Below are 57,671 nucleotides of genomic sequence, written 5' to 3'. Positions count from 1 at the left end.
GGGATGTTGAAGAGGTTATTGACCATGTTGGTGGTACTCCTGTAATTATTAAACTTTTAGAGGGCACGCAAGGTTTAGGAGTGGTTTTAGCCGAAACCAAAAATGCTGCAGAATCGGTTTTAGAAGCTTTTAACGGTTTGCAAGCTCGCGTTATTGTTCAAGAATTCATAAAGGAAGCTGGCGGAGCAGATTTACGTGCCTTGGTGGTTGATGGACAAGTGGTTGGTGCTATGAAACGCCAAGGTAAGGAGGGCGAATTTAGGTCTAACTTACATCGTGGTGGTAGTGCTAATATTATAAAATTGAATCATGATGAATTGAAATTGGCCATGAATGCATCGCGTGCATTAAAATTGCCTGTTTGTGGGGTGGATATGTTGCAATCTTCTCGCGGACCTTTACTTTTGGAAGTAAACTCTACTCCTGGTTTGGAAGGCATTGAAACCGCTACTGGACGCAATATCGCAAAAGCTATTATTTCTTTTATTGAAAAAAACAAACGATAAATGACGCAAGTAAATGACGATGGTTTAACCATTCTAGGTGAAAACATAAAACCTGGAGAAAGTAAAGAGGTTAATTTTGATGTGGCTAATTTGCATACGGCATCGCCTGTAAATATTCCAGTAATTATTGAACGTTCAAAAAAACCTGGACCTACTGTTTTTTTACTGCCGGAATTCATGGCGATGAGGTTAATGGTGTTGAAATTGTAAGACAACTGATTGCAAAAGGTATTAACAAGCCCAAATGCGGTACTGTTATTTGCATGCCTGTTATTAATATTTTCGGGTTTATTAATTTAAAACGCGAGTTTCCTGATGGGCGGGATTTAAATCGTGTGTTTCCTGGGAGTCCTTCGGGGTCTTTGGCAGGACGTGTAGCTTATAAATTAATACATGATATTATTCCGCATGTGGATTTGATTATTGATTTTCATACAGGGGGTTCGGGTAGGTTTAATGCACCCCAGTTACGTTACTCTAAAGAAAATAAAGAGCTAAATGACTTAGCTAAAGTATTTGGGGCTCCTTTTGTGTTATACTCTAAAAATTTATCAAAATCATTTAGAACTACTTGTTATAAACTTGGAAAACCACTTTTGCTTTTTGAAGGCGGAAAATCGTTTCATATTGATGATATTGTTACCAATTCTGGTGTTAATGGCTCTAAACGTGTATTGAAACATTTAGGGATGTTACGGTCAAATTATAAATCGTCGAAACCTAAAAAAGAATGCGTGTTCATTAATGATAGTCGATGGTTGCGCGCTACACATTCTGGAATGTTCAAAGCCTCCATTAGTATTGGCTCACAAGTTAAAAAAGGCGATGTTTTAGGCAATATTACTGACCCCTATGGCAAATTCAACTACGCTGTTAAAACTTCGAATGCGGGATATATTATTAACGTGAATCAATCGCCTATTGTTTATCAAGGGGATGCATTGTTTCATATTTCTACGAAACTCAAACGGTAGTATGTCACGAGACCTATCAAGTTTCCAAAACCTGACAGGTCTAAAAAACAAAGCACCAAATGACAAAAGCTGAATTACGAAAAACATACAAAGCACTTCGGAAAAACTTATCTGAAACTCAGATTGACGATTTGAGTTTAGCTATTTCAAATCAGCTTTTAAAATTGCCTATTTGGGAATATTCGTTTTACCATATTTTTTAGCTATTGAAGCGCAAAAGGAAGTGAATACTGATTATATTTTGAATATTTTATCGGGAAAAGACAAAAATATCTTGATTTCTAAAAGTGATTTTAAAACGGGAGAGATGACGCATTTTCTATTGACTGATAATATAGTTATTAAAAAAAATAGTTATAATATCCCTGAACCTGTTAATGGTATAGAAATTACTAATGACAAAATTGAAGTGGTTTTCATTCCATTGTTAGCTTATGATACAAAAGGAAATCGTGTGGGTTATGGTAAAGGGTTTTATGATCGGTTTTTAGCCAATTGTAAACCTGAAACCGTAAAAATTGGGTTGTCTTTTTTGAAGCTGAAAATGATATTAGTGATGTTTTTGATGGGGATATTGGGTTGGATTATTGTGTGACAGCTGAAACGGTTTACAACTTTAAAAACTAAAAAAGCATCAGAAAAATTAATTTTCTGATGCTCTAAATAAGTTTTAAATATGGATTTGCAACTTACATTTTTATTAATTTTTTTGATCCTATAACACCTTTCCCATCTTTAAATCTTACAAAATAAACACCTTTACTTAATGTATTAAGATTATCGATAGTTATATTGGAATTATTTACTCTTTTTCGTCTTATAATGCGCCCTTGAATATCGTGTAATTCAACACCAAGATTAATCAAAGTATATTCTTGAGGTAATTTTATATTTAATCTATCCTCAATTGGATTTGGGTATACCACAAAACTTGAAATTACATCAGCGGCATTTGATAATGTGTTATTTACAATATTTACAGTATAATCTTCAACCTCTGCATCATTATCGTTATTCACAACTAATCCACATGGCCCTGAAGGTGTCCAATATCGTCTTGATGCGATACGCATTCTTGTATTTCCACTAAGCGCAGAAAGAGGAATTGTAAATGAATTGCTTCTTGGGAATTAGCAGTAGTTCCCGAAGCATCATTCCAAACCTTCTCACCAGAGTCATCAAAATCACCATCTTGATTTAAATCTATCCAAACAGCAACTCCAGATTGATTATAACTAGTACTTACATTTAATGTATAGCTTGTTGAACCATCAGCATTTAAATCTACAGGAGTAACACCTGTAAAATCTGTATAATCTGTATTTACTGATGACCCGTTTACAATTGATGTTCCGCTTTCTCCAAATATTGCAACATTACTAATGTGCCCTCTAGTCAAACCAAATGCATTACAATATGACAAAGCATTTGTTGTAAAAGTATCCAGCGTAGTGTAACCTGATTGAGAAGCCCCACAATCACTTCTTACTTGATATTCATAAGTAGTAGAAAGTTCTAAACCTGTTAAAGTTATACTACTATTTGAAGTTGTTTCAGCTAACCAAACAGAAGCACCTTGTTCTCTATATCTCACTTCAAAAGACACATTATCTATAGCATCCCAAGATATTTCAGCAGTTGTAGTGTTAGGGTTTACCGAAAGATTTGAAGGCGTCTGTAATGCATTAACTGTTATATTTTGATTTGCAGTTACAATAGTGCCATTATCATCAAAAGACCAAGTAACTACATGAGAACCTGAACTATAAGTAATTGGGTCTGTAGTCGTACCAACAATGTCTTGACAATCACTTTCATTTGAAAGTACCGTTGGCGCAGTAAGTGTTATTGGGCAGTATGTAACAATATCATCTAGTGTAGGTGCACTAATTGGGTCTGTAACCGCAGGGCCTACATATTCTATTTTAATAATAACACCAGGGTTGGTAATACTAACACCACCCGTTGATGATGGGCCAGAAGTTCCTCCTGAATTATCAGTTACGGCATATATTGTTAAACCATCTGGCGAAATTGCAATATCTCTATAACGATCATTTGATGAATGAAATTCCTCATAAAAATCATCAACTATATCATCTCCAGCTGCGTTTAATTTCGCTCTAAAAATAGTTCCTCTTTTAGTGTTGGAATTAATAAGGATTTATCCCAACAAGGAATACTACCTGCTTCGTGAATATCAATACTCGCCGGAGCTACACCAGGCCAAGTAAAATAACTTCCAGAAGGCTCAGAAGCTACTGTACTATTGTAAGTTCCAATTGGGTTTTCAAAATTTGATGGTGCTCCAGAAGGATAAGATTCATATTCTGTTGCGTTGGTAGCGCCATCACCAGTAGGACAAGCATCATTACTGAAAGTTTGAGAGCTACAGTTTGAGGCTGAAGACCAATTACAATATTGGTATCCCATATTATCATAATACCCTGCAATTTCTGGCCATCCGTAATTTTTACCGGAAACTATTTTATTTAATTCGTCATCAGTTTTTGGTCCATGTTCAGAACTGTACAATGTACCATCTTGCGCAAATACTAATCCTTGTGGATTTCTATGCCCGTATGTATAAACATGAGTTTGTACACTATTTAATGTAGGGTTATCGGCAGGCACAGAACCATCTATTTCCATACGTAAAGTTTTTCCAGGGTAATTATCAAAATCTGTTGCAGATGTTGGTAATGTTTGAGATAAAATAGGATCACAATAATTACCAAATTGATTAGCACCCTGATCTCCAATTGAATAATACAATTTATCATCTGGACCAAATTTTAAACGTCCCGAATTATGATCATCACTTCCGGGTAACCCTTCAATTATTGAACCATTTGAGTTTAAGCTTGTATCTTCAGTAAGTAACCCTGTACCATTGTTATAAATCAATCTAACAATTCTAACTTTTAAATCTCCGCCATCATCATAACTATATGAAACAAAAACGTAGTTATTTGTTGTAGTAGTAATATCATCATATAAATCTGGATGAATTGCCATTCCCATTAAGCCCCCTTGTTTTGAAACTGTTACTTTTGAGCTTAAATCGATAAGTGTTGTAGGTGTATTAGTTGCTGTAGCAGTACTTACCTTAACTATTTTTTGTCCTCCTGATTCCCATTGTGATGAATTCCCGGTTCCAGAACGTTCTGTAATCCATAAATCACCATCAGGTCCATAGGTTACTTCCCATGGAAAATCTAAGGCGTTATCACTTGTGATTTTCGTAGTTGTCCAATTTGACCCGGCGGTTATCGCACTAGAACTAGGAGTCATTGGTGTTTGCCCAAACGTGTTAATAGTAACAGTTAAAATGGCAACTAAAAGTAGTTTTTTAATCATTTTTGGTTTGCTATTAATTATTTATAATCAGTTTTTTCGAAATTTTCATTTTTGATGCTTTAATTTTTGAAATGTAAACTCCCGATACGATATTGGCTGAAATCTCAATACGACTTTCAGAACTATCAATAGTGCTTTCAAAAATTTTCTGCCCCAATGTATTAAAAAGCTCTAGCGTATGAATTTGATAATTTGTTGGATTGAGTAAGACCAAAATTTTGTTTGAATTATCATAAAAAAGAGATGTTTGGTTATCTAATGCAATCTCTGGATTTAATACCTGACTTTGATTTGAAAAAACTATTTCAAATCTCTCATCATTTACGCCATTGAGTGCTGTACCAATAAATTTTGAATCTCTCAAATTATGATAGTTATTATTAGTTTTATCTCTTAAATAGATTTCTGTAGCATCATCTACATTTTCAAGTGCATCAAGTGTAATCTCAATAACACCTTCTTCTTTAGTTTTTATGCCTAACGGAAGTATTGTATTAACAGCATCTATTTCGTCAATACCTTGAATGATATAATTTGCATCACTTATTTTCCAATACATATCTTCTGCATTGTTTTCAATTAAAGCCCCTTCATAGCCCCAATCAAAATCTAAAGATGCATTTTCATCTACAGTTGCTAAGAGTTGTCTTTTATAACCTGTAGGAGATTTGTAACCTATTCTAAGTTTAGATCTATTATCTTCTAAATTAGATAATTGAGATTTTTTAGTTTTAGAAGTTTTGAAAAATGAAGAATTTGCGCCTTCTGTAACAAAAATTCTTTGATCGTTCTCAAACTTTGTATTTCCATTTGAACTAGCAACAACAAAAAATCCTTGACCTACTGGGATATACCTTTTGGAGTTATAGAACCTGACCCAGTTTGATCTACATCTGGATCCGGAGTTGCAGCACTACCATTTATAGGAGGTACGCCACCAGAATAATTGTATAAACCATAACCCCCTTGATATTCCCCTAAATTATGTGATCCTCCACCATAATGTTCCCAAAAATAGAGCGTCCCGTCTAAATGTGAATTATCACTTAAAAATTCTGATCCATCAATAGCTGAGGGGTAGGGATTACCTACTAAATAATCATTACCTCCCGTAGTGGGTAAATTTATCTCTCCATTGTTTGGCGTTCCTATAAATACATAATTGCCAATTGCATCAGGGCCGGGCCCAGGACCTTTCATTGTAAATCCTTCTCCAACTAATAAATTACCGCTGCTTCTTACTTGTTGCCATTCAGAATAAGTATCACTAGCTCTGTTATTAAATTTCCATATCCAATAATCTGCTATTTCAATATTTGGTGTAGCATTACCATCGCCATCATAATTATTTCCTCCTAAAAAGTTAATAGCTTGTGGATTATCAGGGTCTTTACCATCGTTTAAAACAGAGCCAACCGTATAAGTTTCATTACCATCAATATCTGAATCTGGATTATTAGAATGTACTGGAGAAGACCAATAATTATAATGAAATATATCTGTAGTTCCTTGTTGATCTCTTTCTAAAGTACCTGAACCAGTTAAAGTACTCGTTTGTGTTTGTATTAATTGAGATTGGCCTTGTAAATCTATTGTGCCATTTAAACTTAAATACCAACTATTTTGTAATTCCCCATTAATTTCTAATTCAACACCTGAATCTATAATTAATCCAGATGTCGCTTGACGACTAGCTGTAGTTATGTTGTTTTTTACATGAACAATAGACCAGTCTTTGTTACCAGCACCACTACCAATATCCCAAACATTACCATGTAACCACGTTGCATCGTTTGCCCATAGACCATCTACTGTTGTTTCATAAGGAAGTGGTGCGGTTTGGAAATAAATATCTTTAATATTATACATTTTTCCACCAGTAGTTCCATTGCCAGTAATATCATCAGTATAAGTATCCATCTTATAATATCTGGATAATGTTCCTGCTAAAGTTCCTGAAATGTCTACTGGAATTATAGCACCACGTTCGGCAGATGTTAATTCTTGATAGACCATTCTTTGTAGTTCAATTTCAGTTAAGGCTTTTGTAAAGACTCTAACTTCATCTATTTGACCTTCAAAATAATCACCATCTGTATCTGGTGTTCTTCCTAAAGTGAAACTAGAAACATCTGATGGTAAAGCACTCGCTACAGCAGTTGTTGCCTCTTGTTCTCCATTGACATATAATGTAAAAGCACCACTAGTAGTATTGTATATTGCAGCAACATGCACCCAAATACCTTCTGCTATTTCAGCGGCAGATGTTAAAGTATTTCCATCAGCTGTAGCGGCAACATGCCCAGTATTAGTTACATATAATTGAATTTCGTCTTGACCTACAATAACACGTTTGCCTGTTGAACCTGGCTCAACTTTAATCCATGACATTACAGTAACATTTGCCCATCCATCTATAACAGATGCTTCTTCAACATAATCGTTTCTTCCATCAAAAAACAATGTGTAAGAATCATCTAAATCTCTAGGAGATCCAAATAAAGTATTATCTGTATCAAAAATATCTAAAATACCATCTTTGTCGGTATCTACAGTATCATCTAAAACACCATCATTATTAGCATCTAAATGTGCATAGATTTCTGTTTTATCTATATCGCTTCCGTTAGAAAAATCATTAGGGCTATCATCACTATCAACATCTCTAAAATTTGGTATCCCATCACCGTCGTCATCTATTGGTGTTGGGTATGCATTACCTGTTCCGTGGTCTAATCCATCTGCATCATCATCATTAGCATCAGCAGGACCCAAAATACCATCACCATCAAATTCATCGTTTAAAATCGGACTTCCAGAGCCGTCTAGAATATTTCTATCTAAACCATCTCCATTACCATCTCCATTTATATCTGTATCTCCTCTGTTATCATACTCTACTGTGTCAAAAATTCCGTCATTATCAGAATCTAAATCTAAATAATCTAATACGCCATCACCATCAGTATCATATATAGGATTTGTTAAATCTATTTGAGTCCCTACTGAACCTGAAAAACCGATATCTCCAGGGTTACGCCCTGAAGCATCTTGAGGATCATATAAATCTTGTACTCCATTATTATTTATATCTACCCACATATAAGCACCAGTATCGTTATTTACGGTTCCATCCTTATCATCATCTGTGAGTTGTAGTTCAATAACGTTTGGTACACCATCATCATCATTGTCTAAATCTATGGCGTCTTCAACACCATCTCCGTCTAAATCACATAGTGTTTGTAACACAAAAATATCATCAAGAGCTAAATCATTACCTAAACCACCTGGACTTTCATTAGTTAATCGTACTTTAAATTGTGTAAAGTTAGTATTGAATGTTGCACTTACATTTACCCAATCTCCGTTAACATAATCAGCTGTAGGAGCTATTGGCCCTGAAGATGATGATGTAATAACTGTTCCTGTAGGATCTAAAATTTCGATTAAGACTGAAGGTCTTTCTCTAGTTGCTATTCCTGGCGCATCAGCTCTATCTAAATTTATAGCTGAAAACCCATAAGTAATGTCTACACCAGCACTTACACCAGTAATAGTGGTTTCGTAAAAAATACCTGGATCAAAATCAGCATTAAACATTGCCATTCTACCATTTATATCATTAGGTGTATGGTCTAGACCTGGATACCAAAATTGATCTGCCCAAGAAGCTACTTCGCCATTTGGAGTATCATTAGTGCCATCGGCATCAGCAGCTCTGTAATATACAGTATATGCTCCATCATTCAGATTTATTGATCCACCACAAGCTCCCAACCCAATCCCATCTTCAAAACAGTATGTCGCACCAATAATTGTTCCTCTTGTTGTTCCTGATTGAAAATCTTCATTTAAAAAAACTACATCAGTTGTAGTTGCAACAGGATTAGCTACACAAGAGACTTGTTCTATAACATCTAGAAGACCATCATTATCATCATCTAAATCGATATTATCTGGGACACCATCATTATCCGTATCTGGGAATGTTTGTTCTCCGAAGCCTTCTATAGCAAAAGTGTATGGGTTTTCGTCAGCATCATCGCTAGTAATCGAAACTATAGCTGTTCTTGTACCTATAATTGGTGCTGTAGGGCTAAAAGCAATAGTAAAAGTTACTGAAACTGATGAGCCAATTATATTGGTTGACGGTTGGGCTGCCACGGAAAAATCTGCACTTCCAGTAATAGTTACTGGTGCTCCAAATAAATTTAAAGTTGTACCACCATTATTGGTAATAGTAAATGTTCTTGATGAAGGTATTGTACTATATATATCGTACACTCCAAAATCTGTATTGTTGTTAGTATTTGTTGTAACATCACCATCAACTATATTATTTCCGTTTGCAGTAATATCAATTTCTGCAGGAGCTGAAGGATCTATCTGTAGATTTACTAAATAATCTTCAAATTCTTCTGGTTGCCCTCCTGAATTTCCACAAGGTTGGTTTGAGGAATAATATCTTCTAGTACCCACTCTTAACGCTGTATTTCCATTTATCGCAGAAGTTGGTATCGTAATATTTTGTACCACAAAAGGTATAGCTTCTGTACCATTTGTGCTGTAGAGCATTTCACCTACATCATTAAAATCTGCATCTCCATTTAAATCTATATAAACCGTCCAACCCATAGTTTCTCCAGTAGAATTATTTACAGAAATTGAAATTGGATATGTACCGCCTTTATAATAGGTTATTGCTGGAACGGAGCCAGTAAAGTCGTTATAACCACTATTATCTCCAGAGGTATTATTAATTGTTGTTGCAGCCTCTCCGGTAGAAGAAACATTTGTTATATAATGAGTTCCATAGGAATTGCTAGTTGGTATACATATGCCAAAATTAACAGATACATTTACGGTACCAGTTGCGCAATCATTGTTTGAATCGCAAATATTATAAGTAAAGCTATCATTTCCTATAAAGTTTGCATTTGGGATATACTCAAAAACACCATCAGTAATCTCTGAGACTGTACCATTTGCTGGTGTAGTATTTATAGCATAATCATCTCCATCACTGCCATGAGAACTACCTATATTATCATTGCTACTAACATCAACTTGGTTTGCAACTCCAGCAGTACTATTTTTTTCAACTATTAAATTATCGTTATTAGCAACTGGATCGATTGGTGCGCCAAAATCTATCGTATAATCGTGTACTTCAGCACGTTCAATGTAACTACAACCATCTGCAGGTAATGAACTACCTCCACCACAACCAGAACAATAACCCGTTGCTATTCTAAGAGTGGCTAGTCCTGATACCCCTCCTGGAATAGTTATTGAGCCAGTACTAGTCTGAGAAGCTGTACCATTATTAGAATAAGCAGGATCATCGTATACTTGTACAAATGTACCACTCCCATAATCTATCCACATTCTTACTCTTAAATTTCCCCAAGTTTCTTTAAGGTGAGTTATTGAAAAATTATATGCCCCTCCTGGAGACATTTCTACTGTTAGACCAGTATTATCGGTATACATCTCTGGGTTGGTAGTATTGTCTCCTAGGTCAGTATAGTTTATTTCTGTTGGAGAATTGTCCCCTGCGATAGTAACATTCTCCATTGCAAAAGTATTCCATGACACCATTCCAGAAGGTGCACATTGAGCTACTAGTCTGTCAGAACAGAAAAAGGCTAGCATACAAAAAGCAACTATTAAATAATAGTGACGAGAGTTAAAGTAGGTTCTTTTCATTCAACAATTTAGATTTAGAAAAACACTAAACTCTTTTGAGGGCTATGAGCTTAACATCTTGACACTTAATCGTTATTTTTGAGCAATTCATCGACAAAAATTAAAAAAATTTACACTTATAAAAGAGAAAAACAAACTTTAACATTTGTTAATAAGTTTGAGTAGTTAGTGCGTAGTAGTAAAATTTATGAAAAAATTATTTTTTTTGAGAAAACGCACGTTTATTAAACACAATAAGCATTATAAAACCTGTACTGATAGCCATATCTGCAATATTAAAAACAGGTTCAAAAAAAGTAAAGAATTTACCACCATAAAAAGGCATCCACTCAGGCAGGTATCCCTTATATAACGGGAAGTATAGCATATCTACTACCTTGCCATGAAGTAAAGTGTCATAACCTCCTTCTTCGGGTAAAAAATCGGCTATTTGCATACTACTATCATTAAAAATCACACCATAAAATACAGAATCTATGATGTTTCCTAATGCACCTGCAAAAATTAATGCAACAGCAACGATTAATATTTTAGAACTTCGCTTTTTGGTGGCACTATAAAGCCAATAACCAATTCCAAAAATTGCAATGACTCTAAATGATGTTAAAAAAGTTTTAGCTGTTCTGTCTGAAATAAACGATACAAAATCGCTAATTCTTGTTCCCCATGCCATTCCTTCATTTTCGATAAAGTATATTTTAAACCAACTAAATACTTCAACACTATCATGAAGCACAAAATGTGTTTTAACATATATCTTACTTATTTGATCTATTAGTAGGATAACAATAATTAAAAGAATGGATTTTTTTAGAGACATTTATTTGATAAACTGCAGCTTTAGCAGTAATGACAGTAGTTTTTAAAAGAGAAACGTCTCGTTTTGAAGCGAGACGTTAACTATTTATTATAAATGCAATTTATTTCTGCATATTTTTAGCTTCAATGCTTAAAGTAGCATGTGGTACTAATTCCAAACGCTTTTTATTGATAAGTTTACCAGTTACACGACAAACCCCATAGCTTTTGTTTTCAATTCTAATTAACGCATTCTTTAAATCACGAATAAATTTTTCTTGACGAATTGCTAATTGCGAATTTGACTCTTTACTCATAACAGCACTACCCTCATCAAATGCTTTGAACGTTGGTGAAGTATCATCGGTACCATTATTATGATCGTTCATATACGCACTTTTTATCAATTCTAAATCGTGTTGTGCTTTTTCGATTTTTTCTTGGATTAGTGTTTTGAATTCTGCTAAATCACTATCTGGGTATCTTACTGTATTGTTTGAAGCCATAATGTTAATGTTTTGTAATAAATAATTTGGTATTTACATCATCAAAAGCAATTTCTATACCGTTATTTATTTGGTCAATAATTTCTAATTCTTCTGTTAATGTTTCTGTTTTTATATAGTCTATATTTGAGTCTACAGCTTGCTTAATCTGTTCGTCTCTTTGCAATTTTACATCAATTCTATCGGTTACTTCGAAACCAGAATCTTTTCTTAAATTCTGAATACGATTTACCAACTCTCTTGCGATACCTTCCTGTCTTAACTCATCGGAAATGGTTACATCTAAAGCAACTGTTAAAGCACCTTCGTTAGCAACTAACCAGCCTTCAATATCCTGAGAAGTAATCTCTACATCTTCGAGTCCTAAAGTAATATTTTTTCCATTAATTACAACGTCAAAAGTACCATTTTGCTCTATTTTGTTAATATCTTCAGCTGTAAAGTTGATTACAGCACCAGCAATGGCTTTCATATCTTTACCAAAGCGAGGCCCTAATGCTTTAAAATTCGGTTTTATTTTTTTAACCAAAATATCTGAAGCATCTTCAAGAAGTTCAATTTCTTTAACATTAACTTCGTGTTTGATTAAATTTGAAACTGCTAGAATCTCCTCTTTCTGTTGCTGATTTGAAATAGGAATCATGATTTTTTGCAATGGCTGGCGTACTTTTATCTTTTCTTTAGCTCTTAACGATAATACTAAAGATGATATTGTTTGAGCAGCTTCCATTTTGCGCTCTAAACTTTTATCAACATAAGTAGCATCAAAAACTGGAAATTCTGCTAAATGCACACTTTCAAAAGCTTCTTTTTGAGTTACAGCATTTAAATCTAAATACAGTTTATCCATAAAGAATGGTGCAATTGGCGCACCTAATTTAGCAATTGTTACCATACATGTGTAAAGTGTTTGGTATGCCGAGATTTTGTCGGTTTGGTAATCACCTTTCCAAAAACGTCTTCTACTTAAACGCACAAACCAATTACTTACGTAATCTTGTGTAAAATCTGATATTGCTCTTGTTGCTTTTGTAGGTTCGTAATCTGCATAATACGCATCAACCTTTTGAATTAAAGTATGTAATTCTGATAAAATCCAACGGTCTAATTCTGGTCTATCTTTAATAGCAATATCAACTTCAGCATAACTAAATTTGTCTAAATTAGTATATAAACTAAAGAAAGAGTAAGTATTGTAAAGTGTTCCAAAAAATTTTCGTTTTACTTCTTCTATACCCTCTAAATCGAATTTTAAATTATCCCAAGGATTTGCATTAGAAATCATGTACCAACGCGTAGCATCAGCTCCATAAGTTCCTAAAGTATCAAAAGGGTCTACAGCATTTCCTAAACGTTTGGACATTTTTTGTCCGTTTTTATCTAACACCAATCCGTTAGATACTACGTTTTTATAAGCGATAGAATCGAACACCATTGTTCCAATGGCATGCAATGTATAAAACCATCCACGAGTTTGATCAACACCTTCTGCAATAAAGTTTGCCGGAAATGTTGTGCCTTTATCAATTAAATCAGAATTTTCAAATGGGTAATGCCATTGTGCATAAGGCATAGACCCTGAATCGAACCACACATCAATTAAATCACTTTCGCGGAACATTTTTTGTCCTGTTGGTGAAACTAACACAATCTCATCAACAATGTTTTTATGTAAATCTAAAGTAGCGTAGTTTTCTTCGGAATTGTTTCCTACTTCAAAATCTGCAAAAATATCTTTGGCTAAAACTCCTGCTTCAACAGCTTTTGCCATTTCAGATTTTAATTCTTCAACTGAACCGATACAGATTTCCTCTTTACCATCTTCTGTTCTCCAAATTGGTAATGGAATCCCCCAATATCTTGAACGTGATAAATTCCAGTCATTTGCATTTGCTAACCAGTTACCAAATCTGCCTTCACCTGTACTTTTAGGCTTCCAGTTTATGGTTTTGTTTAGCTCATGCATTCTCTCTTTCACATTAGTTACTTTGATGAACCAAGAATCTAATGGGTAATATAATATTGGTTTATCTGTACGCCAGCAATTTGGGTAACTGTGTTTGTATTTTTCAACCTTAAAGGCTTTATTTTCTTCTTTTAATTTGATGGCAATTTCTACATCAACAGAACGCTCTGGAGCTCTACCATCATCATAATATTCGTTCTTTACATATTTACCAGCAAACTCACTAACTTCCGGACGAAAACGACCTTGTAAATCTACAAGCGGCACTAAATTATCATTTTCATCTTTAACCAACATTGGCGGCACTTCTGGAGTTGCTTGTTTTGCAACTAAAGCATCGTCTGCTCCAAAGGTTGGTGCTGTGTGTACAATTCCTGTACCGTCTTCGGTAGTTACAAAATCTCCAGAAATCACTCTAAAAGCGTTTTCTGGATTATCGTTTGGCAAAACATATGGTAATAATTGCTCATAACTAATACCTACTAAATCTTTCCCGACGAATTCTTTAACTACATAAAACGGAATCTTTTTATCGCCAGATTTATAGCTTAACAATTCTGATTTTTCTTCAACTTGATTGAACTTTCCAGAAAACTGATAGTTGACAAGTTTCTTAGCTAAAACTACTTTTATAGGCTCAAAAGTGTATTGATTATACGTTTCAACTAAAACATACTCAATTTTAGGTCCAACAGTTAAGGCTGTATTACTAGGTAATGTCCAAGGTGTAGTTGTCCAAGCTAAAAAATGAATATTTCCTTCGTTTTGTAAAAACTCCGGAAGCGATTCTACTTTTGCTTTAAACTGAGCAACAACGGTTGTATCAGTAACATCTTGATATGTTCCTGGTTGATTCAATTCATGAGAACTTAAACCAGTTCCTGCTTTTGGTGAATAAGGTTGGATGGTATACCCTTTGTATAATAAATTTTTATTGTAAATCTGTTTTAACAACCACCAAACAGATTCCATATATTTCGGTTCATAGGTAATGTATGGATCGTCCATATCTACCCAATAGCCCATTTTTTCGGTAAGGTTATTCCACACATCTGTATAGCGCATTACAGCTTTTCTGCAGGCAGCATTATAATCTTCAACAGAAATGGTTTTACCTATGTCTTCTTTTGTAATGCCTAATTCTTTTTCAACACCTAACTCAATTGGCAAACCATGAGTATCCCAACCAGCTTTACGCTTTACCTGATACCCTTTCATGGTTTTATAACGTGGAAAAATATCCTTAATAGCACGTGCTAAAACGTGATGTACTCCTGGAAGTCCATTTGCAGATGGTGGGCCTTCGTAAAACACATAAGGTTCATTACCTTCTCTTGTGGATACACTTTTTTCAAAAATGTTGTTTTCTTGCCAATATTGTAGTATTTCATTAGCTACATTTGGTAAGTCAAGTCCTTTATATTCAGGAAATTTCGCGCTCATTTACTCTTAAATCTTATAAGTTCGCGAATTTAATGAATAATTGGTAAATCTTTAATTTTTAAAATAAAAAAAGCCAAAACAAATGTTTTGGCTTTTTCATCTTAGGTTGGTTATTTGGTTTAAATTAATTTATAATTAACTTTTTAGTAATAACTTTACTTGTGTTTGTTCTAAAACATGCTATGTAAGTACCTGTTGCTACATTTGATAGTTTTATGCCTTTATCTAAGGCTGATTTTGATACATTATTCAACTCCATTACAGACTGCCCTGTCATACTAAACAATGTGAATTTCTCAACCTCTCCTAGTAGTTTCTTAGCAAAAATCATATGGCTTCCTTTGTGATAATAGATAAAGTTTTCATCTGTTTTGATTTCTTCTGTACTTAATATACTGGCTTCTGATTGGAATACTATTTCTAATCGGTTATTGAACTTGCCTTGTTCTGATGAAAATCTGTAAGGTTGTTTATTGGTTAAATCAAAATACTCGCCTGTTAAATTATCTCGTAAATATATTTCTTGATCTTCTTCTATATCCAACAATTCTGAAATTTTAATTTCAAATGTATTATCGCCTGATGATTTAAAATTTAAGGACACTACTTTATCCTCTGAAATAGGACCGTAGGCTTGCATGTTCATGTTTTTACCTTCTAAATTCAAGTTTAAATCGTTGTTGTTTGATTCTACACACTCGGCATCATAACCATAATCAAAAGCATCTGAAGTTGCTTCACTAAACCCTAAAAGCAATTCACGTTTAACTTCTGGCCCTACAACTGTATTAAACTCTAAACGGATTTTTTGAATAGTGTTTGAAGTATTTCCTTTTGAAGCTGTTCCTTTAGATTTTTTGTTTGTACTGCCTTTAAAAAATGTTGAACCATTGTTATATGTTCCATCTGCATCTGCTTCTTTGATAAAAATCCGTTGACCGTTGTTAAACTCTACATTGCCATCAGCTATTACTTCTACTATAAAACCCTGACCTACTGGCAAGTATCTTGACGGTATTGCTGTTCCTATTTCTCCGCCTGTGGTTTCGCCTTTAAGACCTACAAACTGTCGAGCTCTTACGCCGCCCATCTTATTGACTTGAGCATAACCTCCATTGTAATCTCTTAAGTTATGCGATGCGCCACTCCATTGTTGCCAAAGTTGAAGTGTACCATCTATTATTCCTGCATTATCATCTATAAATGCATGAACATCAATAGCTGATGGATATGGGTTCCCTAATAAAAATTCCGTTTTAGATACTTCTGCTACTGATCCAGGTCCACCTTTATCTTCTACCTCTACTAGAATTGTACCGTTGTTGGGCTTGCCTTCAAAAATATATTGTTGTGATGCACTTGATACTCCTGTTCCCTTTTGAGTATAACCCATACCTGGAGGGAGATCCCATGAAGTACCTATTTGAATCCAATCCCAATAACTAAGACCATTTATATATACAAACAACCAATAACTACTTATATTTCCATTTGATGTATAATCTGATGTAAACTGACAGTTAAATCCAGATTCATCCTTAATCATATCTAAGTTAAACGTCGAATTATTAGCGTTATTTGTTGCCGCGTTATTATCCGTTAAACTTGTTGCTCCTAGAGCACCAACTGGAAACCCCCAATAGTTGTACCAATAAGAACTTGAAGCGCCTTCTTGTCTTCTTAGTATTTTTCCTGTTGATGAGGTTACCAAATCACTATATTCAGTCTGTACTAATTGTGAATCGTTCATTAAATCTAATGTGCCGTTTAATTCTAAATACCAGCTATTCTTAACCTGATTATCTCCGTTTACAGTTAGAGTACTTCCTGAATCTACTATCAATCCCTGTGTTTTTAGTGATGAATTTAAATTCATATCATGGCTTACTTGTACTATTGAGTATCCTGAATTGTTAAGTTCACTCATATTCCATGCAGCACCAGAAACCCAGTTTCCTGAACTTTCCCAACTACCTGAACTTGATGTTCTATATGGCATTGGTGCAGTTTGTCCTTGTACTGTTAATATATTATGTAATTCAGCTGTATGTCCTTTTGATGAAAAATCATCCGTAGTTGAATTTATAATATTGGTCATGGGATAATAGCCTTGCAGATTTGACCATGACACAGTAGCATTGCTTGTATCGTCTTTTACGGGTTTAGGGACAATTTTACCTGAGACAACTCCAGAATCATTAGTAATTTCTTGATACACAATTTTTTGTACTTGAGTGCTAGTTAGTGCCGTATCAAAAATACGTACTTCATCAATATCACCCTTTAAATATTCTGTATTGGATGATGCATTTTTACCAATCGTAAAAGCATTTGCTGATGCAGAAATACTAGAACTTAATGCTGCGTGGTTGGCACTAGTTCTATAATTTCCATTCATATAAATCTTTAACTTATTTGAAGGCAAAGCAGAATCGAACACAACTGTAATATGCGTCCAAACATCTTTTATAAGAGCATCCGAACTGGTAAGAGTCATTGAATATCCGTTAAGTTTTATCATGGGCTCTCGTGATGAATTTATTACAATTTGAAAATCACCTTGACTCATAATACTACCTGTACCAGAAAAAGCAGAATCTAATCTTACCCATGCCATGGATGTCATTTGAGTAAATCCACTTAAATCTAAATCACTATCTACATAATCATCTACACCATCAAAATCTATAGTTGCTGATGGTGGAGGATTAAGATTAAACACATCCCTATAATCCAAATCTCCACCTGAAATCAAATCACCATCTGTATCAGGTAATATTGATAAATCTGAAGGATTATTTATTTCATCATTAACATCATAACCATCATTGAGGTTGCCTCCTTCAAATGTATTATCCAATCCGTCGCTATCAGTATCAACATTTAAGATGGTATTTGCCATACCATTTTCTTCAATATCTGGAGTAGTGTCATTGTCACTATCTAAATCTATATAATCATATACCCCATCACCATCAGTATCAGTAAGCGCTAAACCTGTACCATAATTATTGTAGATACCTGTTGAAACATCTATTGTCAAGGATGGAGCAACATATCCTGTTGTGGTTTGAGCCTCAACATTATCTGGTATACCATCGTTGTCAGCGTCAATATCTAAAAAATCAGCATTTCCTAAACCATCTGTATTTCCAGGTGTATTGCCTGTACCTGCCGAACTTGGAATTCCGTTTGTTGTGACAGTATTTCCTATAGCTCCATCTGCAGTACTATTATTATCAATATCAGTTCCTCCAGATTCTCTAACATCAGTTATACCATCATTATCACTATCTAAATCAAAATGATTTGGAATTCCATCGGAATCAGCATCTAAATTTAAACACACACCATATGCATTTAACGTACAATAATCTGCATCTTTATAATTTTGAATACCATCCATATCTGCATCTGCAGAAGGATCAATACCTCCAGACTCATCAGTATCCTTAATACCATCATTATCATCATCTAAATCATCTACATCACTATACCCATCTTCATCAAAATCATCTAGCGTAAAAATAATTAGTTTTCCATCGGCATGATCTGAACTAGAACCTGTTAACTGAGCCTTAGTAATTAAAGAACCATTTGGAGCTATATCATCAAGATAAAATAGTGCTATACCAAGTGTTCCCTTATTCTCAACAACTCTATCGCTTAACCAATAATCTGAATTTGTATTTGGCGGATTAATAGCTCCTGGAGTTCCGATACCATTGGGACCAATTTTTCCTGTGCCACCAAATCCATATTGTGTAGAGGTTTTATTTATAAATGTTTCTCCAAGTGATTGCTCAGTACCACCACCTGCAGGAATTCCGAATAGCTCCAAATGCAAACAGTTATTTGCATTTCTTTCAGTAACAGCAATAACACCACTTGAGGTAGCTAAAATACCTGTTCCGTAAGTTAGGGTTTGCCTTTGTGCATTAGTTGTAGATTCAGTTGTATAATTATCACAGATATTAGCACCATTTGCACCAGAACCAAAATAATGATTCAAATTTAAATCTTGAAAAGCTATTAATGCTGAAGCATTCCATGTGCCACTTGCACTTGTAGTTTCTATATTAGTACCGTTATTTGATATTTTATTTTGTCCATGACCATCTGGTCCTAACTGGGTTAATTGATACCCTATTGGAAATCCGAAATTTAAATATACAATTCCATTTACTGTAACACTTTTAATTGTAGCAGATTGATTTGCTGCGGTTTGAGTATCGCTCCATTGAAATGTTACACCAGATTGAATACTTGGCGCATTAGTTTGAGCAATTGCTTTTACAAAAAAGAGATATCAAGAATACACCTAACAGTAATTTTATTCTCATAATTAATAGATTTGGGTAAATCGAATTAATTTATATAAACAAATTTTAATACTTCATTATTTATTTCATGTAATATTTTGAACATGAAAAACTTATTACAATAAAAAACATTGAAACTAAACTTGAGGGAAGAATATTTCAACTTAAATAACCATAAAATATTATGGTTCGAATTAAGTATAAACACAAAACTAGGTGAAAAATACGATAAAAACAATTAAAAACACGATGAATAGCCTTTTTTAATCGATAAAATGAATTATTCGACTCGTTTTACCTAATTCATCAGATTAAATTAATTTACAATTAACTTTTTAGTAATAACTTTACTTGTGTTTGTTCTAAAACATGCTATGTAAGTACCTGTTGCTACATTTGATAGTTTTATGCCTTTATCTAAGGCTGATTTTGATACATTATTCAACTCCATTACAGACTGCCCTGTCATACTAAACAATGTGAATTTCTCAACCTCTCCTAGTAGTTTCTTAGCAAAAATCATATGGCTTCCTTTGTGATAATAGATAAAGTTTTCATCTGTTTTGATTTCTTCTGTACTTAATATACTGGCTTCTGATTGGAATACTATTTCTAATCGGTTATTGAACTTGCCTTGTTCTGATGAAAATCTGTAAGGTTGTTTATTGGTTAAATCAAAATACTCGCCTGTTAAATTATCTCGTAAATATATTTCTTGATCTTCTTCTATATCCAACAATTCTGAAATTTTAATTTCAAATGTATTATCGCCTGATGATTTAAAATTTAAGGACACTACTTTATCCTCTGAAATAGGACCGTAGGCTTGCATGTTCATGTTTTTACCTTCTAAATTCAAGTTTAAATCGTTGTTGTTTGATTCTACACACTCGGCATCATAACCATAATCAAAAGCATCTGAAGTTGCTTCACTAAACCCTAAAAGCAATTCACGTTTAACTTCTGGCCCTACAACTGTATTAAACTCTAAACGGATTTTTTGAATAGTGTTTGAAGTATTTCCTTTTGAAGCTGTTCCTTTAGATTTTTTGTTTGTACTGCCTTTAAAAAATGTTGAACCATTGTTATATGTTCCATCTGCATCTGCTTCTTTGATAAAAATCCGTTGACCGTTGTTAAACTCTACATTGCCATCAGCTATTACTTCTACTATAAAACCCTGACCTACTGGCAAGTATCTTGACGGTATTGCTGTTCCTATTTCTCCGCCTGTGGTTTCGCCTTTAAGACCTACAAACTGTCGAGCTCTTACGCCGCCCATCTTATTGACTTGAGCATAACCTCCATTGTAATCTCTTAAGTTATGCGATGCGCCACTCCATTGTTGCCAAAGTTGAAGTGTACCATCTATTATTCCTGCATTATCATCTATAAATGCATGAACATCAATAGCTGATGGATATGGGTTCCCTAATAAAAATTCCGTTTTAGATACTTCTGCTACTGATCCAGGTCCACCTTTATCTTCTACCTCTACTAGAATTGTACCGTTGTTGGGCTTGCCTTCAAAAATATATTGTTGTGATGCACTTGATACTCCTGTTCCCTTTTGAGTATAACCCATACCTGGAGGGAGATCCCATGAAGTACCTATTTGAATCCAATCCCAATAACTAAGACCATTTATATATACAAACAACCAATAACTACTTATATTTCCATTTGATGTATAATCTGATGTAAACTGACAGTTAAATCCAGATTCATCCTTAATCATATCTAAGTTAAACGTCGAATTATTAGCGTTATTTGTTGCCGCGTTATTATCCGTTAAACTTGTTGCTCCTAGAGCACCAACTGGAAACCCCCAATAGTTGTACCAATAAGAACTTGAAGCGCCTTCTTGTCTTCTTAGTATTTTTCCTGTTGATGAGGTTACCAAATCACTATATTCAGTCTGTACTAATTGTGAATCGTTCATTAAATCTAATGTGCCGTTTAATTCTAAATACCAGCTATTCTTAACCTGATTATCTCCGTTTACAGTTAGAGTACTTCCTGAATCTACTATCAATCCAAGATTAGTAATAGAATTCTCTATGCTTATGTCATCTACTATATTCACAATACAATGGTTCTTATTTGTAGCTATGTCATGTATATCCCAAACATCTCCATGTAACCAAGTTGATTTATTAGTCCAATCACCATCATTTATCGATTGATAAGGCATTGGAGCTGTTTGATCTTGAATAGTCTTGATGTTATGAAGCTTTAAGTCATTACTGCTAGCTGAATAGTCATTTGTGAAATCATTAGCTATATCCGTCATCGGATAATAACCTTTTAAATCACTCCATGAGACTTTTGAAGAAGAATTAAAATCTTCAATATCTTTAGGTATCACTTTTCCTCTTACAAAATTTGAGTTATTCTCAATTTCTTGATATACCATTTTTTGAATTTGATCCTCTGTTAAAGCCGAATCAAAAACACGTACTTCATCAATATCACCATTAAAATGCCCAAAACCAGCAAGACTTGTATTGGTAGGATACCTCCCTATGGTAAATTCTCTTGTTGAATAAATATGTGGACTACCATCAAAATTTTTAGTTATTAATTGTGAATTTAATTTAGCATCAGTTGTAGTACCTACCAGTTCTCCATTAAGATATAATTTAATCGTTTGATCTGAAGCCTTGAACACTCCTGTAACATGATACCATAAATCATTTTGAAGGCTTATGTTCAACAAAGGGTCAGGTTGAACCTGAATATTATTTGAAGGATAATTACTTGAAGATGTAACTTGGCTTTGAGCAATTACTGCAAAAGCTGGTGTTCTTCCTGCATTTAAAAACAACCTCATACTTTCTTGACCAGCTATGCTATATATATTCGGGAGAGTTGCCCCCGTAGGGCCTTCAATTTTTATCCAACCCATAATTGTTCCCTCTGTCCAGTTGGTTATAAAAGGGGTAGTGTCCAGATAATCATCTACACCATCAAAATCTATTGTTGCTGAAATCGGTCCAGTAAGAGGAACCACATTACTAAAAGCTAACTCCCACCTATCGTTTACAGAATTTGTAGTACCTGAAGCACTCATACTTATTTCAAAAGTAACGGTATTAAAAACTCCATTAAGTCTAATACTACCTGAAGCAGTACCATCAGTTGGTGGACCACATTCTGATGGCAAACTAGAATAAGTTTGTCCAGACTGCCTTAGTACTGTAGTGCTAGTTGAAACAAAATGCACATTGTTTTCTGATAATTCTGTAAAAGTAACTCCAGGTGTTATAACTTTTATTAAAGATGATGAGGTTAAGTTATTTACAATACCACCTCCTAGTCTATCTAAATTTAATACTGGATCAATTACATATTTATCAAAGCTAAACGTAATTTGAGCAGTATTTGGAAAAGTGTGTCTTACGCTTAATGACGGATTACCTCCAATTGATGGCTCACTATAAGCACCTGCACATCCCATAGTATCATAGGTTACAAAATCATTTAAGGTATATCCTGTTCCTGAACCATAATTTGTTGCAGAAGCAACAATATTTACTGTTCCCGCAGTAGCGCTCCAAGTTGTAGAAGCACCGCTTCCTGAAGCAGTCCATACTCCAGAATTTTGTGCAATTGAAAAATTACATATTAAAAAAACAAAAAGTATATAAAAAAGTAACTTTGTTTTCATATTTAATAGATTTAGGTAAATCAAAATTATAAACAGGCTAGATACTTTTCTTGATAAAAACCAAAATCGATGAAATATAATTTCACTTTACAGTATCAAAACTGTATTGAAATGAAACTTGAGGGAAGAAAACTTCAATACTGACAACATATCTAAAATGATGCCCCATTAAATAACGAAACAAAATTAATTTAAATAATCGATAAAACCAATTAATTCATCGATAAAATACAAAACAATTAGACGAAACGTTATTTTTTGTAAGATTATAGAACTTTATTTACTTCAGAATTAAAAGAGTTAATTACCTAAGAGAACTTGTTTTTTGAAATATTATTTAGATTTTATTTCTGCACAGAAGTCATTATAATAATAAACCATTTCTGGCACGGTTTGAATGTTATATTCTTTGGAATTAATTCTATTAATAACTCCATCGCAACCTTTGAAAAATATCTTAGCTGTTTTTTTAAAATTTATAACTTTATTAAAATTTATTGCTAGTTTATCTGTTTTCTTTTTAACAAAATATGAAAACGATGTTTCCCAATATCCACCTTGTTTTGGATCAAAATCAAAACCATAAGTAACAAATCTTTTATTGACTACGACATACATATTTACTTCTCCGTTTTCAACCAACTCTAGTAGTATTGGAGCGGTTGTTTTACGCACTTTTACATATTCAAAATAAAAATTTTCGTTACCAATATGAAATGTAATTCCTTTTACCATTAAACTTGTCCATACATAAGGATCTCCACTTTCAGACGCTTTGAATTTAATCTTAAATACTTTTAAAAATTTAACAATCTTACCATAACCCTTAATAGAGGTCCCATCTAAAAAATGAATGGTTGCTTTTTCATATTTCTCAAAAACCTCCAACTGTTTTCCAGTATTTGTTGCATTAACTGAATAAAACGCAAATAGGAATAAAACCAAAATGAATACCTTCTTTTTCATTCTAAACAATTAAATCTACTAAATCTTCAATTTTAGAAATCAGCTGAATCTTGATGGTAGTATTTTTAAGTGATATTTTATTGTATTTAGACACAAAAATAGTTGAAAACCCTAATTTTTCAGCTTCTAAAATACGTTGTTCTACACGTTGAACTGGTCTTATCTCTCCAGATAATCCAACCTCAGCAGCAAAACAAAAATCGTTTTGTAAAGCTTCATCTTCATTCGATGATAAAATTGCAGCTACTACAGCTAAATCTATCGCAGGGTCATCAACAGTAATGCCTCCCGTAATATTTAAAAATACATCTTTTGCACCCAATCTAAAACCAGCTCTTTTTTCTAAAACTGCCAAAAGCATATTTAATCGTTTTGCATTAAAACCTGTAGCACTTCGTTGCGGTGTTCCATAAACTGCAGTACTTACCAATGCCTGAACCTCAATCATTAAAGGGCGCATACCTTCTAAAGTAGCAGCAATTGCATTTCCAGAAAGCTCTTCATCCTTTTTAGAAATTAAAATTTCTGAAGGGTTAGAAACTTCACGCAACCCAGAGCCTTGCATTTCGTAAATCCCTAGTTCGTGTGTAGACCCAAAACGGTTTTTATGCGCTCTTAATATTCTAAATACATGGTTCCTATCGCCTTCAAATTGAAGTACGGTATCTACCATATGCTCTAAAATCTTTGGTCCTGCAATATTTCCATCTTTGGTAATGTGCCCAATAAGAATAACTGGAGTAGCAGTTTCTTTTGCAAACTTTATCAACTCTGTAGTACACTCTTTTATTTGAGAAATACTTCCAGACGACGACTCAATATAATCACTATGCAATGTTTGAATAGAATCTACGATAACAATATCTGGTTCTAAAGCCTCTATTTGCTTAAATATATTCTGAGTTTTAGTTTCAGTAAGAATATAACAGTTGTTGTTCTCAGGGTTAATACGTTCTGCCCGCATTTTTATTTGTTTCTGGCTTTCCTCACCTGAAACATATAAGGTTTTATAGGGTAATTTTAATGAAATTTGAAGCAGTAAAGTACTCTTACCAATTCCTGGTTCTCCACCTAAAAGTGTTAAAGACCCTGGAACAATTCCTCCGCCTAAAACACGATTAAATTCTTCATCTAAACTATTAAGTCGTGCCTCTTCAGAAGTATCAATATCTTTAATTTGTAAAGGTTTTGAAACTCTTTTATTGGATTATTAGAAGGTGTTTTCCAATCACTTTTTTCAGGCTTTTGCATTACTTCTTCTGCAATGGTATTCCATTCTTTACAAGCGTTACATTGTCCTTGCCATTTCCCGTATTGGGTGCCACAATTTTGACAAAAAAATGTTGTTTTTACTTTAGCCATGAATTAATATCCAAAATCTTCTTTGATAGCATCTGCCAACTCTAAAACCATATCTTTTGTAATACCGGCAATTTCATCTAAAGTATATCCAGATTGATAAGTACGCATTGCTTTTTTAGGTTCGCCACCTTCTTCGTAAAACTTACCCAAATAATAGTTACCTAATAACGTTTTTGGATAATGCTTTCTAGCAAGTTTTCCTAATGGCTCATAATATTCAAACATTTGATTTTTTTCAATTGCTGCCGAAATAGCCTTAAAATCATTAATAAGAATCGTCTTTTCAATTCCAAATAAATCCTTTATAGCTTGATATTTTTCTTCTAGATAAACTACAGGCGAAATTTCTAGTTCTAAAATTTCTTCCTTGTATTCTTTCTTACTGATAGGCTGAAACACTTTAAACATATTTTGAAGCGCATTAGGAATGGCATGTGCAGGTCCGGAATAATGTGATGCATTATCAAAACTGTTAAAGTTATAAGATAAATTTTCGTTTTCAAGAGCAGCTATATCTGTGTTTAATGCATTTGACATTTGCTTTATAGATGAATTATCAGCAGTTGTATTTGCCAAATAATAAAACAATTTAGATTCCATCTTACCTAAACTCTCTGGAATATATTCTAACATTTGAGGTGCTAACTCTGGACTAACAACTATATAACCTTGAAATACTGGTTTTGATTTTAATAAGTAATAATTAATAAAATTAGCAGTTTCACCGTGACCTACTGCTACTCTAAAATTAGCAGTTCTATAAGTTGTATCTATGTAAGGTAAAAGTTCCATACCAATAAACTCAAAAAAACTAGCTCCTGTTTCAACTGGTAATGAATTTTGTTCGGAATACATACAATCATCATAGCGTTTATCTATTTGATTTACTCCAACTACAATAGCCTCAGGCATATCTTCCCAATAGGCATAGTAATCTACATTTCCTGCAACAGCTTCGAACAAATAATCCCCATCTAAAACGATAAATACTGGATATCTTTTTTCTTCATCTGAATTATAACCTCTTGGTAATTGAATTTTTATTTGACGTTCTTCTCCCAATTTAGAAGAATCGAAATTTTCATACTTTACTTGAGCATTTAAACATATTGAAGTTAACAGAAAAACAAATCCTGCAAATATAGTTTTCATAACAATAAAACTTTAAAATTATAATCTTGACAAGGTATAAAATAAGCTACAACAATTCAAAAAGATGAGCTTTGAAATCTATTTAGATCTTTTCTTGTTGAAAAGAGGTAGATATATAAGAGATAAGCCACCAAAAATGACAATTAGTATGGTTTGCGATGACCAAATTATCCAACCAAAAGCACGACTAGGATCTTCTGGTAAAAAAAACAAAGAGGTAAATACTAAAACAATAGCTTCAGGATAAGAACCTATACCACCATTGGTAGCTGCAATACTAAAACTTGCAGCGATAAATCCTATTAAAATAGCAGCAAAAGGTATATCATGCATTTCGTCTAATGAAAAAGATGTTACATAAAACATGAGTACATACATTCCCCAAATAAAGAGTGTATGAAATATAAAGGCCCATTTCTTTTTCATCTTGAAAATACTAAGAACACCTTCTACTAAACCATTTACAAAGTTTTTTATCTTTAAAGCAATTTTAGAATTACTTCGTTTTATGAATATAAAAAAATACGATTAAAATAATTACCCCAGCTAAAGCAAGTCCTATTTTAGTAGGATTAAATTTATCTATTAAAAAACTATAAATAAAATCGAACTGTAAAAAAAGTGTTACGGTTATAATCCCTAACATTACTATCATATCTGCAATACGTTCGGCTACTATAGTACCAAAACCTTTTTCGAAAGGCACACCTTCATAATTAGTTAAAATTGAAGCTCTAGCAACTTCTCCAGCCCTAGGAATAGTATAATTAATTAAATAAGTGGCAAAAACAGCCATAATACTGTTGCCTAATTTAATATTATAGCCCATTGGTTCTAACTGAAATTGCCAGCGATAAGCTCTTGATAAATGACTTAGTAATCCAAAAAACATACCCAAAGCAACCCAAGTGTAATCGGCTTTTTTAAAGTAAGACAATAGCTCTTCTATAGAAATTTGAGACAACGAATACCAAACCAAAAAAACTCCCAATGCTAGTGGGAGTGTAATTTTAAGTATTTTTTTATGTTGGAATTCAAACGTTTAGTTTAACAAGTTTGTGGCTTCATCTGGAAATACTAAAGAAGGTTTAAAAATTTTTGCTTCTTCAATATCCATAAATGCATAAGTGATTAAAATTAAAGTATCTCCAACCGAAACTTTTCTAGCTGCAGCACCATTTAACGTGATTTCTCCACTTTTGCGGGGTCCAGGAATGCAATAGGTCTCTAAGCGTTCTCCATTGTCGTTATTCACAATTTGAACTTTTTCCCCTTGAATAATATTAGCAGCTTCCATTAAGTCTTCATCAATAGTGATACTACCAATATAATTGAGCTCAGCGCCTGTGCACTTCACTCTATGAATTTTAGATTTTACTACTTGAATTTGCATGTGCAAAGATAATTAATTTAATGCGATATTATCAATTAGTCTTATATCGCCAGCATACACCGCTATAAAAGCTCTGTATGTTTTTTTGTTTGATTTGCGTTTTACTGGTTTTAAGGTCTCAATATCAGAAATTATGAAATATTCTAATTCTAACAAATCATGATTTTTAAACTGATTCTCAACCCATTCCGTAACTTTATTAGCACTTTTTGTGCCAAAATATGCTTTGGCAGTTTTTAATGTTTTATAGATAAAAGGTGCTGCCTGTTTGTACTCAGGTTTTAATCTGGTATTTCGAGAACTCATGGCTAAACCATTGGCCTCTCTATGTATTTTACATCCAACTACTTTTACTGGAATATGATATTTTTCAACTAATTTTTTAATGATTTGTAATTGCTGAAAATCCTTTTCGCCAAAATAAGCATTGTGAGGTTTAACAATTTCAAAAAAGCGTTTCACAATTGTGCCTACACCATCAAAATGCCCGTGTCTAAATCTGCCTTCCATTTCAAACTCTAAGCCATCAAAACTAAATGTTTCAGAAACGGTATTTCCTTCATAAATATCATCAACTGTAGGCGCATATACTATTATAGCATCCTTACTAACTGTTTTCAACAAAGCAACATCATCCTCTAAAGTTCTGGGATATTTCTTTAAATCATCTTTATTATCAAATTGGGTGGGGTTAACAAAAATACTTACCACAACCACATCGTTATCCTCAAGCGCTTTTATTACCAATTGTAAATGACCTTGGTGCAATGCTCCCATAGTTGGCACCATCCCAATAGATAAATTTTGAGATTTTAATCCATCAATTGCATTACTAATCTTATTTTTTTCTGTGTAAATGACCACGTTTTAATAAAAATTTAACGGGTGCAAACTTAAGATTTTACGGGGACTTTGCATAAAATTTTGTACTTTTGCGTGTTTTTATTTTTGAATCTTCAAAAGCAAACTATATATGAAAGATAAGAGGATATTGTATGTATCATCTGAAGTAGTGCCTTATTTACCTGAAACCGAAATTTCTTCAATGTCATTTGAAGCTCCTAGATTGGTCAACCAACAAGGAGGTCAAATACGTATTTTTATGCCTCGGTATGGCAATATTAATGAAAGAAGGCATCAATTGCATGAGGTAATTAGATTATCGGGTATCAATTTAGTAATTAATGATTTAGATATGCCATTAATTATTAAAGTAGCTTCAATACCTAAAGAAAGAATTCAAGTTTACTTTATTGATAATGACGAGTATTTTAAAAGAAAAGCAACATTGTCTGATGAAAATGGCGAGCTTTTTTCTGATAATGACGAACGTGCTATCTTTTTTGCAAAAGGGGTTATTGAAACAGTTAAGAAATTAAATTGGGCTCCAGATATTATTCATGTTCATGGATGGTTAGCCGCATTATTACCTTTATACTTAAAGGAATATTACAAAGATGAACCTTTATTTAACGAAAGTAAAATAGTTACTTCTGTATACAATCAAAGTTTTAACAATACGTTAAACAAAGATATGGTCAATAAGATTAAATTTGACAATATAAATGGAGAAGCTATTAAATCATTAGAAGAACCTACATACAATAATTTAATGAAAATCGCTGTAGATTATTCTGATGCTTTAATAATTGGCTCTCAAGAATTACCCGAAAATTTAGAAAATTATATTAAAGATTCTGAAAAACCCGTTTTAGAATATAAAAGTAAAGATGAATTTGGTGAAGCCTACACTCAGTTTTTTAATACTGAAGTTTTAAGTTAAGTGCCCTCTCAATCATCCTATTTATTTTATGAAGAATACATTTAACGCCCTTAAATACGCCTGTACATTATTACTTTTATTGCAAGTTTTCATAGCTTGTGATAAAGATTATAGTTCTATTGAAAGTGATGTTCTTGGAGAAGACAACTTTAATTTTGATGCTTCCAAAGATGTAATCCCAATTCTTGTTTACAACAAAAACTTAAAAGCACAACAAATAAATGGTACTGGTGCTAACTTATTAGGATTCCATAACGATCCTGATTATGGCACAACTACAGCTAGTATTATTACTCAAATTCTACCTTCTAGTTTCTCAAATATAGATTTTGGAGAGGAAGTAAAAATAGAATCTGTAATTTTAACCATACCTTATTTTAGTACTCAAACTGGAGTTGATGGAGAAAAACCCATTTACAGGCTGGATTCACTTTTTGTTGAAGATAATAACCCTGATAAAATTAGCCCTATAAAATTATCTATCCATCAGAATACTTATTTCTTAAGAGAATTTAATCCTGATAGTCCTGACGGATCTGCTCAAAATTATTTTTCTAAAGCCGACGGTACTATCAATACTACTGATAATTTCGCAGTTACCGAAAGTGCAACAATTAATTTTGATGAGAAGATAGGTCACACATTTATACAAGACTCAATCTTTACCATAAGTAGCGAACCAAGGTCTACGAAAAATGGAACAGGTGATGATACAGTTACAACTTATAATACACCTGCCATTGTATTAAACTTAGCTGTAGGTGAAACTAATAAAGCTTTCTGGAAAACTTTAATTATTGATGAACAAGGCAACCCTACATTAAGTAATGCCAATAATTTCAGAAATCATTTTAGAGGACTCTATATAAAGGCAGAAGCTGAAAAACAAAAAGGAAGCATGGTGCTTTTAAACTTGTTAGCAAATGAGGCTAATATCGTTATAAATTACTCTAAGAAGGGTGAAACAGCAGATGATAGAGTAAACGAAACTTACACCTTAAGCTTTAATGGAAACAGATTAAACACATTTATTAATGATTATGACGTGCTTCCAACAGTTCCTGACGAAACAAATGGCGATGGAAAATTATACTTAAAAGGTACTGAAGGCTCAATGGCAGTAATTGAATTGTTTTCTGGTGATATGGTAGACTGTAATTGTGGCATTGACCAAAACGGAAACCCTATAATTATTAACACAACACCGTTGAATTGTTTCAAAAAAACCTTCAGAAAAACAGATGATAATGGTAATGTTTTAGAGCCAATTAATGGTCAATACCAACTTAAACGCTTAATAAACGAGGCCATATTGGTAGTTTATGAAGATGAGAACCTTTATAATGAGGAAGACCCTAACAAAGAAGTTTATCATAATTATGACAGACTCTTTATATACGATTTAGAGAATAACTCACCCATTTTAGATTACGCTTCTGATCCTACTGCAAGTACAACCAGTCCGCTAATATCTCGAACTTTTACCTTAGGGGTTAGAAAAACAGATGATAATGGTGATTCAAAATACAAATTAAGACTTACAGACCATTTAAATAATATACTCATTAGAGATGCAGATAATCCTAAATTAGGCTTAGTGCTCACTAATAATGTTAGCTTAAACATTAATACTAATCTATTAAATAGTGGCAATGATGATGTAACTGGAGTTCCCTCAACAACTTTAATAGTACCTAGAGGAACAATTTTATATGGCAACAATGTTGATGCCAATAAGGATCAAAAAAGAATGAAATTAGAACTCTTTTTTACTGAACCTAGAGAGAGCCAGTAGTTTATATTTAGAATTTTAGCAGATTTGATTTCTAATAAAATGGAACTTTATCGTTTAAATCAAGACGTTTATATAATATTTACCATTCATTAAAAATTTATTTCACATATTTGCCAGAATTATAATAACCCCAAAATCAAAATAAAAAATTATGTGTGGAATTGTTGGATATATTGGACACAGAGACGCTTACCCTATTGTAATTGAAGGACTTAAAAGACTAGAATATCGTGGGTATGATAGTGCTGGAATTGCATTATTCGATGGTACAGATTTAAAAGTTGCAAAAACAAAAGGAAAAGTTTCTGATCTCGAAACTTGTGCTGAAACCCAAATTACCCAAACTGGAAATTTAGGTATAGGTCATACACGTTGGGCAACCCACGGTGTTCCTAACGATGTAAATTCACATCCTCATGTTTCAAATTCTGGTGAATTAGTAATAATTCATAACGGAATTATAGAAAACTACGATTCTATTAAACAAGAGTTAATTAAAAGAGGCTATACATTTCAATCTGATACTGATACAGAAGTATTAATCAACCTTATTGAAGATGTAAAAACCAAAGAAGGTGTAAAACTAGGCAAAGCAGTTCAAATAGCTTTAAACCAGGTGGTTGGCGCTTATGCCATTGCGGTTTTCGATAAAAATAAACCAGAAGAAGTTGTAGTTGCCCGTTTGGGTAGTCCACTTGCTGTTGGTATCGGAGATGAAGAATTTTTTATTGCTAGTGATGCTTCTCCTTTCATTGAATACACAAAAAATGCTATTTATTTAGAGGACGAAGAAATGGCAATCATTAGATTCCATAAAGGCATTAAAGTTAGAAAGATTAAAGATGACTCTTTAGTTGACCCATATATTCAAGAATTACAATTGAATATTGAGCAAATTGAAAAAGGTGGCTATGACCATTTCATGCTCAAAGAAATTCATGAACAACCAAAAGCAATAACTGATACTTATAGAGGTCGTCTTTTAAGAGATGAAGCTATTATAAAAATGGCTGGTATTGAGGATAATATGAAAAAATTCTTAAATGCTAATAGAATTATTATTGTTGCTTGTGGCACGTCATGGCATGCAGGGCTAGTAGCTGAGTATATTTTTGAAGACTTAGCAAGAATACCTGTTGAAGTTGAATACGCTTCAGAATTTAGATATAGAAATCCTGTAATTACTGAAAATGACGTTTTAATAGCAATCTCCCAATCAGGTGAAACAGCTGATACTTTAGCAGCTATAAAAATGGCAAAATCTAAAGGAGCATTTGTATTTGGTGTTTGTAATGTTGTAGGCTCGTCAATTGCTAGAGAAAGTGATGCTGGAGCTTACACTCATGCTGGCCCTGAAATTGGTGTTGCTTCAACAAAAGCATTCACTACTCAAATTACTGTATTGTCATTGATTGCACTCCGTTTAGCACGTGCTAAAGGCACTATTTCAAGTTCAGACTTCCGTAACTACTTATTAGAAATGGAACTTATTCCTGCTAAAGTAGAAAAAGCTTTGCAGCATGATGAACACATTAAAGTTGTTTCAGACATCTATAAAGATGCGAGCAACTTCTTATACTTAGGAAGAGGTTATAATTTTCCAGTAGCATTAGAAGGTGCATTAAAACTTAAAGAGATTTCATATATCCATGCAGAAGGTTATCCTGCTGCTGAAATGAAGCACGGTCCAATCGCGCTTATAGATGAAAATATGCCAATTGTTGTTATTGCAACAAAAGCAGAACATTATGATAAAGTAGTCAGCAATATCCAGGAAATAAAGTCTCGAAAAGGGAAAATTATTGCTGTAATTACAGAAGGAGACACAATTGTTAGAAAATTAGCAGATCATGTTATAGAAGTTCCTGACACCATAGAAGCACTTTCGCCCTTATTAACAACAATTCCTTTACAATTATTATCATATCACATTGCCGTGATGCTTGACAAGAATGTGGATCAACCACGAAATCTTGCAAAATCTGTTACAGTAGAATAAAACTCCAAAAGGGATTAAATTAAAATTTAATCCCTTTATATTTTACTTATCTCTATTTTTTAGGTGTTTATTTACTAAAAATTCAATTTTAATTACACTTTTTTAGCAAAATATACTATGCGTGCATAATTTTTTTATATTTTTATCACATAATCAAATAGTATACCCCTATAATTAAACTAATTAATAATAGATGAAAACAATTCTTAAATGTATTTTATTGTTGTTTTGTGGTTCAATTTATGCCCAAACTACAATTACAGGAACTGTGACCGATGACAATGGTCAACCTATCCCAGGAGCAAATATTATTATTGTTGGCACTTCCACAGGAACTGTAACCGATTTTGATGGAGGTTTCGCGTTAACAACAAATCAAAACCCACCTTTTACTATACAAGCAAGTAGTGTAGGTTTTGAAACTGCAACTGAACAGGTAACTTCAAAAAATCAAAAGTTCAATCTTATTTTGAATGAAGGCACATCTCTTGACGAGGTTGTCATTTCAGCTTCTAGAACACCTGAACGAATTTTTGAATCACCCGTTACTATTGAACGTTTCGGTTTAAAAGAAATCAAAAATTCAGCATCAGCCGAGTTTTACGATGCCCTAGAAAACCTAAAAGGTGTAGACATCAACACGAACAGTTTAACGTTTAAATCAATTAACACCAGAGGGTTTGCAACATTTGCCAATACGCGTTTTATGCAATTGGTAGATGGTATGGACAATGCCGCACCATTACTTAACTTTCCCTTAGGAAATTTATTAGGAATGGTAGAAACTGATGTGCAAAGTATAGAACTTTTACCAGGAGCAGCATCTGCACTTTATGGCGCCAATGCCTTTAATGGTATCTTATTTATGCGTAGTAAAAACCCTTTTGATCATGAAGGAATTAGCGGATATTACAAAGGAGGTGTTACTTCCCAAGAAGCTGCAGGCAATAATTTTTATAAAGATTATGGTATTAGAGCCGCTCATAAATTTAGTGACAAGTTTGCCGCAAAAATCAATTTCAGCTATTTACAAGGTACAGATTGGGCAGCAAATGATACTCGTGGAAAAGACAGAAGCAGTTCTATAGTGAAACCAAATAGTACCAGAGAAAATGATATTGACTATGACGGTGTAAATGTTTATGGAGATTTAGCTTCGAACAATATAGCAGACGTTGCTCAAATTCTTGCAGGATTAGGACGTCTACCAAATCCAGCTCTTGCAAACTTAGTACCATCAGTAGATGTTAGTAGAACTGGTTATGATGAATCTGACTTAACTGATTATGATGCTAAAAGTATAAAAGCAGATTGGGGACTTTACTTCCGTCCTTGGGGAAACGACTTTGAAATACAATATGTTGGTAAAATTGGTTCTGGTGCTACTATTTATCAAGGCTCTAATAGGTACCAAATAAAAGATTTCTTTTTGCAGCAACATAAAATTGAAATCAAAAATGACAATTTCTTTGTTAGAAGCTACATTACACGCGAAGACGCAGGAAACTCATACGACATGGTGTTTACTGGTCTTAATATAAACAGAAAATGGAAAGATGATCCGACTTGGTTTGGAGAATATACTGGTGCTTTTATTCAAGGGACTTTAGCAGGTTTAAATGCAGATCAAGCACATGCTTCAGCTAGAGCAGTAGCGGATACTGGAAGATTTGAACCTGGTACTCCTGAATTTCAAAATGCATTTAATGAAGTAACCAATGATCCTGATGTACTTACAGGTAGTCAACTTAAAGACCAATCTAAATTATTCCATTCTGATGCAAATTATAATTTTAGTCATTTAATTGATTTTGCCGAAATTCAAGTTGGTGGTTCTTATAGAGAATATGAACTAAACTCTTTTGGAGCTATTTATACAGATAAATTAAGTCCAATTCCTTATTCTGAAGTTGGTTTTTACACTCAACTTCAAAAGAAATTTTAGAAGATGACCGATTAAAGTTAACTGCTTCTGTACGTTATGATAAATCTGAATTATTTGATGCGTTTTTCTCTCCAAGATTATCATTGGGTTATAACTTAGGAGAAGAAGGTAATCATAATTTAAGAGCATCATTCCAAACAGGATTTAGAAATCCTGATACGCAAGCATTATATATTGGATTTAATGTAGGTCCAATAATTTTACTTGGTGGTGCTGAAAACAATCCGCAAAGAGACATTAGAACAGCCAGCGGAAGTGATTTATCTCCGACTGGACAAGCAATACTAGGTACTAACAGCTATACCTATGATGGCTCTGGCGCTTTTAATAATTCTTTTACTAGAAGTTCTGCTACAGCCTTTGCTGAGTCAAGAAACCCTGCTGATTTACAAATAGCAAATCCTGGGTTTGTTAAACCTGAACAAGTAACATCTATTGAAGTTGGTTACCGTGGTAAAGTAGAAAAAGTAATTATCGATTTTAGTGCTTATTTAAATCAATATAAAGATTTCATTACTTCAGTTGATGTTATTAGTCCTTTTTATGGTGATGTACAATTAACGCAGACAACGCCAGTAAATGGTAACCCTACACCACTTGCAATAATTGCTTTAGCTAATGGAGACCGCCAAGCATATCGCGCAAATACAAACACAACCGAAAATGTAAATTCTTACGGTGGCTCTTTAGGTGTTAGTACAAAAATATTAGATGGTTTTGATTTAGGTATGAATTATACCTATACTAAACTAGATTTTGATCGTGAGGCAAACTCTGATTTCCAAACTAATTTTAATACTCCAGAACATAAATTTAAAGCCACTTTTGGAAAAACAAACTTATTTAAAAATGTTGGATTCAACGTAGCATGGAGATGGAGTGACAATTATGTCTGGGAAGCTACTTTCCTTACTGCTGATGTGCCAGCTTATCATGTATTAGACGCTCAAATCAATTTTAGATTACCTAGTCTTAAATCTTCTTTCAAGGTTGGTGCTACAAACCTTATGGGAGATGAGTATTTTACAGCTGCTGGTACTGGCTTAATTGGTTCTCAATATTATGCATCCTGGACTATCAATAACTTATAAAATTAAAAACTATGAAATTTAAATATATATGGTTGTTCACGCTTTTAATTGGTTTTATATCATGCGAAGAAACTGAAAGCCCAATTCCAGAGGAAGTTGTACTTCCAGAACTAACATCAGGTACAGCAGATTTTTCAAACTATGTAGCAGTAGGAGCATCATTCACAGCTGGCTTTACAGATGGTGGTTTATTTATAGCTAGCCAAGAAAATTCATTTCCTAATACACTAGCCAAGCAATTTTCTAAAGTGGGTGGTGGTACTTTCAAACAACCTCTAATGGATGATAATACTGGAGGTATTTTAGTTGGTGGAAATATTGCTAGCGGTTACAGACTCACTTTTAACAGTAATACTGGTACACCTCAACCTTTAGATGCTTTTTTAACTGGATTAGGTGCTCCTGTAGCACCGATAAAAACTGAAGCAGGTGTTAGTGTAGGAAGCGACTTTAATAATTTTGGAATTCCAGGAGCAAAAAGTTGGCATATTTTAGCACCTGGTTATGCAGCTGCTAATCCATACTATGCTAGAATAGCATCTGCTCCTACCGCAAGTATTTTATCTGATGCTGTTGCAAAAAACCCTACGTTTTTTACTTTATCTGAAATGGGGGGTAATGATGTATTGGGTTATGCCACATCAGGAGGTGATGGAAGCAATCAAATTACACCATCAGCTGGTATGCCTGGAGTTGGATTTGATCAATCCTTTGCAGCTATAGTCACAACACTAACAGCAACAGGAGCCAAAGGAGTTGTTACCAACGTACCATATATTACAGATTTACCTCATTTTACTACTGTACCATTTGCACCTTTAAGTCCTGCTAATCCTGATTTTGGACCACTTATCCCGCTTTTAAATACTGTTTTTGGTGCAATAAATCCAATATTCCAAGCTATAGACCCAAACCGTGTAATAGTTTTTTCTGAAACCGCGGCAAGCCCAGTTGTTATTAATGATGAAAGTTTACCAAATATTTCAGCACAGATTTCAGGTGCTTTGGCAAACAGCCCTAGCTTCCCGGTTTTCTTATCTCAGTTTGGGTTAGATGGAAGCAACCCAATAGTGGTTCAAACTGTGGCTGGATTATTTGGTAATTTGTATGGACAAGCAAGACAAGCTAACGAAAATGATTTATTGGTGTTACCAAGTAGTGCTATTATTGGTACCGTTAATACTGCTTTTGCGAATCAATTAATGCTATCTGGATTATCTCCAACTCTTGCTGCTCAATTTTCTACAGAAGGTGTTACATTACCTTTATCTGATAAATGGGTATTAATACCTAGCGAGTTAAACGAAATCAGAATGGCAACAGATGCCTATAACACAACTATAGAGACGATAGCAAATTCAGATGACAATGTAGCTTTAGTTGATTTAAACGCTATTCTTACTGAAGCATCAACAATGGGAATTAATTTTGATGGATTTAATTTAAATACCGATTTAGTTACAGGAGGAACTGTTAGCTTAGATGGAATTCATTTAAATGCTAGAGGATATGCTTATATGGCAAATAAATTTTTGGAAGCTATTGATAAAAAATTCGGTTCAAATTTTGTAGCCTCAGGAAATGTAGCTAAAGCAAATGATTTCCCAACCAACTATTCTCCTACACTATAGTAAGTGTAAAAAATATAATTATACATTTAAAAACGCCTTCAAAATTTTGAAGGTGTTTTTTTATTCCTTTATAGAAATCAAATTTTATAGTTAAATTGATAAAAAATTAACTGTTATTTAATGAGTTTCATTAAAAGGATTCATTCTTGTTACAAATCTCTTTAAAGACATACCTAATTTTAGTAAAAGTTGTATTTTTATCGCATATTTTTTTATGAAGAGATAGCATTAAAACAAGAATGGATAAATTTTCCTTTTTAAACGCCGCACATACCACTTATTTTGCCGATTTATACGAGCAATATTTAGAAAACCCTGATAGTGTAGAACCTAGTTGGAGAGCCTTTTTTCAAGGCTATGACTTTGGGACTGAAAATTACGGGCTCGATGGAGAAATAGTAGAAGGTGTTACCACTCAAATACCTGAACACATTCAAAAAGAGTTTCAAGTAGCAAGATTAATCGATGGCTATAGAAGTCGTGGGCACTTATTTACCAAAACTAATCCTGTTAGAGATAGAAGAACATATAAACCTACGCTTGAGATAGAAAATTTCGGATTATCAGATAGCGATTTAGACACCGTATTTAATGCAGCAGAAGTTTTAGGGATAGGCCCTAAGACTTTACGCGAAATCATCAAACATTTGAATAGTATCTATTGTGATTCTATTGGTGTTGAGTACATGTATCTTCGTAATCCTGATGTAATCAAATGGTGGCAAGATAAACTGAATGTAAATGATAATCATCCAAATTATTCTGCTGAAACAAAAAAATATATCCTTTCAAAATTAAATCAAGCTGTAACTTTTGAAAATTTTTTACAGACAAAATATGTTGGTCAAAAACGATTTTCTTTAGAAGGTGGCGAATCTTTAATACCAGCTATTAGTAATACACTTTATAATGCCGTTGAAAAATACGGCGTTAAAGAATGTGTTTTAGGAATGGCGCATCGTGGACGTTTAAGTACGTTAGTAAACATATTTAGAAAACCGTTACGAGAACTATTTAGTGAGTTTGACGGTAAAGATTTTGAAGATGAAAATATTGATGGTGATGTAAAATATCATCTAGGCTTAACTCTTGATAAAACATACCAAAACGGTAAGTCTATCAAGATGAATTTAGTACCTAATCCATCACACTTAGAAACCGTTGGACCAGTTGCCGAAGGTATTACACGAGCAAAGATTGATGCTGATTATGAAGGAGACGATTCTAAAATACTACCTATTTTAGTACATGGTGATGCAGCAGTAGCTGGTCAAGGTATTGTTTATGAAGTTGCTCAGATGAGTCAACTAAATGGGTATAAAACCGGTGGGACCATTCATATTGTAGTAAATAATCAAATAGGTTTTACAACAAATTATCTTGATGCGCGATCTAGCACCTATTGTACAGATGTTGCAAAAGTAACTTTATCTCCAGTATTACATGTTAATGCTGATGATGCTGAAGCTGTTGTGCATGCTGTAGAATTAGCACTTGCATACAGAATGCGATTTAAAAAAGATGTTTATATCGATTTATTAGGCTATCGTAAATACGGTCATAATGAAGGGGACGAACCTCGTTTTACACAGCCTAATTTATATAAGAATATTTCTAAACATCCCAATCCATTCAAAATATACTCAGATAGATTAATTTCTGAAAATACTATTGATAAATCTTACTCTGAAGGTATTGTTGCTGAATTTAAGGGTAGATTAGAAGATGAGTACGAGAAATCTAAAGAAGCTGACTCTTCTAAAGTTCGTGAATTTATGCAGGAACGCTGGCATGGTTTTGAACGTCAAGGTGTAGATGCAATGTTAAAGAATGAGGACACTACTTATTCAGAAGACAAATTAAAAAATATATCTAAAGTTGTTTCAACAGTACCTAATGGCGTTAAGTTTTTGAGAAAAGCAGAACGTATTTTACAAGGTCGTGCAAAAATGGTTTTTGAAACCGACAATCTTGATTGGGGAATGGCAGAAACGTTAGCATATGGAAGTTTACTTGAAGAAGGCTATAATGTTCGTATTTCTGGTCAGGATGTTGAACGTGGTACTTTTAGCCACCGTCATGCAATTCTCCGAGATATTATTTCAGAAGAACGTGTTAACTTATTAAATACCAACCCAGAGAATAAAGGTAATATGGATATTTATAATTCATTTTTATCTGAATACGGTGTACTTGGTTTCGATTATGGTTATGCAATGGCAAACCCTAATACTTTAACCATTTGGGAAGCTCAATTTGGGGATTTTAGTAATGGTGCACAAATTATTTTCGATCAGTATTTATCTGCTGCAGAAGACAAATGGAAAGCTCAAAATGGCATTGTTGTCTTATTACCTCATGGTTATGAAGGGCAAGGATCTGAGCATTCATCAGCCAGAATAGAGCGTTATTTACAACTGTGTGGCAATGATAATATGATTGTTGCAGATTGTACAACACCTGCCAACATGTATCATTTGTTAAGACGACAAATGAAACGAACTTACAGAAAACCTCTTATAGTGTTCACACCAAAGAGTTTATTGCGTCATCCAAAAGCAGTATCGTCAATTAGTGAATTGGCAAATGGTACTTTTGAAGAAGTTATAGATGATACAATAAACCCAGAAAACGTAAAAAAACTAGTATTCTGTACAGGTAAATTTTATTATGATTTACTAGCTGAAAGAGAAAAACTAGGTAAAAACGATGTTGCTTTAGTAAGAATAGAACAATTATTCCCGCTACATCTAAAGAAAATTCAAACTATAATTAATCGTTACAAAAATGTAGAAAATTATGTTTGGGCACAAGAAGAACCAGAAAACATGGGCGCATGGAGTTACATGTTGCAACGTTTAAGACTTGTAAAACTTGATGTAAACTCAAGACCATTCAGTTCAGTTCCAGCACCTGGATCTAGCACAAGAGACAAGAGAAGACAACAACGTGTTATAAATGCAGTTTTTGATATTCAATAAAAAATAAATATAAAATACAATTAAAATTATTTACACATGATTTTAGAAATGAAAGTACCATCACCAGGAGAATCTATTACAGAAGTGGAAATTGCTTCTTGGTTAGTTGAAGATGGAGATTATGTTGAAAAAGACCAAGCGATTGCAGAAGTAGATAGTGATAAAGCAACTTTAGAATTACCTGCCGAAGCAAGTGGTACAATAACATTAAAAGCTGAAGAAGGGGATGCTGTAAATGTTGGTGCCGTTGTTTGTCTTATAGATACAAGTGCAAAAAAACCAGAGGGTGGTGATACGTCTAAAGATGATAAAAAAGAGGAAGCTCCAAAAACTGAAGCTGCTCCTGCACAAAAGACATCAGAATCGAAAACCTATGCTACGGAAAGTGCTAGTCCTGCAGCAAAAAAGATTCTTTCTGAAAAAGGTATTGATGCTGCATCTATTTCTGGAACTGGTAAAAATGGTAGAGTAACCAAAGAAGATGCTGTTAATGCAGTTCCTTCTATGGGAACACCTACTGGAGGAAGTCGTGGTACTTCTAGAAGTAAAATGTCTATGCTACGTCGTAAAGTAGCAGAACGTTTAGTTGAAGCTAAAAATACTACAGCTATGTTAACCACATTTAATGAGGTTGATATGTCTCCAATTTTCGCGCTTAGAAAAGAGTATAAAGAGACTTTTAAAGCAAAACATGGTGTTAGTTTAGGGTTTATGGAGTTTCTTTACGCTTGCAATTGTAAGAGCATTAAAAATGTATCCTGCAGTTAATTCCATGATTGATGGCAAAGAAATGCTAACTTATGATTTTTGTGATATAAGCATCGCTGTTTCAGGACCAAAAGGATTAATGGTTCCTGTTATTAGAAATGCAGAAAACTTAAGTTTTAGAGGTGTAGAATCTGAAGTAAAACGATTAGCACTTCGTGCAAGGGATGGTCAAATTACTGTTGATGAGATGACTGGCGGTACATTTACAATTACTAACGGAGGTGTATTTGGAAGTATGTTGTCAACACCAATTATCAATCCACCACAAAGTGGTATTTTAGGTATGCACAATATTGTTGAGCGTCCTGTTGCTATTGATGGTAAGGTTGAAGTAAGACCCATAATGTACGTAGCATTATCTTATGACCATAGAATTATTGACGGAAAAGAAAGTGTAGGTTTCCTTGTAGCAGTTAAAGAAGCACTAGAAAATCCAGTTGAAATATTAATGGATAATGAAGTTAAAAAAGCTTTAGAGCTTTAATTAGTAAAACTCAGTTAAAAAAATGCGAAACAAATGTTTCGCATTTTTTATATAATCTTTTTCCAATTCTTTACTAAAAATAAAGCACAAGCAATAGATAAAGTAGATAATAGAACTGCTGATTGTATTTTGCCATATATAAAATATCCGGTAGCAAATAAGAAACTATATGTCCCAACAACCCCTAAGAAAAACGCTAATATTTTATAGCCAAAATTCTTAAACTTACTATCGTTACCGTAAACGAGTTTTTCAAATTTATCGATAGTGTTTTTATCTGTTTCAGAAGTCAATAGCGTCACTAAAACCCACCCTATAGTGGTAATTACAACACCAATAATTAATTGCCAATAACCAGGAATTTCAAACCATGGTGTATCTAACTTCCCATTCACAAAGAAAATAATAGCTGTAATAAAGGAAATTATCATGGCTGCAATTTCGCTATACGGATTAATTCTATTCCAAAACCAGCGCATGATAAATAGTAACCCAGTTCCTGCACCTATCTGTAACAATAAATCAAAAACATCTTTTGCAGATTTTATATAAAATGAAAATAAAGCAGCACAAAGCATTAACAACACAGTAGAAATTCTACCTACTAAAACTTTTTGTTTTTCGGATGCTTCTTTGTTTATAAATCTCCCGTATAAATCATTTACAACATACGAGCTTCCCCAGTTTAATTGTGTGGAAATTGTGCTCATAAAAGCAGCTATTAAGGATGTTAGCACTATTCCAATTAGTCCTGCTGGCAAATACGTCATCATAGCTGCATAAGCTACATCATGTCCTTGCATATCTTCATTCAAATTAGGAAATGCCGTATTAATACTTTCTAACGATGGAAAAATGATTAACGATGCCAACCCTACTATTATCCATGGCCAAGGTCGTAATGCATAATGTGCAAAATTAAAAAATAGAGTTGCCCAAGTTGCATTTTTTTCGTCTTTAGCAGCCAACATACGTTGCGCAATATAACCACCTCCTCCCGGTTCTGCTCCGGGATACCATGTACTCCACCATTGTACTGCAAACGGAATAATAAACAACGTAATTAATACTTCAGAATTTGAAAAATCCGGAAGAATATCTAACTTACCCATAACATTTTCATGAGCAAGCAGGTTTTGCATACCTCCAATCTCTGGAAGGTTTACAATATAAATAGTAGCCCAAATAGAACCCACCATAGCAATTATAAACTGGATGAAATCTGTAATTAATACACCTTTTAATCCACCCAAAGATGAATAAATCACAACTATTATCGATGAATATATAAGCGCTTCATCTTGTGGTAGACCTAAGAGTATATTGGCAATTTTAGCACCTGCCAAACAAACACCTGCCATTGTAATTACATTAAAAATAACGCCTAAATAAACAGCTCTAAAACCTCTTAAAAAACTAGCTGATTTCCCCGAATACCGCAACTCATAAAATTCTAAATCAGTAGAAATTCCAGATTTTCGCCAAAGTTTTGCATAGAAAAAAACAGTTAGCATTCCAGTAAGTAAAAAGCCCACCAAACCCAGTTACCTGAAACACCGTCTTTTCTAACTAATTCGGTTACTAAACCCGGTGTGTCTGCAGCAAAAGTTGTCGCAACCATTGAAACTCCCAGTAACCACCAAGGCATATTTCGTCCAGACAAAAAGAATTCAGCACTATTTTTTCCTGCTTGTTTAGACACCCAAACACCGATACATAAAGTAATTACAAAAAAAGCGATGATGATACCAAGATCTAATCCCGAAAGGTTTACCATAGTTTAGTTAATTTTAAGAAAGGTAAGTTCATCATTTGCATTAAATATCACTAAATGAGGTGCTCCATTTATAATAATTTGTTCCATGGACTTCGTTTCTTTATTTGCAAAATTATTATCAAAAACTGTAAATTCGTTTGTTTTGTTCTTATCTAAAGATAAAATGAAACCTCTAGAAGCATCATAACGAATTGTTTCTACTTCGGCATCATACATCGCTCCTACTCCCAATACTTCTAATTTAGTATCGTTATTTAAATCTAGAAATTCAAAATCTAAAATTGGTCCAAATTGCGCTACATTTGGTAATTCTTTAAATTCCAAAGTACCATTTTTGTTTTCAATAAAATACGAAGAAAAACTAGTTGCTTTAAGATGCAATGCATTATCTATTTTTTCTTGCCCATACACATCAAATAGATTAGAAGATGCAAAATCTTTGTATGTTTTAAACTTTTCCTTTAAAAAAGGTGTTTGTTCTGATGAACATTCTTTACCGCGAACTGGGAATAAATCTCCTTCCGATTCTTTACTTAATGCAATATCATAACTGCTATTAGCATCAAAATAATTGGCATAAATATGAAGTGGTTTTTTTCTTTTGGATGAAATTTATTATTCTTTCCTAAATTACCTAAGAAATAATCATCATCGCCATCGCCATCAAAATCGATATTTCTTATGGTTTGAAACCATCCTATAATTTTATCAGTTTCTAATTCAACTTTAGAAAATATCCCATTTTCATTGTTGAAAATAGTTAGTGTCATCCACTCGCCTACAAGCATTAAATCGTTATCTCCATCTTTATCATAATCCGAAAAAAGGGCGTCATTTACCAACCCTATATTTCCGATATCCTTAGCTACTTTTCGTGTAATATCAACTAAAGTTCCATTTTTATTCTCTAATATATATGATTTTGGAGCATTCGGATATTTACCAGAAATAACACGCCCGCCTACAAATACATCTAAGTCACCATCATTATCAAAATCATTTACAGCTATTGCTTTTGTGATACTATTTATTTTGGGCATTCTTCCTCTGGAAAAGTTTCCTTTACCATCATTTATATATAATCTATCTTGTAATGAACTGCTGTTTTCCTTTTCAGTATAATTCCCAGAAGCAACGTATAAATCTAAATCTTCATCATTATCTACATCAAAAAATAGCGCATTATTATCGTTAAACTTTTTATCTTTTTTAAATATTGAATTGTTACCCAAATAAAATTTCCCTTCTTTATTTTGAATATATAATTCTGCAGAATAACCGCTTGTGTTACCTACAAAAATATCGTCTAACCCATCATTATTTACATCAACTACTGCTAAAGCATTATCGATAGTAGATTGTTTTTGTGGCAGTAACAATTGTAAATCATAATCATTAAAATCAACTGATTGGTGTTTATACTGAATACCTAAATCTCCAGAGTTAATGGTTTTAAACCTTGAAGCGAATTCCTGTTTTAAAATGGTTTTATCTTTTGCATTGGTATAAGACAGTTCTAAGTTTTGATTAGCTTCAACATCAGTCAATAATTCTGTTTTACCATCATCCCAAATAACACGAATACTGTCTGCAATTTCTTCTTTTCCTAAACCAAAATTCAAATTATAACTTACTGAAGATTGATAACCTCTACTGGGGTTTACTTCTTTTATTTGCTTTGTATTCTTAGTATAAATTATGGCTTGCGCGCCAATCCCTTTTGTGTTTGCTTTAGATCCCTTAAATGATAATTTTATATAATTATTCTCTTCTGAATTATTACGATATAAAGATGCCATATCTGATTGATTATTTAACACTAAATCTAAATCTCCATCATTATCAAAATCTGCATACGCAGCACCGTTAGAATTTATTTTAGTATCAAATCCATAGTTAGAACTCACATCTTTAAATGTAAAATCCCCATTATTCAAAAACATATAATTATTCAGTTTTGTTGAAGGCACCATATTAAGCGCTTCATCTAGACTAAACTTTTTATTATTCATAATATCGTCAGCAATTTTATGCTTAAAATCCTGATTGGTTAAATCTCTTTCTATACCATTAGTTACAAAAAGATCGTTAAAGCCATCATTATCAAAATCTACAACTAAAGGTGCCCAACTCCAATCTGTTTTTGCAATACCAGCCAATTGTCCTATTTCGCTATACGCACCACTCCCGTTATTCAACTGTAACATGTTAGACATATATTGATAGTGATAACCGTTATTAACCATCAAGTTAAAGTTATCGGTACTCATAGATGCCATGTTTTCCTTTCCTCGCTTTCTATCTGCAGCCATCATATCCAAGACTATTAAATCTGGTAATAAATCATTGTTTATATCAGCAAAATCACTTCCCATACTGTTGGTTGGAATGTGCTTAAAATAATCTTTACACGATTCTTTAAATGTGCCATCTTGATTATTGATATACAGGAAATCTGGTTCGTAAAAATCGTTAGCGACATAAATATCTTGCCAACCATCATTATTAAAATCACCAATTGAAGCACTTAGTCCCCATGCGTTATTTGCTACACCAGACTGCCTTGTAATATCATGATAGCGTCCATTATCATTTCGAAAAAGTGCATCTGAATACTCTAAAGTTAATGGTTTATTTAAGCTTAAATCTATTGAAATTTGACTATTAAAATCTGGTCGATGATTAACAAGATACATGTCTAAATCTCCATCTTTATCATAATCAAAAAAATAAGATTGTGTTGAAAATGAATAACCGCCTGTTACACCATACTTTTTGGCTTCCTCTTTAAATGTATTGTTTTTTTGATTGATAAAAAGTAGATTTCTGCGAAAAACCATATTGTTTAAACTCCCAGATTTACATACATAAATATCTAACCATCCATCATTATTTATATCAACCATAGTTACCCCGGTACTCCAACCTTTTTCATCGGTTACTCCGGCTGTTGTTGTGATATCTTCAAATACAAAACCACCTTTATTTAAATATAATTTGTTTGAATCTTGATTGGATGTAAAATAAACATCCTCAAAGCCATCATTATTTATATCCCCAACAGCTACACCTCCACCGTTATACACATACGTATAGTTAAAAAAGTTAAGGTCTTGGTTTTCGGTAATAGAATTCTTGAAATTGATATTAGAATAAGATGAAGGAATATTGGTAAAAATCACTCCAGATTCATCTACATAAAAAGGACTATTCAGATTTTCTTTACACCCTAAGAAAAGTGTTAAAACCAATAAAAAAAGCAGAGTCTTAAATTCATGAATCAACAAAAATATTTGTAGAACTTTTATACCTTTTTAATCACATTGGTAACAAGTCCCCAAATAACGAAGTTATTTTCTTCTGTGATTTTTATAGGTAAATAATTGGAGTTTTCTGGTTGCAACCAAATACCATCCTCTTGAACTTTTAAACGCTTCACAGTAAACTCACCATCTAAAAAACATACGGCTATCTTATTATGTGCTGGTTCTAAACTTCTATCTATCACTAATAAGTCATCATCATCAAGTCCTGCACCAATCATAGATTGTCCGCTTACACGAGCAAAAAATGTAGCTTCTTTATTTTTTATAAGTTCTTTATCTAATGATAACCGTTCTTCTTTAAAATCATCAGCAGGCGAAGGGAACCCAGCTGATATACCTATGTTAAAAAAGGAGCTCCTGAATTATCTAAGGCCTTTGTGTTAAAGAAGGTAAGATTTTGAGATTTATGTAGTAGCATTTTTGTTTTAGAAAATAGTTCTGTATAAAGTTAATAAATATTAATACTATATACCTAGTTTAAGAATTTATATCGCATAAAAAAGTCGAGAATACAATTCTCGACTTTTGCAATATTCATTAGAATATTATTTATACTAATAAGATTTTATTTCGTCATGTTAGAAATGGCATCACCAGTACCGGTAGTATAATTGATTTTTAAAGCATTAACTTTTCTTAGTTCTTGCTTTACATCACCTACAATACCCATATTTGCATCTTTATCTACTTTAAGTGAAACAGTTAAATAATTTACAAGTTCTTCTCTTAAAGCAGCTCGTTCTGCAGCAATAAAAGGAGCTACATCGCTTACCTCAGCAAAATTATCATTTAACTGAATTTTAGCTTCTGTACCATACTTTTTAAAATTATCACTAGGTTTTCCCATGTAAATATAACTTACAGGGTTTTTCTTATCTAGCTTTTCAACTTGATCTGCAAGTGGTAATGAATTTTTAATTTTAAGTGTATCTTCTCTCATTACGGTAGCCACCATAAAAAAGAATAATAACATAAAAACAATATCAGGTAAAGACGCCGTATTAATAGGTGCTAACCCTCCATCTCCTTTCTTTTTAAACTTAGACATATTTTTTAAGTTATTTAATTCTAATTTTGTTTTTTATTCAACTACTTCAGAGAGTTTTTGTGGAATCTCTAGTTTAATTTGATCTATAAGTGTTTTCAATTTCGTTTTATTACCGTTCCACCTAACATCTTTATAAGTATTTTCCATTTGGATAAAATCCATTTTCGGAAAACCTTTAGAAGCTCCAACTTCTAGAGCACGCCTATTTCTTAAAATATTATATGCTGCAACCAACTCATTTTGAACAGAAATATAGGCTGCATAAGACGTCTCACGGTCATTCTTCAATGAAATAATTGCCTTATCTGGATTATCAGATGATTTTGGATCCTTAGCTCCTTTACAGAATGAACAAGAACCATCACCATTATTATCTAAAAATTCTACAGCTGCTTTTCTTAAATCTTTGATTTCCATAGACTCGTCTTCAACGAGTAATTGGTCATGCTTATTAATTAAAACAGTAAAAATATTCTTTTGTTTTATAATAGGCGGCTCGGTATTATCTTCCATTGGGGGTAACTTTCGGTTAATCCCCGAATCTTTCTCAATGGTTGTAGTCACTAAGAAAAATATCAATAACAAGAAGGCAATATCGGCCATAGAGCCTGCATTTACTTCTGGTGCTGATCTTTTTGCCATAATATTATTTAATCATTTTTTTAATTCCGAAAAACAACATTGATCCTCCTGCTACTAATACAAGTGCATAGAATAAATAGAGTCCCGCTCCTAACAATTGTGATCCGCCTGCAGATAATGTTCCACCATCTTTCAATTGTGTTTCTACACCATTTGCTAATCCAAAATAGCAAATTGCTGCTAATAAAACAAACAAACCAACAGCTTTAAGCGTGCTTTTTAGCGTGTCTGGATTAGTAAATATATTCTTCAAACTGAATATAACAACAAAAGCTAAAGTAAGGGCTAATATTAAGTAACCTATGTACATAAAAGTATCTACAGAGCCACTCGCATCTCCTTGTTTAACAGCCTCATCTCCTGCTGATATTATCATAGCCAGAAATACTATGGAAAGTATTCCAACTATTGCTAATACTATGCTTAATATTTTTTTCATAATAGTTACAATTTTAGATTATTACTTTTTGTGTTTGATTAGCATATCCATTAAGACAATAGAAGAATCTTCCATATCATTAACGATGCTATCAATTTTAGCAATAATATAATTGTAAAAAATTTGAAGTATAATCGCAACAATTAATCCAAATACAGTTGTTAAAAGTGCTACTTTAATACCACCTGCTACTAATGATGGATTCATATCACCTGCAGCTTCAATTTTATCAAATGCTTGAATCATACCAATTACCGTACCCATGAAACCAAGCATTGGCGCTAAAGCGATAAATAATGATATCCAAGATACATTCTTTTCTAATTGTCCCATTTGAACACCACCGTAAGCTACAACAGCTTTTTCTGCTGCTTCGATACCTTCATCGGTTCTATCTAAACCTTGATAATATATAGATGCAATAGGCCCTTTTGTATTTCTACAAACCTCTTTTGCAGCTTCTACACCTCCAGATGCTAGTGCATCTTCAACGCTTTGAGTTAATTTTTTGGTATTTGTTGTAGAAAGGTTTAAAAAGATAATTCTCTCGATAGCAATTGCTAACCCAAGAATTAAACACAAAAGTACTATCCCCATAAATCCAGGACCTCCTTCAATAAAACGCTTTTTTAATCCTTGATGAAACCCAAGTTCTTCAGTTTGTGCTGCTTCTTCAGTTCCTTGTGTACTTACAACAGTTGTTGCAGCAGTCGAGACCGTTGCATTAGTAGTTGCATTTGCTGTTCCAAATACCATCATTCCTGTTATGGCTAGGATAGAAAATAATCTTTTCATGTTCTAAATCTTAATTTTAATTAGTTAAAGTGTTAAAGATATAAAAAAATACAATTAAAAAATAATTAATTCTGCAGAGAGGAAGGGATTCGAACCCTCGATACCCTTTTGAGGTATACACACTTTCCAGGCGTGCGCCTTCGACCACTCGGCCACCTCTCTTAATTTCAATTGCATTTTTAAGGATGTCCAAATAACAAAAAAAATATGAAATGCTAAAACTTTAATAGGATTTTTTACGACATTTCCCCTCTTAAAGGGGCTTCAAACTTCATTTTAAGTAGTTTACCAGAATAAGATTTCCCTAATAAGTACATTAATTTTGTTATTGCAGATTCCGTAGTTATATCTTTTCCTGATATTACTCCAATTTTTCCTAAGTGACTACTAGTTTCATACTGTCCCATATTTACACCTCCACCTACACATTGCGTAACGTTTATGATGTCTATTCCCTTTACAATAGTTTTTTCTAATACATCAATAAACCATTGTTCTGTGGTACAATTCCCTGCACCGTAAGTTTCTAAAATTATTGCTTTTAAATTTTCAGTATTTAAAATACTCTTTATAAAAGATTTGGTAATTCCAGGAAACAGTTTAATTAAAGCAATATTATTATCTAGGGTTTTATGGACTTTTAAAACATCTTTTCCATTCGGTTTTAGTAAATATTGATGATTCACTTTTAAATACACTCCAGATTCCACCAAACATGGGTAGTTTAAAGAATTAAAAGCCTGAAAATGCTCTGCATTAATTTTAGTTGTTCTATTACCTCGATATAATTTATATTCAAAATACAAACACACTTCTTTTACTACAGATGTATTTTTTTCATGTAATGATGCTATTTGAATTGAGGTAATCAAATTTTCTTTGGCATCAGTTCTTAAATCTCCTATTGGTAATTGAGAACCAGTAAACACAACTGGTTTTGCTAAATTTTCTAACATAAAACTTAAGGCAGAAGCGGTGTAACTCATAGTATCACTTCCATGAAGCACTACAAAACCATCAAACTTATCATAATTATCCTCAATACTTTCAGCGATTTGCACCCAATACCCTGGATTCATATTACTAGAATCTATAGGTTTTTCAAATGAAAAAGCTTCAATATTACAATCTAATAACTTTAATTCTGGAATTTGTTTTAAAAGGTTTTTGAAATTGAAAGCATGTAAAGCTCCTGTTTTTACATCTTTGACCATACCGATTGTGCCACCCGTATAAATTAATAATATGTTTGCTTTGGTTTTACTCATATTTTGAAGATCTCTTTTGAATTTTGAGTTGTAATGGCTGCAATGTCTTCGATAGAACGCTCATAAATATCAGATAATTTTTCCAATACATGAATGATATAAGCACTTTCATTTCGTTTGCCTCTATAAGGTACTGGCGATAAATAAGGTGCATCGGTCTCTAAAACGATATGTTTTAAATCAATCTCATTTAAAAACTGATCTATTTTTCCGTTTTTGAAAGTAGCTACACCTCCAATCCCTAATTTCATGTTATACAAAATTGCTTGATGCGCTTGCTCTAGAGTTCCAGTAAAACAATGAAAAATCCCGAATAAATCATCACTCTTTTCACTTTCTAAAACTTCAAAAATTTCATCAAAAGCTTCTCTGCAATGTATTACAATAGGCAGTTTATACTTTTTTGCAAGTTGAATTTGATGTTTAAATGCTTTTTTCTGAATATCTAATGTAGTTTTATCCCAATACAAATCAATTCCAATTTCGCCAACAGCGTAAAATTGTCGTTTCTCAAACATTTCTTCCACATGATTCAATTCTTCTTTATAATTATCTTTTACATGTGTTGGATGCAATCCCATCATTAAAAAAATATTTTCAGGAAAATCTTTTTCTAATTGTAACATAGATGCTGTGTAGGTTGAATCTATAGCTGGGATAAAAAAACGGGAAACACCTTTTTCTATGGCACGGTTTATCATCTCGTTTCTATCCTCATCAAAAGCTTCGCTGTATAAATGGGTATGGGTATCGGTAATTATCATTTAGTAAAAATAAAAAAGTCATCACTTTAAATGATGACTTTTGAGTATTTGTTTCAATCTTTATTATATCAATCTAGTTTGTCCATCAGTTTTTGCGCTTGTTCATAATCATCAGCATCTTCAGGAATAGTTTTTAAAATTTCTAAACATTCGGTTTTATTTTCCTGTTTCAATTTACTTAACGCCAAATACCAAGTTGCTTTATTTTTAAAGGCTGAGTTTCCGTTGCGTAAATCCTCTAACACTCCATCTGCTTTTTTAAAGTTATTTAATTCAATATTAGAAATTGAGCTGTACAACTTCAATTCTGAATTGGTTTCATCTTGAGCTATCAACTTACTAAAAGCGGCTTCTGCTTTAGCAAAATCTCTTGTATTAAAAGCATGTTCTGCAGTTTGTAATAAGTTATCATTAGTTCCTCTAACAGTTAAACTAATGGTGTCGTAATTGGCATAATCTCCATATGTTGGAATTGAAAATTGATTCAAAGTAAAAATTCCAAACAATACAACTATACAGGCTGCAACTAAATACTTCATTAAAGTATATGTTTTAGTTGTACCACCATAATCAAGAGTTTCTTCATCTTTATTGAAATGAGCTTCAGATATTTTCTTTAAATTATTTTGAAAATTATTTTTTTCTGTTTCATTTTCAAATTTATGTTCTAAAAAAGAAGAGAGTTCTTTATAGGTATTGAATGCTTGATTAAACTCTGTTTCGTTTTCTAATCTAGTTTCAAAAGCAGCGACCTCATCTTTGGATAATTCCTCTGACAAATATTGTTCAAACAGTATGTAATTTTGGTCTTCCATAACGATTACGAATTAAGGTGGTTAAATTTAGGCGACCCTTGAACCAGTTCTGTTAATTTACCGATGCATAACGATTTCTTTTTTCTTGCATAGGCGTAAGTAACACCTAAGCTTTTTGCTACTTCTTCCATAGATTTTATTTTGAAAGTAGCGGTCAATAAATCTTTACACGCGTTGCCTAGTTTATTGAACATCTCAGTAAATAAAGCTTGTTTCACTCCAAATACTGAGGTTTCAAAAGCCAGTTCTTGAGCCTCGTCACCTTTAGATAACACTTCTTCATTAATTGTTACCTCCTTATGAGAAGATTTTTTTAAAACATTTAACCATTTACGCTTACAGAGCAAAAAGAAATAGGCATCAAATGGACATGTTAACTGCAATTTTTTTCACTAGCTTGATTATATATAGTTATTAAAGTGTCTTGAATTACATCTTGAGCCTCATCTGCACTTCCACTATTCTGCTTGATATAATTTACAACTTTAGGTACAAACTTATCATATATAGATTGTATTACAAACGAATTGTTTTTAAGCAATCCTTCGATATATTTTTGGTCTTCGTGAATTTTTTTCGCTCATTAACCCTTGTATTTGCTACTAAAGTAAAAAAACTTTGAAATAAATGGGTAACAATTTTTAAATGGTTTTGATATAAGGGTGTAACAGTCAAAAATTAAAGGCTAAACAAATTTAATTAATCTATAAAATTTAGAAATTATGAAAAAATTAATTTTAATTATCGGAACAGTAGTATTATCAATTTTAAATATGAATGCTACATCTACAAACATGTCACTTAACACTTCTATTGAAGTTGTAGAAATTACAAAGAACAACATTGCTCAAGTTTTTGAGTGGAAAGTAGAAACTACTAAAGGAGCTTATGCAGGAACATCATTATCTCTAGAACAAGCTAAAAAAATGATTGCTCTATCAAGTTCTAAGGAAATTGTAACAGGAATAGAAATTAAAAGTTTCTTTATACTAAAATCTGAAGTAAACGCTAAAAGAAATTATTTCTGGGAAGTTGAAACTGCTACAGGTAAAGCTAAAGGATATTCTTCTACTGAAGCTTATGCGCACAAAATGATAAAACTGGTAGCGTCTGGAGATGCTATTGTATCAAAAATAATCATCAGTCAACCTCAACAATAAAAAGATTTTAAAAATAATTACTAAAAACAGGGGAACAAAAAAGTTGCCCTGTTGATATAAACTTGAATAACAATTTAAAACCCAAATATCATGAATACAATTACCTTAAAAACAGCAATTTTAATTTTTAGAAAATTAACGCTAATCATACTCGTTTCAGCTTTATTTGTAAGCTGTGATTCTGAGGAAGATGTAAATATGGACACCATTTTTGACCCTTGTGAAAGCGCAATAACTTTTGGACTAAATACTTATGATCCTTGGTCTGGTAGCTCTCCTCTTTTTACAAATGCCAATTTTGGACCAGACGTAGAAACCGCAGCAGCAATTGGTGGAGGAATAACTTACTCAAATGCTTCAACTTACAACTTTGCATTAGAAACCTACCATTTCTTTAATTCATCAAATAACATGTTTGTGAATGTAATAGATACATCACCAGCAACCATGTCTCCTTTAGTAGGTGCAGTTATAGGTTCAACTTACAGTCATATTGTTTATGTAAAAGGTACTGAAAAGTACTATATGATTGAAAACGCTTCAGGTGTAATAAAACTAGCCGAAGTAAACCCAATGTCTGGTGCATTAACAGCACCATCTGGAGAAACCGGATATATTATTCCAGCTGGTGGAGAAATCAAATCTATCTCTATCACAACAAATAATACTGATGAAGTTTATATAGGTATCAATAAAACGTTTATTAAAATGGATGTTTCTACACCTACGCCAACCTCTATAGCTGTAATTGCGTTAGAAGCAGGCTCAACAAATTATTTGTTTCACGGTTTAGAATATAACAGTATAGATGACAATGTAAATGCCGTTCGCACCAATAATTTTGATGAAATTAATTTAGTTGATATAGCGATTTCTGGAACTTACACCCTGTCCTACGATTTAGCAACAGATATTCCAAACAACCCCATTTTACAACAATTTTACAGCACCACTTTAAGTTGTGACGAAAATCACTATAAAATTTCATATTTAGATGGAAATAATAGCACCTTTATACAGGATATAGATATGGCTACTGGAGAAATTTTAACCACTTATATAGAAGGCGATTATTACTTCGGAATGGAATCTAATGCAAATAATTAAAAAATAATTTTTAAAACAGGGTAACAAAAAAGTTACCCTGTTTATATAAACTTGATTAACAATTTAAAACTCAATAATCATGAAAAATTTAAAACACATTTTTGGAACTTTACTTTTGGCAACTCTATTTTTTACAAGTTGTGAAACTTCAGACGATAACGATATTATAGTTCGTGCAACTGCTGAAGACTTTAACGACCTTAAAGATGCTGCCTTAGAAAACTTAACACAAAACTTTACGTTTAATGCAGACGATGGAAACATCAATTTAACATCAGATAAAGGTGTACAAATTTATATGAATACTGGATGTTTAACCTTAAACGGAAGCTCTGTAAGCGGACAAGTAAACTTAGAATTTGTAGAGTTATTTGAAAAAGGTAATATGCTTACCACAAACAAACCGACTATGGGAACTTTACCTAATGGGGATAAAGCCTTATTAATTTCTGGTGGAGAGTTTTTTGTTGAAGCTACACAAAACGGAGAAGTTTTAGGAACAACCTGTGGATTTCAAATGTCAATTCCAACTGATTTAACTGGAGGACCTGATAACCTAATGACACTTTGGGAAGGTAGAATAGATGCCAATGGAAATTTAGCTTGGGACGAGGAAGAAGATAATAATCCTGGGCAAGGTGGTGTTTTTGCTGAAGGCAACCAATATTATGGGTTTTTTCAATCTTTTGGATGGTCTAACGTAGATCGCTTTTATAACGACCCAAGGCCAAAAACAACAATTCTTGTTGCTGTACCAGATGGTTATGACAATACGAATAGCTCAGTATTCATATCATATGATGGCGAAGAAACTGGTTTAGCTAATCTTGACACTTATGATGCTGGTACTGGATTATTTAGTGAACATTATGGACAAATTCCAATTGGTTTAGAATGTCATATCATTTTTGCAACTGAAGAAGGAGATAACTGGAAATATGCTATAAAATCGGTAACTATTGTAGAAGATGGTGTGGTTACATTTACAGATGGAGAAACTTCTATTGCAACTGAGGCAGAGTTAACTACAATTATTAACGCTTTACCATAAAAAGCACTACTTGGTTATGGTTAACCCAAATTTTTAACCTACTTATTTAAGCCAGAAACTCCCCAAGTTTCTGGTTTTTTTTAATAAAAAAGGGTAACAAAATTAAATAGTTTTTGATATAAAGATAGAATGTCTAATTATGAAAAAAAGATTTTATATCATCTGTCTTGTTGTGTTAGTGCTAATTGTTTTAAGCGCTAACCTTATGATTATTCTATCTAGTTTCAACTATTAAGTGTTTTAAGTGTAATTATCTTAAACGCCCAAGTTGTCACTTTTACATATATTAGAGCTATCAAAAAACCCTAATCGTCATGAATAAATACTTTATTTATATTTTTTTGGTTGGTATTTGTAGTTTGAGTCACGCCCAAGTTGCAAATGATACTATTACACGCTCTGCTAATATTAAAGAATCGATTAGTGGAAGTGAAGTGATTTTTACTCCAGAAACCCCTACATTAAATCAAATAGCTGGCGCGCCAAAAGCATTTTACACCTTTTTTTGGGAATTGGGAGATGGCAACTATAGTAAAGAGAAAACTCCAAAGCACACCTATAAAAAAGAAGGCGACTATGAAGTTAAACTATGGGCAACAAACAATTATGATACAGGTAAACCACCCATTACAAGACCTAAAAAAATAACTGTAAATTCTATTTCATCAGAATATAATGATGAAGCATCTATGAATACTGATTTTGATATAATTAGAAATCGAGAACCTGTTCCAGCACAAGACATTGTAGCCGTTATGCGTTATAAAAACCCAAAAGACTACACTACAAATGGTAAATTGTATTTGTTTTATAACGAACAGAAATACAATGCTGATAACTTTATTTTAACAGATACAAGAACATATTACAAC

Annotated in this window: 36 protein-coding genes, 1 tRNA gene and 8 pseudogenes (2 of these 45 cut by a window edge); 15 read left to right on the top strand and 30 right to left on the bottom strand. The window is 33.1% G+C overall.

The genetic code is table 11. The features are described 5' to 3' along the window. From rimK to AC0L5U_RS15475, 3 pseudogenes are all read left to right on the top strand, one after another. Positions 1 to 506 (top strand): annotated as a pseudogene (rimK, locus tag AC0L5U_RS15485) (30S ribosomal protein S6--L-glutamate ligase); it begins 369 nt to the left of the window's first position. After that, positions 507 to 1,480 (top strand): annotated as a pseudogene (locus tag AC0L5U_RS15480) (succinylglutamate desuccinylase/aspartoacylase family protein). A 59-nt stretch (positions 1,481 to 1,539) separates the two neighbouring features. Then, positions 1,540 to 2,107 (top strand): annotated as a pseudogene (locus AC0L5U_RS15475) (5-formyltetrahydrofolate cyclo-ligase). 62 nt (positions 2,108 to 2,169) lie between these two features. Here AC0L5U_RS15475 and AC0L5U_RS15470 read toward each other — a convergent pair. The 16 genes and pseudogenes from AC0L5U_RS15470 to panC form a co-directional block, all read right to left on the bottom strand. After that, complete coding sequence (locus AC0L5U_RS15470; protein WP_473417385.1) at positions 2,170 to 2,553, bottom strand: T9SS type A sorting domain-containing protein; 384 nt, start codon at positions 2,551 to 2,553, stop codon at positions 2,170 to 2,172. Beyond that, positions 2,502 to 3,176: a fibronectin type III domain-containing protein gene (locus AC0L5U_RS15465; protein ID WP_473418311.1), complete on the bottom strand. Its 675-nt coding sequence runs from the start codon at positions 3,174 to 3,176 to the stop codon at positions 2,502 to 2,504. Before AC0L5U_RS15465 ends, AC0L5U_RS15470 begins: the two co-directional genes overlap by 52 nt. A 416-nt stretch (positions 3,177 to 3,592) precedes the next feature. After that, entirely contained in the window at positions 3,593 to 4,840 is a 1,248-nt protein-coding gene (locus AC0L5U_RS15460; RefSeq protein WP_473417384.1) for a PQQ-dependent sugar dehydrogenase, read from the bottom strand. 13 nt (positions 4,841 to 4,853) lie between these two features. Further along, on the bottom strand, positions 4,854 to 5,399 hold the full coding sequence (locus AC0L5U_RS15455; protein ID WP_473417383.1) for a T9SS type A sorting domain-containing protein: 546 nt from the start codon (positions 5,397 to 5,399) through the stop codon (positions 4,854 to 4,856). A gap of 281 nt (positions 5,400 to 5,680) precedes the next feature. Next, a complete protein-coding gene (locus tag AC0L5U_RS15450) occupies positions 5,681 to 10,552 on the bottom strand; it encodes a LamG-like jellyroll fold domain-containing protein (RefSeq protein ID WP_473417382.1) in 4,872 nt (1,623 codons plus the stop codon). Positions 10,553 to 10,748: 196 nt separating this feature from the next. Continuing rightward, on the bottom strand, positions 10,749 to 11,372 hold the full coding sequence (locus AC0L5U_RS15445) for a lipoprotein signal peptidase (RefSeq protein ID WP_473417381.1): 624 nt from the start codon (positions 11,370 to 11,372) through the stop codon (positions 10,749 to 10,751). 100 nt (positions 11,373 to 11,472) lie between these two features. Beyond that, the gene (locus AC0L5U_RS15440) at positions 11,473 to 11,856 is read right to left on the bottom strand and encodes a TraR/DksA family transcriptional regulator (protein ID WP_473417380.1); all 384 of its coding nucleotides are present in this window, start codon (positions 11,854 to 11,856) and stop codon (positions 11,473 to 11,475) included. A 4-nt stretch (positions 11,857 to 11,860) separates the two neighbouring features. After that, the gene (gene ileS, locus AC0L5U_RS15435) at positions 11,861 to 15,265 is read right to left on the bottom strand and encodes an isoleucine--tRNA ligase (RefSeq protein WP_473417379.1); all 3,405 of its coding nucleotides are present in this window, start codon (positions 15,263 to 15,265) and stop codon (positions 11,861 to 11,863) included. A 124-nt stretch (positions 15,266 to 15,389) separates the two neighbouring features. Next, positions 15,390 to 19,277 carry a LamG-like jellyroll fold domain-containing protein gene (locus AC0L5U_RS15430; RefSeq protein ID WP_473417378.1) on the bottom strand — a complete coding sequence of 1,296 codons (3,888 nt, stop codon included), beginning with the start codon at positions 19,275 to 19,277 and terminating at the stop codon, positions 15,390 to 15,392. Positions 19,278 to 19,903: 626 nt separating this feature from the next. After that, positions 19,904 to 23,257 (bottom strand): LamG-like jellyroll fold domain-containing protein, encoded by a 3,354-nt coding sequence (locus AC0L5U_RS15425; RefSeq protein ID WP_473417377.1) that lies wholly within the window; start codon positions 23,255 to 23,257, stop codon positions 19,904 to 19,906. 333 nt (positions 23,258 to 23,590) lie between these two features. After that, positions 23,591 to 24,223, bottom strand: coding sequence for a hypothetical protein (locus AC0L5U_RS15420; protein WP_473417376.1), 633 nt, complete (start codon positions 24,221 to 24,223; stop codon positions 23,591 to 23,593). 1 nt (position 24,224) lies between these two features. Then, positions 24,225 to 25,585, bottom strand: a pseudogene (gene radA, locus AC0L5U_RS15415) (DNA repair protein RadA). 3 nt (positions 25,586 to 25,588) lie between these two features. Continuing rightward, entirely contained in the window at positions 25,589 to 26,737 is a 1,149-nt protein-coding gene (locus AC0L5U_RS15410) for an alpha/beta hydrolase (RefSeq protein ID WP_473417375.1), read from the bottom strand. Positions 26,738 to 26,815: 78 nt separating this feature from the next. After that, positions 26,816 to 27,728 (bottom strand): annotated as a pseudogene (locus AC0L5U_RS15405) (lysylphosphatidylglycerol synthase transmembrane domain-containing protein). A 51-nt stretch (positions 27,729 to 27,779) separates the two neighbouring features. Beyond that, positions 27,780 to 28,130 carry an aspartate 1-decarboxylase gene (gene panD, locus AC0L5U_RS15400; protein ID WP_473417374.1) on the bottom strand — a complete coding sequence of 117 codons (351 nt, stop codon included), beginning with the start codon at positions 28,128 to 28,130 and terminating at the stop codon, positions 27,780 to 27,782. A gap of 12 nt (positions 28,131 to 28,142) precedes the next feature. Beyond that, complete coding sequence (gene panC / locus AC0L5U_RS15395; RefSeq protein ID WP_473417373.1) at positions 28,143 to 28,994, bottom strand: pantoate--beta-alanine ligase; 852 nt, start codon at positions 28,992 to 28,994, stop codon at positions 28,143 to 28,145. A gap of 109 nt (positions 28,995 to 29,103) precedes the next feature. Here panC and AC0L5U_RS15390 point away from each other — a divergent pair, with 109 nt between their 5' ends. From AC0L5U_RS15390 to odhB, 8 genes and pseudogenes are all read left to right on the top strand, one after another. Continuing rightward, positions 29,104 to 29,913, top strand: coding sequence for a glycogen/starch synthase (locus AC0L5U_RS15390; RefSeq protein WP_473417372.1), 810 nt, complete (start codon positions 29,104 to 29,106; stop codon positions 29,911 to 29,913). Between the two features lie 28 nt (positions 29,914 to 29,941). Beyond that, entirely contained in the window at positions 29,942 to 31,708 is a 1,767-nt protein-coding gene (locus AC0L5U_RS15385; protein WP_473417371.1) for a DUF4270 domain-containing protein, read from the top strand. Between the two features lie 151 nt (positions 31,709 to 31,859). After that, positions 31,860 to 33,707: a glutamine--fructose-6-phosphate transaminase (isomerizing) gene (gene glmS / locus AC0L5U_RS15380; RefSeq protein ID WP_473417370.1), complete on the top strand. Its 1,848-nt coding sequence runs from the start codon at positions 31,860 to 31,862 to the stop codon at positions 33,705 to 33,707. 193 nt (positions 33,708 to 33,900) lie between these two features. After that, positions 33,901 to 35,652 carry a carboxypeptidase-like regulatory domain-containing protein gene (locus AC0L5U_RS15375; protein ID WP_473417369.1) on the top strand — a complete coding sequence of 584 codons (1,752 nt, stop codon included), beginning with the start codon at positions 33,901 to 33,903 and terminating at the stop codon, positions 35,650 to 35,652. After that, on the top strand, positions 35,646 to 36,743 hold the full coding sequence (locus tag AC0L5U_RS15370) for a TonB-dependent receptor domain-containing protein (RefSeq protein ID WP_473418310.1): 1,098 nt from the start codon (positions 35,646 to 35,648) through the stop codon (positions 36,741 to 36,743). The genes AC0L5U_RS15375 and AC0L5U_RS15370 overlap by 7 nt, the downstream gene beginning before the upstream one ends. A gap of 11 nt (positions 36,744 to 36,754) precedes the next feature. Continuing rightward, positions 36,755 to 38,374: a G-D-S-L family lipolytic protein gene (locus AC0L5U_RS15365; RefSeq protein WP_473417368.1), complete on the top strand. Its 1,620-nt coding sequence runs from the start codon at positions 36,755 to 36,757 to the stop codon at positions 38,372 to 38,374. A 239-nt stretch (positions 38,375 to 38,613) separates the two neighbouring features. Next, positions 38,614 to 41,355, top strand: a complete 2,742-nt coding sequence (locus tag AC0L5U_RS15360) for a 2-oxoglutarate dehydrogenase E1 component (protein WP_473417367.1) — start codon at positions 38,614 to 38,616, stop codon at positions 41,353 to 41,355. Between the two features lie 36 nt (positions 41,356 to 41,391). Next, a pseudogene (gene odhB, locus AC0L5U_RS15355) lies at positions 41,392 to 42,607 on the top strand (2-oxoglutarate dehydrogenase complex dihydrolipoyllysine-residue succinyltransferase). Between the two features lie 47 nt (positions 42,608 to 42,654). On the opposite strand, the pseudogene AC0L5U_RS15350 reads toward odhB, so the two are convergent. The 14 genes and pseudogenes from AC0L5U_RS15350 to AC0L5U_RS15285 form a co-directional block, all read right to left on the bottom strand. Beyond that, positions 42,655 to 44,384: pseudogene (locus AC0L5U_RS15350) on the bottom strand (sodium:solute symporter family protein). A gap of 3 nt (positions 44,385 to 44,387) precedes the next feature. Continuing rightward, positions 44,388 to 44,795, bottom strand: coding sequence for a hypothetical protein (locus tag AC0L5U_RS15345; protein WP_473417366.1), 408 nt, complete (start codon positions 44,793 to 44,795; stop codon positions 44,388 to 44,390). Positions 44,796 to 44,917: 122 nt separating this feature from the next. Next, entirely contained in the window at positions 44,918 to 47,635 is a 2,718-nt protein-coding gene (locus AC0L5U_RS15340; protein WP_473417365.1) for a VCBS repeat-containing protein, read from the bottom strand. 53 nt (positions 47,636 to 47,688) lie between these two features. Continuing rightward, a pseudogene (locus AC0L5U_RS15335) lies at positions 47,689 to 48,128 on the bottom strand (LexA family protein). Positions 48,129 to 48,275: 147 nt separating this feature from the next. After that, complete coding sequence (locus tag AC0L5U_RS15330; RefSeq protein WP_473417364.1) at positions 48,276 to 48,758, bottom strand: ExbD/TolR family protein; 483 nt, start codon at positions 48,756 to 48,758, stop codon at positions 48,276 to 48,278. 33 nt (positions 48,759 to 48,791) lie between these two features. Then, a complete protein-coding gene (locus AC0L5U_RS15325) occupies positions 48,792 to 49,400 on the bottom strand; it encodes an ExbD/TolR family protein (protein ID WP_473417363.1) in 609 nt (202 codons plus the stop codon). Positions 49,401 to 49,404: 4 nt separating this feature from the next. Then, a complete protein-coding gene (locus tag AC0L5U_RS15320) occupies positions 49,405 to 49,839 on the bottom strand; it encodes a hypothetical protein (RefSeq protein WP_473417362.1) in 435 nt (144 codons plus the stop codon). A 21-nt stretch (positions 49,840 to 49,860) separates the two neighbouring features. Continuing rightward, positions 49,861 to 50,634, bottom strand: coding sequence for a MotA/TolQ/ExbB proton channel family protein (locus AC0L5U_RS15315; RefSeq protein WP_473417361.1), 774 nt, complete (start codon positions 50,632 to 50,634; stop codon positions 49,861 to 49,863). 74 nt (positions 50,635 to 50,708) lie between these two features. Then, a tRNA-Ser gene (locus tag AC0L5U_RS15310) sits at positions 50,709 to 50,796 on the bottom strand. Positions 50,797 to 50,870: 74 nt separating this feature from the next. Next, complete coding sequence (locus AC0L5U_RS15305) at positions 50,871 to 51,902, bottom strand: asparaginase (protein WP_473417360.1); 1,032 nt, start codon at positions 51,900 to 51,902, stop codon at positions 50,871 to 50,873. Next, a complete protein-coding gene (locus AC0L5U_RS15300) occupies positions 51,899 to 52,666 on the bottom strand; it encodes a TatD family hydrolase (protein WP_473417359.1) in 768 nt (255 codons plus the stop codon). The genes AC0L5U_RS15305 and AC0L5U_RS15300 overlap by 4 nt, the downstream gene beginning before the upstream one ends. A 68-nt stretch (positions 52,667 to 52,734) precedes the next feature. Next, positions 52,735 to 53,481, bottom strand: coding sequence for a tetratricopeptide repeat protein (locus AC0L5U_RS15295; protein ID WP_473417358.1), 747 nt, complete (start codon positions 53,479 to 53,481; stop codon positions 52,735 to 52,737). A 5-nt stretch (positions 53,482 to 53,486) separates the two neighbouring features. Beyond that, a complete protein-coding gene (locus AC0L5U_RS15290) occupies positions 53,487 to 53,864 on the bottom strand; it encodes a sigma-70 RNA polymerase sigma factor region 4 domain-containing protein (RefSeq protein ID WP_473417357.1) in 378 nt (125 codons plus the stop codon). Continuing rightward, positions 53,855 to 54,022 (bottom strand): hypothetical protein, encoded by a 168-nt coding sequence (locus AC0L5U_RS15285; RefSeq protein ID WP_473417356.1) that lies wholly within the window; start codon positions 54,020 to 54,022, stop codon positions 53,855 to 53,857. Before AC0L5U_RS15285 ends, AC0L5U_RS15290 begins: the two co-directional genes overlap by 10 nt. 181 nt (positions 54,023 to 54,203) lie before the next feature. On the opposite strand from AC0L5U_RS15285, the gene AC0L5U_RS15280 reads away from it, so the two are divergent. The 4 genes from AC0L5U_RS15280 to AC0L5U_RS15265 form a co-directional block, all read left to right on the top strand. Further along, positions 54,204 to 54,641, top strand: a complete 438-nt coding sequence (locus tag AC0L5U_RS15280; RefSeq protein ID WP_473417355.1) for a hypothetical protein — start codon at positions 54,204 to 54,206, stop codon at positions 54,639 to 54,641. Between the two features lie 90 nt (positions 54,642 to 54,731). Beyond that, positions 54,732 to 55,748, top strand: coding sequence for a hypothetical protein (locus AC0L5U_RS15275; RefSeq protein ID WP_473417354.1), 1,017 nt, complete (start codon positions 54,732 to 54,734; stop codon positions 55,746 to 55,748). Positions 55,749 to 55,827: 79 nt separating this feature from the next. Beyond that, positions 55,828 to 56,799: a hypothetical protein gene (locus AC0L5U_RS15270; RefSeq protein WP_473417353.1), complete on the top strand. Its 972-nt coding sequence runs from the start codon at positions 55,828 to 55,830 to the stop codon at positions 56,797 to 56,799. A 314-nt stretch (positions 56,800 to 57,113) separates the two neighbouring features. Further along, positions 57,114 to 57,671 carry the beginning of a DUF7849 domain-containing protein gene (locus AC0L5U_RS15265; RefSeq protein ID WP_473417352.1) on the top strand. Its footprint extends 1,392 nt past the window's final position, so the window shows 558 of its 1,950 coding nt (coding positions 1–558); the start codon lies at positions 57,114 to 57,116; its stop codon lies beyond the right edge, outside the window.

This window comes from Jejuia sp. G7-7, assembly GCF_055808955.1.
This window is presented reverse-complemented; position numbering and strand designations above follow the sequence as displayed.

Coding starts and splice junctions, on each gene's coding strand:
- ileS (WP_473417379.1), bottom strand. CDS start 15,265: ATGAGCGCGAAATTTCCTGAATATAAAGGACTTGACTTACCAAATGTA.
- AC0L5U_RS15410 (WP_473417375.1), bottom strand. CDS start 26,737: ATGAAAACTATATTTGCAGGATTTGTTTTTCTGTTAACTTCAATATGT.
- AC0L5U_RS15390 (WP_473417372.1), top strand. CDS start 29,104: ATGAAAGATAAGAGGATATTGTATGTATCATCTGAAGTAGTGCCTTAT.
- AC0L5U_RS15305 (WP_473417360.1), bottom strand. CDS start 51,902: ATGAGTAAAACCAAAGCAAACATATTATTAATTTATACGGGTGGCACA.
- AC0L5U_RS15325 (WP_473417363.1), bottom strand. CDS start 49,400: ATGGCAAAAAGATCAGCACCAGAAGTAAATGCAGGCTCTATGGCCGAT.
- AC0L5U_RS15270 (WP_473417353.1), top strand. CDS start 55,828: ATGAAAAATTTAAAACACATTTTTGGAACTTTACTTTTGGCAACTCTA.
- AC0L5U_RS15315 (WP_473417361.1), bottom strand. CDS start 50,634: ATGAAAAGATTATTTTCTATCCTAGCCATAACAGGAATGATGGTATTT.
- AC0L5U_RS15440 (WP_473417380.1), bottom strand. CDS start 11,856: ATGGCTTCAAACAATACAGTAAGATACCCAGATAGTGATTTAGCAGAA.
- AC0L5U_RS15460 (WP_473417384.1), bottom strand. CDS start 4,840: ATGATTAAAAAACTACTTTTAGTTGCCATTTTAACTGTTACTATTAAC.
- AC0L5U_RS15420 (WP_473417376.1), bottom strand. CDS start 24,223: ATGAAAAAGAAGGTATTCATTTTGGTTTTATTCCTATTTGCGTTTTAT.
- AC0L5U_RS15470 (WP_473417385.1), bottom strand. CDS start 2,553: ATGCGTATCGCATCAAGACGATATTGGACACCTTCAGGGCCATGTGGA.
- glmS (WP_473417370.1), top strand. CDS start 31,860: ATGTGTGGAATTGTTGGATATATTGGACACAGAGACGCTTACCCTATT.
- AC0L5U_RS15375 (WP_473417369.1), top strand. CDS start 33,901: ATGAAAACAATTCTTAAATGTATTTTATTGTTGTTTTGTGGTTCAATT.
- AC0L5U_RS15425 (WP_473417377.1), bottom strand. CDS start 23,257: ATGAAAACAAAGTTACTTTTTTATATACTTTTTGTTTTTTTAATATGT.
- AC0L5U_RS15275 (WP_473417354.1), top strand. CDS start 54,732: ATGAATACAATTACCTTAAAAACAGCAATTTTAATTTTTAGAAAATTA.
- AC0L5U_RS15385 (WP_473417371.1), top strand. CDS start 29,942: ATGAAGAATACATTTAACGCCCTTAAATACGCCTGTACATTATTACTT.
- AC0L5U_RS15360 (WP_473417367.1), top strand. CDS start 38,614: ATGGATAAATTTTCCTTTTTAAACGCCGCACATACCACTTATTTTGCC.
- AC0L5U_RS15300 (WP_473417359.1), bottom strand. CDS start 52,666: ATGATAATTACCGATACCCATACCCATTTATACAGCGAAGCTTTTGAT.
- AC0L5U_RS15330 (WP_473417364.1), bottom strand. CDS start 48,758: ATGTCTAAGTTTAAAAAGAAAGGAGATGGAGGGTTAGCACCTATTAAT.
- AC0L5U_RS15450 (WP_473417382.1), bottom strand. CDS start 10,552: ATGAAAAGAACCTACTTTAACTCTCGTCACTATTATTTAATAGTTGCT.
- AC0L5U_RS15445 (WP_473417381.1), bottom strand. CDS start 11,372: ATGTCTCTAAAAAAATCCATTCTTTTAATTATTGTTATCCTACTAATA.
- AC0L5U_RS15280 (WP_473417355.1), top strand. CDS start 54,204: ATGAAAAAATTAATTTTAATTATCGGAACAGTAGTATTATCAATTTTA.
- AC0L5U_RS15295 (WP_473417358.1), bottom strand. CDS start 53,481: ATGGAAGACCAAAATTACATACTGTTTGAACAATATTTGTCAGAGGAA.
- AC0L5U_RS15455 (WP_473417383.1), bottom strand. CDS start 5,399: ATGTATTGGAAAATAAGTGATGCAAATTATATCATTCAAGGTATTGAC.
- AC0L5U_RS15320 (WP_473417362.1), bottom strand. CDS start 49,839: ATGAAAAAAATATTAAGCATAGTATTAGCAATAGTTGGAATACTTTCC.
- AC0L5U_RS15365 (WP_473417368.1), top strand. CDS start 36,755: ATGAAATTTAAATATATATGGTTGTTCACGCTTTTAATTGGTTTTATA.
- panD (WP_473417374.1), bottom strand. CDS start 28,130: ATGCAAATTCAAGTAGTAAAATCTAAAATTCATAGAGTGAAGTGCACA.